Consider the following 57,260-nt stretch of genomic DNA (forward strand, 5'->3'; position numbering starts at 1 on the left):
GCAGATCATACCCCTATTGATGTCGGTTATTTCGTTACATTTAGTAGCGAAGAAAAAATTCGGATAGCCACTTCAAACGATTCATTCATATTAGGAATATCTAGTGCTACACCCGCTCTCATAGGAAATAGCGGTGCTTTAAGTTGGCAAAAACGCTATAAAACAGATAGCTTCGGAAAACGTCAATATGCGCGTACGGATACGCAAGAAATACAACCTCTTTTAAATACAGAATGGGATCCATCTTGTAAGTATATATCAAGACGAAATCGCACCGAGTGGCTTCCTATCGGATTAATTGGACAAATGTTAGTACGTGATGACGGTACTTGCGAAACACACGGATATTGTCGTCCGAATGATGACGGCATTGCTACAAAGGCTGAAAGTGGCTTTTTCGTTATAAAGCGTACTAGTGAGAATCAAATTTTAATATTATTCCGCTAAAAAAAAAGGGAACAAAATTCTTATCGTATAAGAATTTTGTTCCCTTTTACTTTTTACGTAAAGCGTATTGCATATCATCCGGAATGCTGACAGTAAAAGTCATTTCCTTTTCTAAAATAGGATGATAAAACGTCAAAGAAGTACTATGAAGCGCTTGACGTTTTATCACATCTCTTCGGCCGCCGTATAAATCATCCCCAAGTAGCGGATGTCCTATATGTGCCATATGTACACGAATTTGATGTGTTCTTCCCGTCTCGAGCTCAAGCGCTACATGCGTCTTATCGGAAGAACTCTCCATCACTCTAAAATGAGTAACAGCTCTTTGACCATCTTCACAGACAGTTCGCTCGATAATACTATCCGCTTTTCGTCCGATTGGTGCATCAATCGTTCCTACTTCTTCTAAAATAGTCCCATGAACGATTGCCTCATACGTTCGTTTCACCCCTTTTTGTTGATGCTGCTTCGATAAAAGGTGATGAACGAATCTATTTTTCGCAATTAACATAAGCCCTGAAGTATCACGGTCTAACCTCGTCACAATGTGCACCGTACTTGCAAGATTTTGTTTATCATAATGATATAAAAGAGCGTTCGCAACACTTCCTGACCGGTGCTCCCTAGACGGAATCGTCGACATATTTGCTTCTTTATTTATAACAAGAACCGCATCATCTTCATATACGATACATAAAGGGATCTCTTCCACTTCCATCCCTTCACTTCTTTCCTCCACTGGAAAAAAGACTTGTAACTCTTCACCAGCTTGTAACTTGTGACGAACACTCGTGTGTTGACCGTTTACTTCAATTGCTCCGCCACGGAACTTTATATCCGTTAAAGCAGCTTTCGAAATCCCTTTTGTTTTCAAAAATTCTCTAACTAAAGTTCCCTCTTCAGCCAGCCCTATATCCCATTTCAATGTAAATCTGTTCAAATATATAAACCCTCTCTATTTATCTGCAACAAACGAGTCACGAACACGTTTCCAGAATGGGAACGGACGGAAACGAACAAATCGTACTTTCTCGTTTGCAACGCGATACTGAATTGATTTCACATCTTGATGAACCATCGTCAAATGATCCACCGTAATTTGCAAGTTCATTCCTGCAGCCGGCTTTAAAACGCATGTATGATGCTTCGGCAGTACGAGCGGCGAACCTACCGTACGAAATACACGATTGTTGATAGATGCCATTTCTGCAATTTGAATCGCTTCAATAGAAGGGTGAATAATCGCTCCGCCAAGCGCCTTATTATAAGCGGTACTTCCTGAAGGAGTAGAAATACAAAGACCATCTCCGCGAAACGTTTCGAAATACTCTCCGCGTATTTCCACTTCTGTTACTAATGTACCTTCTGCACTTTTTACAGTCGCTTCATTCATCGCCAAATACTGCGACTCTTTACTACCATTCACATAGCGAATAATCACTTCTAAAAGTGGATATTCAACCACTTGGAACGGTGTTTTAGCGATTGCAATCACCAACTTCTCTACTTCCGTCGGTAACCAATCTGCATAGAAACCTAAATGCCCTGTATGTACACCAACAAATGCGGTTTCATCTAATCGATTATAGTAACGATGAAATGCATATAAAAGCGTTCCATCTCCCCCAACAGAAATTACAATATCAGGTTCCTTTTCATCCATTGTAAACCCAAAATCTAGCAAGTATTCTTTCATCGTACTTGCTAGTGTATCTGATGATTGATCTCCCTTTGACATAATTGTAAATTTCATCGCCCAACACCCTTTAGTTTATGATTCAGAATCTTTCGTTTCCTGCTTTCGTGAAAAGACCTTTTGCGCTTCTTGAATTTCAAGACGAATGGAAGACATTTCTTCATCTAATAAAAACGCCGCTTCCGCTGCACGTTGTAAGCGTATTTTAATATCTTCAGGAAAACGTCCACTATATTTGTAATTTAAAGAATGCTCAATCGTTGCCCAAAAATTCATTGCTAACGTGCGAATTTGAATTTCAACTAACACTTTTTTCTCCCCCTGTATCGTTTGAACAGGATAACTAATGACAACGTGGTAAGAGCGATAGCCGCTATCTTTCTTTTGCGTTACATAATCACGTTCTTCCACAATGTCAAAATCATTTCGTTTTCGAAGATATTCTACAACAGGCTTAATCTCATCTACGAATTGACACATCATTCGAAGGCCCGCGATGTCCTGCATATCTTCTCTGAGCCGGTCTAGCGGTACATTTCTCTTCTCCGATTTATCAATAATACTTGCAACCGACTTTACCCTTCCTGTTACAAACTCAATTGGAGAATGCTCCGTTAACATTGCAAATTGAGTACGCATTCCTTTTAGTTTCACTTTCAGCTCCGCCACCGCTTGGTGATAAGGCGCTAAAAATTCTTCCCAATTACGATTCATTTCAACCACCACCAAAATCAATCCATTTGCTTATAGAAACACTTTTTCTACAGCAGTTACTAGTTCTTCTCCGTAATTTGCATTACCTTCAATATTTTCAACTAAATATTCTACTTCTTCTTTTAATCCTTCTAATTCTATTTCAACATCATTCACGCGAATAAACATCGCTGTATCTTTATTCATCGCTTCATGCATTGCCTCCCAGCATGTATGCGGAATACTTACATAAATGAAAGATGATTCGTTTTCTAAGATATATAAAAATGATAAATTGTCTGAGTCTACAAGTACGTGATTACGCGCACTTAACTCCTTTACCTCTATTTCAGTATTTTCCGCACAAAAAATAAGCGCATTCTCTCTCGTTTCTACGCTCTTAACTTGAATTTTATTTTGCATGCTCGAACTCCTCCATCTCAACTTCCTGTCTTACTTAACAGTATTATTGTATCATAACATGGACGCAAACAAATAAAACATTGAACCAAATTTATGAAAAAGCGATAATGTGTAAAGAATTATTTTTCAAAAGGAGCGCACACAATGACACAAGAAATTGAAATTGAATTTAAAAATATGGTTACAGAGGACGAATTCCAAACATTATGCAAATCTTTTTCTATTGAAGCATTTACAAAACAAGTAAATCACTACTTTGAAACGCCTCACTTCTCTTTAAAAGATGCAGGCTCTGCACTTCGTATTCGTCATAAAGATGGAACTTATACATTAACATTAAAACAACCTGCTGAAATTGGTTTATTAGAAACTCATCAGTCTGTAACAGAAAAAGAAGCAAAACTTATGATGGAAACAAACACACTCATTCAAGGAACTGTAATGAATCAGCTAGACAAACTACAAATTCCCGTTTCCTCTTTAACTTATATGGGTAGTTTAACAACAGAAAGAGCTGAAACATTATTTGAAGGCGGAACGCTTGTCTTTGATCATAGTTTCTATTACAATCACGATGATTATGAAATTGAATACGAAGTGCAAGATGAAAAGACCGGTAAAGCAGCATTTATAAGGTTATTAAAGCAACATAACGTACCAGTTCGTCATACAAATAACAAAGTAAAACGCTTTTTCCTTGCCAAACAAAACAAAGAGCGCTAAAGTGAAATTTCCATTAGTGAAGAAGAGCTGTACTTACGGCTACGTTTCACCTTTTTGGAAAGCAAAAGATTTATTAGCAACATATAGAATAAGTAAAGAATGTTATGAAGGCTGTTTAGTTGCTCTTCATAACATTCCATTGCTACAATAGATATACATTTCATGGAAAAAGGAGTTTATAAAGGATGAGCAAGCAACCGATGACACCATTTGAAGCAATTGGCGGTGAACAATGCATTGCAACATTAGTGGATACATTTTATTCCTATGTCAGTGAACACCCTGACTTATCTCCGATCTTCCCGGATGATTTAACAGAAACTGCTAGGAAGCAGAAACAATTTTTAACACAATATTTAGGTGGTCCTAATTTATACACTGAAGAACATGGGCATCCTATGCTAAGAGCACGCCATCTTCCGTTTGAGATTACTCCAAAACGCGCAGAAGCTTGGCTATCATGTATGGAGCAAGCAATGGATGATACAGGAGTGCAAGGTCATATAAGAGAGTTTGTTTTTGAACGTTTAGCATTAACTGCTCAACATATGGTCAATACTCAAAATGAAACAGGTGAAGAGTAATGGATAAGCAGGAAGCAAAGCATATGAATATGCCTTCTCCTTCCACATGCGAGCATAAATCTGTAGAAGCATATTTATTTATTGATCCACTTTGTAAAGATTGCTGGGATATCGAGCCTTTTATTATTAAACTATGGCTTGAGTATGGGAAATACTTCTCTATTCGTCATATAGTAACAGGAAAAGTGGACGGGGCAAACGCTTCCTCACACAAATGGAATAAACCTGCTAATATTCGATTTGTGTGGGAAAAGACAACAAGTTTACAAGGTTTTTCATGTGATGGAAAAGTACATATGCAAGAGGCATCGTCAACACCGTATTTAGTTTCGATGGCAATTAAGGCGGCGGAGTTGCAAGGCCGAAAAGCAGGTTCGAAGTTTTTGCGAAAACTCCAAGAATACATTTTTCTTGAAAATGTATCAAACCCTGACTGTGAATTATTGCTTACATGTGCTAAAGATAGCGGCATTGATGTAGAGGAATTTAAAAAAGACCTACACTCAGTTAGCGCAAAAAAAGCTTTCCAATGCGACCTAAAATTCACAAATGAGATGCATATTACAGAAATACCTTCCCTCCTATTTTTTCATGCAAATTCAGATGAGGAAGGTATTAAAATCACAGGAATTTATTCCTATGATGTATACGTACAGCTATTAAAAGAACTGGTAAAATGCGAAATTGAGCCAGAGCCATTACCTCCTTTAGAAGTATTACTAGAAGCAACACAATTTATTTCTTCAAAGGAAATCTCATTTATATATGACTGCCCTCAGCAAGAAATAGAGCGCGAACTAAAAAAATTACAACTAAGACGAAAAGTACAAATGATTGAAGTGAAGTGCGAGCGTTATTGGAAATGGATAGCAAAAGAAGAAGACCTGGTGTAAACACCAGGTCTTCTTCTTTACGGCTTATAAAAATATTAAAGGGGATGGGAGAAATTTTCACGTTCAAACAAAGGGGTATATGTTTGTATGTGAATTCGTTCACGCTTATTATATTACAAGATTCGACGTCAGATGACAACCCCTTTTGTCGAATTTCACATTTTTGTCACATTCTAAACGTTTTCATTCTTGAATAAGCTATAAAAAAAGCAATTTAGGAGGTTTCCTTATGAAAAAGTCTCATATTTTTCTTATCTTTCTATGTGTTATTGTTTCTTTTTTCTTGTATATCCTCTCTCTATTACAAGCTTTTCCTAAAATTATTGCCTTCCCCCTTTTATTCGGAGTTATCGTCATCGCTGTCTCTTATTTCAACTATAGAAAACGATTTAAAGGATTTTAACTACAAAAATAAGTCGTGAAAATTCCTTCTAATATAGAAAAAGTAAAGAAAATCACCTTAATCATTCGACAAATATCGACATGATGTACTTTTGAGCAAATGTTTCAAACAAAAAAGACGAGGATAACATCCCTCGTCTTTTCTCATTACTTCTCTTCAAACAATAGCGCTTCTAGTTCATTTAACTTCTCTTCAAATACTTGTAGTGCTTCTTTTACAGGTTCTGGTGATGCCATATCTACTCCTGCTTTTTTCAACACTTCAATTGGGTAATCAGAACTTCCAGCTTTTAAGAATTCGTTAATGTAACGTTCTACTGCTGGTTGCCCCTCTTCTAAAATTTGTTTTGACAAAGCTGTCGCTGCACTAAATCCTGTTGCGTATTGATATACGTAATAGTTGTAATAGAAGTGCGGAATACGAGACCACTCTAAGCCGATTTCTTTATCGATTACTAAAGCGTCCCCGAAATATTTCTTATTTAAATCGTAGTAGATCTCCGTTAACATATCTGGCGTAACAGCATGTCCTTCTTGTACTTTCTTATGAATGATATGCTCGAACTCTGCAAACATCGTTTGACGGAATACAGTACCACGGAATCCTTCTAAATAATGATTTAATAAATATAAACGCTCTTTCTTATCTTCTGTCGTCTTCAATAAGTAATCATTTAGAAGCGCTTCATTACAAGTTGATGCCACTTCTGCAACGAAGATTGAATAATCACCATATACGTGCGGTTGTGTCTTCCTTGTATAGTAACTATGCACTGAATGACCAAACTCATGAGCAAGTGTAAATAAATTATTTACATTATCATGCCAGTTCATTAAAATATACGGATTTGTTCCGTATGCACCAGATGAATATGCTCCGCTTCGTTTTCCTTTATTCTCATATACATCTACCCAGCGATTTTCATATGCTTCTTTTAAAATTTCAACATATTCATCACCAAGTACATTTAAAGATTTCAATAACATTTCTTGCGCTTCTTCATACTTCACATTCATTTTCACTTCTGGTACAAGTGGTGTATATAAATCGTACATATGAAGCTCATCAAGACCTAGAGCACGCTTGCGAATATCAATGTATCGATGTAGTAAGTGTAAATTATCATTTACCGATTCAATAAGTTGATCATACACCGCCTCAGGAATATTATTATTACTTAATGCAGCTTGACGTGCAGAATCGTATTTACGAACGCGCGCATTGAAATTATTACGTTTCACAGCCCCGCTTAGCGTACTTGCAAATGTGTTCTTATATTTTCCGTACGTTTCATATACAGCTTTGAATGCATCTTCCCGTACACGACGATCATCACTTTCTAAAAATTGAATGTAACGACCATGTGTTATTTCTACCTCTTCTCCATCCTCACCTTTAATAGATGGGAATTTCAAATCCGCATTATTCAACATACCGAATGTATTACTTGATGCACTCATCACTTCAGATGCTTCTGCTAATAACGCTTCTTCTGCCTCAGATAATACGTGCGGGCGTTGACGTGTAATTTCTTCTAATGCATGCTCATATACACTTAGTTCTCGATTTTCTTGTAAGAAAGTTTGTAGCGTATCTTCTGAAATAGATAAAATTTCAGGTACGATATAAGCTGTGCTACTAGATACTTGTGAGTATAAATTTGTTGCGCGATCATTTAATGCTTGATACACAGAGTTTGTTGTATCTTGATCGTAACGCATATGTGCATATGTATATAGCTTACCTAATCGCATTGAAATTTCATCTTCATATTGCAATGCCTCAAGCAAATTGTCTGCAGAGTCGCCAAGCTTCCCTTTAAATTCAGTTAACTTTGGCAATAGCTCTTTAATAGCTTGGAATTCTTTTTCCCATTCTGCATCTGTTTGGAAAATATCTTCTAATCGCCATGTGTTTGCTTCTTCAATCTCATTGCGATTTGGTAATGATTTCACTGTATTTTGTTCAGCCATTCTTTAAGCCCTCCTTATAATATCTCTACTTAAGTACAATTCGATTTTTCTTATGTAATTCCTTCACGATCAGTCTTTATTATATCCCCTTTTCCATCTCTCATGTTGTACTTTGTCTCAAATAGAGATAGTGCATGAACTAAGCAAATTTCATCATATTTCATAATTTCTTCCTCTGTTTTTACCAACACAACATCTCTTATTTTTCGATACTTATTAATACCTATTTTTATTAATACACCTGCATAACATAAAAATGTCATATACTCCGCAACTGCTACCTTCCATATATGTTGTGCAAAATACGGAAGTAGACGCCTCTTCGTATATTTTGCTACATAGTTACATACGTATTGCAGAGAAATATACTCGCCTACCTTAAGCATACCTATACACTTCATATAAAGAGAAGCTTGCCATATAAATGGATTTGTTTGAAAAGCAAACGCGGATGGGAGCGGAACACCGATTTCAGAAGGAAAACTCGCTGGGGTACATTTATATTGATATAAGAGGCGGAGTAGTGACTTATGATTATAATTCCAGATAGATAGAGCGTTTTGCCGAAAATGGTTCTTTTTTTTCTTCCATTCTTGTCCTAATACCTCTTTCTGGAAAGGCACGGGAGAAAAGAGCATGTCAACAGTAGTCGTATCAGTTGGTAAATAAATAGTATGTGCGAAAAAGACATTTGTAGAAAACGGAGTGATAAATGCGCATTTCATAAACGATTTTTGTTTCGGGCAAAAGAAAATAAGAAATGGCTGAGGGTAAGGTTGTAAGGAGAAAGCCATAAGGGCGGAGAATGTCATCCAATAGGCGGATTTCTTTTTCAACTGATTTCCACCGATTATCCAGATGACTTGTATACTAGCTTGCCAATACGAATACGTTCGCTTATAAAGCTGCTCTACAGAGAGATTTGCACATTGATATTCAATCGCAATTTTTCTATCCGCTCTCTCTACGTAAATATCTGGCCGTTGCTTGATTACTGGCAGATAATGCTCTATATCGACATGAAAATCTTGACGTTTTAACCATCTATATAACAATTCTTTACCGTGCATATGATACATAGATTCTGCTTCATAAAAGGCAAGACATGAATCCACTTTCTTATGAGCAAAATGCCAGCTCTTTTGTTTTCCTAATTTCATTTGCACTTCTTTTCCGCAAGCTGTACAAAAGAATTTTTCTCGTTTACGCATTTCGCGTAAACGTTCTTCATCCCGGTTATATAATAGATGAATTTTCTCTCCGTTTTCTCTCCTTGCAATAAACATCACCATCACACCCTTTCAACTTCTTGTATTCTACAATTTACTACAAATTCCTCTCAAAAAAGAGATGTCCTAAATTAGGACATCTCTTTCTATAATAAAGGTGATAATAACCGATACGTCGATTCAACAATCCGCCTATGAAGACGTCTCTTATGAAATCGGTCAACATGAATTTCACTGGATTCTTCTAAATCGTCTTTAAAATCTTGAACGAGCTTTCGAATGCTACCTGTATCATATAAAAAGGCATTTACTTCAAAGTTTAAATGAAAACTTCTCATATCCATATTAGCTGTCCCAATTGATGCGAGATCAGAATCCACGATGACAACTTTACTATGAAGAAAACCTTTTTCATATTCATATATTTTTACTCCTGCATCTAATAACTCCGTAAAGTACGATCTTGATGCATAAAAGACAGTCCGCTTATCTGGCTTACTTGGCATTAACAAACGAACATCAATACCAGCAAGTGCAGCTACTTTTAATGCAGATAAAATATCATCATCTGGAATAAAGTATGGTGTTGCAATCCAAATCGATTTCCTAGCTGAAGCAATCATTGCAAAATATAAATGTTTAATTGTTTCCCATTTATTATCCGGTCCACCTCCAACAAGTTGGACTCCGCCCCAATGATCACCCTCAACTGCTTCCGCTTGTAAATATTCAGGTGCTAATACCGCCTCACCAGTCATATAAAACCAGTCTTGAAGGAAAATCAGCTGTAAACTTTGAACTGCTTCACCGCGTAAATATAAATGCGTGTCTCGCCAAAAACCGAAATATTTATCCTTCCCTAAATACTCATCACCAATATTTAATCCCCCTACAAACCCTTCATTTCCATCTATAATAACGATTTTTCGGTGGTTTCGATAATTAATTTTATCGTTTAAAATTGGAAAACGCACAGGGAAAAATGGAATCATTTCTACTCCTGCATCATTCAATTCTTCAATATACGAATTTGATAATTTAAAACTTCCAACCGCGTCGTATAAAAAACGAACGACAACGCCTTCTTTTGATTTTTTTATTAAAATATCTTTAATTTCTGTACCGAGCTTGTCATCACGCACAATGTAATACTCCATATGAATGTGGTGTTTCGCTCGATTTAACCCATCTAAAATTGCCTGAAACGTTTCGTCTCCATTTGTTAATGTCCTCGTTTCAGTTTGAAATGAAATATTTAAAGCACCTAGTCGATCTGCTAAACGAAATAACAATTCTTGATGCTTATGATTTCGTAAAATCCGTTCTTCGTAATCTTCGTGTCCCTTATATTGTAAAAACGCCTGTTCATCGAGTAATGCCTTCTTTTGGAACATTCTTTTTCTGCGAAAGTTTTGTCCAAATAAAAGATAAGCAAAGAAACCGAACACTGGAAAAATACCTAGTACGATTAACCACGTAAGTGTTTTTGACGGATGGCGGTTTTCTAAGAAAATAACACATCCAATTAAAAATGCGGAAACCGTAAATAAAATACTAATAATACCTAAAATCGAAACATCTTTTATCCCAATTACATCCGAATAAAATGCTACATCAATAAACATACGTAACGAAACAAATAATGCGAACAATAGTAGAAAAAAGAAAAGTAGTTTTAGTGTATTTTTCATCTCTTACCCCCTAAATAAGAAAGCCTTCCTATTCTTCATAAAAAAAGCCGATTTCATACTATAGAAATCGGCTTACATTTTAGGAGGGAAATTGTTGCGAATTGTCTCAAGCGCACGCTCTTTCACAACCTGTTTCCCATACTCACTTACACGGTGAATCGTTAAAGTAGATTCTTCTCCATATTCTAAAACAATACTTAAAATACGATCAATTTCTTCTTCATCATGTAGCACTTCATCGAATTCCACATATACATAATAGCGGTCCTCAAATGAATGCAATTCATCTTTTATATCTTCAAAGATAAGACGATGACTTAATGAAATGACATCTTCAAAATCATTAAACTTAATTAAAAAGCCAAACGTACCATCTTCATTAAAGTTTGTTCCTACTTGTTCTTCTACCTCTTCCACTAATTCTTGCTGGAATAATGATTCGATGCCTTCATCTAGAGGAATGTCTATAATTTTGTCTACACCTATTGGTAGTTCCAGCTTTTGTCCATCCTTTGAAAGCTCCGCTTTCGTTACGAGTACTTCAATCCCTTTATCGACTGCTTGCACTTGAATCCATAACGGTCCATCGATAAAGAAATCATCATGATCACGAGCTTCGTCCATCATCTCCCAAAAGAGCTCTTCACTTCGTTCGCGGTCATACCAAATTTCTTCACGGTTAAACCCTCTGTCCTCTATATCAATGTACGTAATAAAAAATTTCATAGTATGGTCATTAATTCTTTCAATATCCAAAATACAACTCTCCCTTCCTGCTTAGAATTGTTATGAAGGGATTCCCCACTCATATGACAAAACAATAGATTCTTGTACTCTCATTTTATGATAAGATTCTCCAGAAGGGAAATAAAATCGATTTATTTTACAAAAATAGTTATATACCTATCTGTATTCGACTGTTTACATAAAGTGAAACAATAATCAGTATTTTTTTCATCCCCACTGATTATTAGCTCGCACCAATCGGAATAAATATACCATTATACCAATTCACTGCTCGCAAAAAATTTGGACATACATTCCCATATTCCCCCGTACACTGTAATAAAGTGAAACTTCTATTAGAGGTGATTATTTTGTCCCCGCGGGCGCGGGATCAAAACTAGACAAACTTTCTTCACCACATACATATATTTCGCTTATTAAAACATCATAAATGGAGGCAGACGAATGGACTTAGAGTTTTTAACATCTGTACTAATGATTGTCGGTATCGATGTTGTACTAGGTGGCGATAACGCAATTGTCATCGCACTAGCTAGCCGAAATTTACCTGAAGCAAAACGAAATAAAGCCATTTTGATTGGTACTATGTTAGCAATTGTGCTACGAATTCTCCTCACAATACTAGCTGTCTATTTACTTGATATCCCATTTTTACAACTCATCGGCGGAATTTTACTCACATTAATTGCGGTCAATTTACTCACTGATAATAACAACGATCTTTCTTCTATCCAAGGAAAAACGACTTTATTCCAAGCTGTGCGTACAATTGTATTCGCGGATCTCGTTATGGGGTTTGACAATGTTATTGCCATTGCAGGAGCAGCTCACGGAAGACTTTCACTCGTAATTATCGGTTTATTCATTTCTATCCCGATTATCATTTGGGGAAGCAAACTTATTTTAATACTCATGGAACGCTTTCCATTTCTCATTTATTGCGGAGCAGCAGTTCTCGCCTATACAGCAGGAAAAATGATTACCCATGAAGACAGACTTACAACGTTTTTTCATCATAATCCTAGTTTCACCGCAAGTATCCCTTATTTGTTCATTTTCACCGTTTTATGCATAGGCATTATCGTTCAACAAGTGCGATTACGTAATGTTAAACAGTAAAAAAAAACCTTCTACTATATAATAGGTAGAAGGTTTTCATATTATTATAATTAATTTACAAGACGTTGTGCTTCACGTAATTGGAACGTTCTTACTGTACGTGGTAAGAAACGACGGATTTCGTCTTCGTTGTAACCTACTTGAAGGCGTTTTTCGTCAATCATAATTGGACGACGTAAAATACCTGGATAGTCACGAATCATCTTATATAAATCTTGAAGTGGTAAAGACTCTAAGTTCACATTCAATTCTTGGAAAACTTTTGAACGAGTAGAAATAATCTCATCCGTTCCGCTTTCTGTCATACGTAAAATCTCTTTAATCTCATCAATCGTTAATGGATCTGAGAAAATATTACGTTCTGTATAAGGAATATGATTTTCCTCTAGCCATAATTTCGCCTTTCTACAAGACGTACAGCTTGGAGAACTATATAATGTTACCATACAAAGCTCACTCTCCTTAAAGAGTACAAATTCTGTACTAATTACAGTTTAAATTTCTAACTTCCGCAATTTTTCGCGATAACTTGTCTTATAGCAAAGTAAAAAATCGCAATTCATGTAAGCAACAACAATTACTTTTAATAAGTAACTTCTATAATCATTATACAATAGTTTTTGCAAGAAATATACAGTGAATTTACTGCTAGTTGAGAAAATTTCTCCATGTGCTCCACTGCTATGTAACATGATTACACTCATTAAAACTGTCCTTTAACAACGGTCTTCAACCCTTTTGATACTTGCTTTCTACAATAATTTTCACTTGCTATACAATTACAGTTTCATAATCTTCCCCATTAAAAAGAGAACGTTTTCTTACCTTTTCCCGACAAAACAATTGAGAAATGTAAGACTCTAAAGGTTAGAAACGAAAAGGAACACCTGTTCTTATTTTAGCAAATCCCCCCGCTCATGTCTATATGCTTTCTAAAGTAAATCGAATATTTTTCTGACATTTCTTTCTTTTTTACCATTTATCTCATACAATAAAAATACAGACAGGCAAAGGGGGAATTTGCATATGATTGCTTTTTTCACTGATTTTATCATTGTTGCTACCCTCATCATCGGAATAACAGCATTGATTGGTGTCATTACAAATAGCATCGGTGAAAAACTCTTTGGTGGGAAAGAAAAAATGAAGTTTGTTAACAAAAGTTTAGATGTACAATCTGGCTGGAACCAAGTTGGCGGAAAAGGCATTTATAAAAAACGTACGTACTAAAAAAAGCAGGTAATCACCTGCTTTTTTTGTTATTTCTCTACTGATGCCCATTTGAAGCTTACTTCGCCACCATACTTATGGTTGTACATATCTTTAATTGTTTCTCTTTGTAAATATGCTCTACCACGTTGATATACTGGAACAATCGCAGCGTCATCAAGTAACATTTTTTCTGCTTCTAATAAGTTTTTCCAGCGAGCATTTACATCGCTTCCGTCTTTTTTCGCTTTCGTAATAATCTCATCGTACTTCGGATTAGAATACTTCATTTTGTTTTGTGCCCCGTCAGTTACGAACATATCAAGATATGTAACTGGATCCGGGAAGTCTGCACTCCATCCAGAGAATGACATTACATAATCGCCAGCATCTTCTAATTTTAGTTTTTGCGCGAATGGTTGTTGTTTAATTTTCACTGTTAAACCTGGTAAATTCTTTTCTAACTCACCTTTTAAATATTCACCAGTTTTCTTCGATAATTCAACGTCTTCATTTAATAACTCTAATTCAATTTCATTTTTACCAAGCTCTTTTTTACCAGCTTCCCAATACTTTTTCGCTTCTTTCACATTTGGTTTTATAATATCTCCATTTTCAGCACGGAAATCTTGTTTATCCGGTCCTTTAATGAAATTGTCAGGAATTAATCCCGTCGCTGGCTTAGAACCGTTATTTAATAATGTATCAACGAATGGTTTACGGTCAAAACCAAGGGAAATTGCTTTACGAATATTTTTATTTGCTAAAGCTGGGTCTTTTTGATTTAAGCGAAGGAAGAATACAGATGTATCTTCTACCGTTTTGAAATCTGGTTTCCCTTTATATTTATCGATGAACTCTGCTAATAACGTCGCTCGATCGACTGCGTTTGTTTCATATAAATTAATTGGTGTAGACGTATCTTTTACAATATTAAAGTTTACTTCCTCTAGCTTCACTTCTTTATTGTCCCAATATGATGAGCTCTTTGTCATTTTGAAGCTACGTTCATGTTGCCAATCACTTAATGTAAATGGACCGTTATAAAGTGTTGTATTTGCTTCTAAACCAAACTTCGTCCCTTGCTCTTTCACATACTTTTCATTAACAGGATAGAAGATCGGATAGACCATTAAATCAACAAGATATGGAATAGAATTATCTAATTCTACTTCTAATGTATGATCATCAATCGCTTTCACGCCTAATTGGTCTGGACTCATCTCTTTTTTATTAATTTTCTCAGCATTTTTTATATCGTACATAATGTACGCCGATTTCGCAGCTGTATCTGGATTAATTGCTCTTTGCCATGCATACACGAAATCTTTCGCCGTTACAGGTTCACCATTTGACCATTTTGCATCTTCACGTAATTTAAATGTATACTTTTTACCGTCTTCTGACTTTTGGAATTCTTTCGCTACACCTGGAACTAATTTATCGTCTTTCCCAAGGCGGTATAGACCTTCCATCGTGTTGTTCATTACTTTTGAAGAAACTGCATCAGCTGATAACGCTGGGTCCATCGTTGGAATTTCTTGTGTTTCAATTAAGTTAATAACTTGCTTCGCACCGCTTTTCCCGCTATCCCCTTTTGCGTTCGCTTGCGGTTCATCTTTTTGGTAGCCACATGCCCCTAAAATCATGCTCATTGCTACTGTTGATGCTACAAAAACTGGTATCTTTTTTTTCATACTTCCACCCTCCAAAAAAATGTTAGCCCTTTCATTTTCAAACAGAAAGAAATATATATATGTTCTAATAATTCATATTATACACACAAATATATTCTTTGTATATTTATATTTCTATTTTATTAAAATTTTCTGTTAACACTCGGTGTATTTGTAAACGTTTCACACTGCGTTTTTATTGAACTAAAGTGTTAAAAACAACAAATTTTATACTTTTCTAAATTATCAGAGAAAAACAAATTTTATATCCTATAATATCTTACGCATAATTATTCTTCCTTTTTTGTCATAAAATGAAGGTTTATTCATATTGAAAATATGTAGGCTAAAATAAGTGCAAAGGATATGAAAGTGTGTTACGATACACTTTGCTAAAAATAGATATCGGTAAAGAGGGGACGGACATGACAGCAATTCACTCAAAAAACGGGCCAACAGAGAAATTAAGTTTATTCTTATTAACATGGCCTATTTTTCTAGAAGTTTTTCTTTTTATGCTGATGGGGATCGCTGATACGTTCATGTTAAGTGCATTATCAGACGATGCTGTATCTGGGGTTGGTGCAGCGAATCAATACCTTCATATCGCGATTTTAGTACTAGAAGTCATCGGGAATGGTGCAGCTATCGTTGTATCCCAATACCTCGGTTCTAAACGCTTTATGGAAGCATCAAAAATATCAGCATTAGCCGTCACATTAAATTTAGTGGTCGGACTCATTATAAGCGCTGGTTTTCTTTTATTTTCAAAACATATGATGATGGCAATGAATTTACAAGGCGATGTACTAACGTATGCACAAAGCTATCTATCCATCGTCGGAGGAGCCATTTTCCTTCAAGCTATTATTAACTCATTAGCCGCAATTATCCGCGTTCACGGCTTTACAAAGCAAGCAATGTTTGTTTCGCTTGGAATGAATATTATTCATATCGCCGGAAACTACGTACTTATTTTCGGGAAATTCGGTTTCCCTGAACTTGGTGTGCAAGGGGCCGCGATTTCTTCCGCTGTCAGCCGGTTAATCGCACTTATCGTTTTCTTCTGGTTACTGTATCGCGTTATGGAATACCGTGTGAAATTACAATATTACTTCACTTTATCAAAAGAATACGTTGGCAAAATTTTAAAGATCGGCATTCCATCTGCATTCGAACAAGTCATGTATCAAGCTTGTCAAATTGTCTTCTTATATTACGCAACATACTTAGGAACAGAATCGTTAGCTGCAAGACAATACGCTACTAACATTTCCATGTTCACTTATTTATTCGCCATTGCTATCGGTATGGGAACAGCTATTATCGTTGGACGCCTAGTTGGCGGAAATGAAAAGGATGAAGCTTACACACGCGTATGGAAAAGTGTACAATGGGCGATTGTTGTAACTTTATTTATGGTCATTCTCGTTGTTACATTCCGCACACAATTAATGGGACTATTTACGGATAATCCTCATATTATCTCTCTAGGGGCAAGCGTTCTTTTACTAAGTGTACTACTTGAAACAGGACGGACGATGAACATCGTCATCATTAATTCACTTCGTGCAACTGGCGATGCAAAATATCCTGTTTTAATCGGTGCATTCTCCATGGTGTTAATGAGCTTACCGCTCGGCTACTTTTTCGCCTTCCATTTAGATATGGGGCTCGTTGGTATTTGGCTAGCGATTGCCATCGATGAATGGACGCGAGCAATTATTATGTTCTTCCGCTGGAGAAGTAGAGCGTGGGAAAATTATGCACTTGTTAAACCAAATGAGCAAGATGAGAGTGTTTCTGTTCAGGCGCAGTAAAATAAAAGTGTTTCTAAATGAAGAAAAAGGCGGCTGGATTTCAGTCGCCTTTTTCTTCATTCTTGGAAACTCTTAATTTGCTGTCTTTAAAGAGAAAAAGAACTTGGATAAAATCTCTTTATACTAAATTAAGTTTAACTAGTATAAAAAAATAGAGCCATCCTTCTGTAATAGAAGGATGGCTCTACTTTATTATTGATAGATCTCTTTATATTTCTTATACTCTGCTTCAGAACATAATACAAAATGTCCTGGGCGGATTTCACGCATTGTTGGTGCTTCCTCACCATATTGATGTTGAGATGGATCGTATACGATACGTTTACGATTGCGCTCATAATCTGGATCTGGAAGCGGAATTGCAGATAGTAGTGATTTTGTATATGGATGCATTGGATTCGCATATAACTCTTCACTTGTTGTCAGCTCAACGATTTGACCACGGTACATTACACCGATGCGATCACTAATGTATTTTACCATCGATAAATCATGGGCGATGAATAAGTATGTTAAACCTTTTTCTCTTTGTAACTGTTTCAGTAAGTTTACAACTTGCGCCTGAATCGATACGTCAAGTGCTGAGATTGGTTCATCAGCAATGATAAATTCAGGTTCTACAGCTAGCGCACGAGCGATACCGATACGTTGACGTTGTCCACCTGAGAATTCATGTGGGAAACGGTTCGCGTGCTCTTTATTTAAACCAACTGTATTTAACAGCTCGTGAACACGGTCCATACGCTCTTTTTTGCCTTTTGCTAGTCCGTGAATATCAATACCTTCTGCGATAATATCCCCTACTGTCATACGAGGATTTAATGATGCATATGGATCTTGGAAAATCATTTGCATTTTACGGTTGAATTTCTTAAGTTCTGCACGTGATTTTTTCCCATGTACATTTTCACCATCGAACAACACTTCACCGGCAGTTGCATCGTATAAACGAATAATCGTTCTTCCAGTTGTTGACTTACCACAACCAGATTCTCCTACAAGTCCAAATGTTTCACCGCGGTAAATATCAAATGAAATATCATTAACTGCTTTAACAACACCACCACTCACATCGAAGTGTTGTTTCACATTTTTTACTTCAATTAATTTCTCACGTTGTTTAGTCATGTTGTTCACCTGCTTTCATTTGAAGAATACGTTTTTCAACAACTGCTGGTGGTTTTACTTCTGGCGCTTGCTCATGAAGTAACCAAGTTGCCGCATAATGTGTATCACTTACTTTAAATAAAGGTGGTTCCATTTCAAAATCAATTTTCAGCGCCTGCGGGTTACGTGGTGCAAAAGCATCACCCTTTGGCGGTTTTAATAAGTCTGGAGGCGTTCCTGGAATCGCATATAGCTCGTCCTCTGAACCATCTAAGCTTGGCATAGATGCGATTAAGCCCCATGTGTATGGATGTTTTGGATTGTAGAAAATTTCATCAACAGTTCCAATTTCAACAACTTTACCAGCGTACATAACCGCAACTCGGTCTGCAACGTTTGCCACTACACCTAAGTCATGCGTAATGAAAATGATTGCTGCTTCTGTTTTTTGCTGAATGTCCTTCATAAGTTCTAAAATTTGCGCCTGAATTGTAACGTCTAGCGCTGTTGTCGGCTCATCGGCAATTAATAATTTCGGATTACAAGCTAACGCCATCGCAATAACTACACGCTGTCTCATACCACCTGAGAATTGGTGAGGATATTGTTTTAAGCGTGCTTCTGGATTTGGAATACCTACAAGGTCGATTAATTCTAAAGCAACTTTACGTGCGTCTGCTCTACTCATCCCTTGGTGTTTAATAAGCCCTTCCATAATCTGATTACCAATTGTCATCGTTGGATTTAATGATGTCATTGGATCTTGGAAAATCATCGCAATATCTTTACCGCGTACTTGCTGCATTTCTTTTTCTGTTAGTTTCGTTAAGTCACGACCTTCAAATACGATTTCACCGTTTTTAATACGTCCTGGAGGATTCGGAATTAATCCCATTAACGCTTTAGAAGTAACTGATTTACCAGAACCAGATTCTCCTACAATCGCTAATGTCTCTCCTTTTTTCAAATCAAAAGTAACACCGCGTACAGCTTGTACTTCACCTGCATGTGTATCAAAGGAGACTTGCAAATCTTTTACCTCTAGCAATGTTTTCATTTTTACTTCTCCCCTCTTTTACTTACGCATTTTTGGATCTAACGCGTCGCGTAATCCGTCTGCCATTAAGTTGAATGCTAAGATTAACATACTGATGACAACCGCTGGAATGAACATCATATGTGGATACGTTTGAATTGATTTATAACCATCGTTTACAAGAGAACCAAGTGATGCGAATGGTGGCTGAATGCCTAGTCCGATGAAGCTTAAGAATGCTTCACCAAATACCGCTGTTGGAATTGTAAACATTGTCATTACGATAATTGGTCCCATTACGTTCGGAATTAAGTGCTTCACAATTAACTGTGTATTCGTTGCCCCTAATGTACGAGATGCTAATACATATTCTTGGTTTTTTAATTTTAGGATCTGTCCACGAACGATACGCGACATCCCTATCCAACCTGTAATTGCCATCGCAAGTGTAATTGACCAAATACCTGATCCCATAATGATTACCATTAAAATAACGATGATTAAGTATGGAATACCGTTAATAATCTCCATAATACGTTGCATAATATTATCTACTCTGCCGCCATAGAAGGCTGAAATACCTCCGTATGCAACCCCAATTACTAAGTCAATCGCTGCTGCTAAAAGAGCGATATATAATGATACTCGTGTACCTTCCCATGTTCTTGTCCATAAATCACGGCCAAGATCATCTGTACCAAACCAGAAGTACTCTTTAATATCACGTTTTTCATATTGGTCAACACCATATTGATCTGTACCGTCAAATGGTAGCCAATGAACATTTTCAATCACTGGAATTTTCGGTGGCATTTTCGCACGACCTAAATCCTGCTCTTTATAAGAATGCTTACTTACCATCGGTCCAAAAATTGCTAGTAGTACAATAAGCATTAATAATACGAAACCAAACATTGCACCTTTATGTTGGAACAAACGTCTTCTTACATCTTGCCAAAACGTTAAGCTTGGACGGGCAATGACTTCATTATCAACATTACTTTGATTGGCTGCTTGAAATAAATCTGGAGATAATTTTTGTACATCTTTCATCATTTTTTCCCTCCCGCTAAACGAATACGAGGATCAATAATTCCGTATAAAATATCGACAATGAAAATAACTAAGATGAAGATCGCACTATAGAAAATTGTAGTTCCCATAATAACTGTATAGTCATTCACTGTAATCGATTTAACGAATTGTTCCCCAAGTCCAGGTACAGCGTAAATTTGCTCAATAACTAGTGTCCCTGTAATTAATCCTGCAACCATTGGTCCTAAAATTGTTACAACTGGAATTAATGCGTTACGCAGTGCGTGCTTGATAATGATAACGCCTTGGCTAATTCCTTTCGCTTTCGCTGTTAAAATGTAGTCAGCTTGCATAACCTCAATTAACTCTGCACGAGCGAAACGTGCGATTGTTGCGATAACTGCCATCGATAAGGCAATTGTAGGCATTACTGTAAACTCCGGTCCTTTCCAGAATGCTACTGGGAACCAACCAAGTTTTACCCCTACGAAATATTGTAGTAATGCGGCGAATACGAATGATGGTACCGACATCCCGAGTACGGAAATAATTGTCGCCCCATAATCGACCCATGTATTGTTACGAAGTGCCGCAACGATTCCTAAAATTAAACCGATAAATGTCCCTAATATAATCGCTTGCAAACCAAGTTGTGCTGATGGTCCAATACGATCCACAATCATATCTGTTACTGGGCGGTTATCATATTGGAATGATACCCCTAAATCACCTTTTGCTAAGTTACCTAAGTAACGTGCATATTGAACTGGTACTGGATCATTTAATCCATATTTTTCAAGAATGATTTCTTTTTGTGCCGGTGATAGTTTCTCCTGGTTTTTAAGCGGAGAACCCGGAAGTAATTTCATCAAAAAGAAAGTCAGTGTAGTAATTAAAAATAATGTCAAAGCCATGTACACGAAACGTTTTAATACATAACGTCCCATAGTCAAGCACCTCCCCGTTTTTCTCAAAAGCAATAAGATAGTTTAAAATATTCTTACTTTTATTTTTTAAAATAAGAGCATATGCCCATCATAGGCATATACCCTTGTAAACGATGGAAAAAAGATTATTTTTGTTCAACAGATGCCCATTTGTAAGTTAATTTACCACCATAGTTAATTGGGATAATATCTTTTACGGCACCTTTTACCACATATGCTGAACCTTTTTGGAAGATCGGAGCAATAACTGCATCCTCTTTAATTAATATTTTCTCTACTTCTAAAAGGTTGTTCCAACGAGCTTGTAAATCTTTTGTATCTGTTTTTGCTTTTAGAATTAGCTCATCATATTTCGGATTAGAATATCCTGTTTTATTTTGTGAACCATTCGTAACAAACATATCTAAATATGAGACTGGATCTGGGAAGTCTGGAGCCCAAATACCAAACGCCATATCATATTCCTGAGAGTCTTCTAACTTATTTTTTTGCGCGAATGGCTGCTGTTTAATTTTGATCGTTAAACCAGGTAAGTTCTTTTCCATCTCACCTTTTAAGAATTCGCCAATTTTTTTCGCATCTTCATTATCGAAGCTTAAGAATTCTAGTTCAATTTTATCAGTGCCAAGCTCTTTCTTTGCTGTTTCCCAAAGTTTTTTCGCTTCTTTTGAATCCGTTTCAACTAGCTTCCCATTTTCAGCACGGAAGTCTTTTTTATTCGGACCTTCAGCGAAATCTTTTCCAACAAATCCGTAAGCACCAATTGCGCCGTTGTTTAAAATAACTTTTGCAATGTTATCACGGTCAAAGGACATTGAAATTGCTTTTCTTAAGTTTTTATTACTCAAATACTTATTATTTTGATTAAATCTTAAGTAGGCAACTCCAGCTTCTTTTCGTGTTTGGAACTCTGGAGTTTGTCTAAATTTATCAACAAATTCCGATGTTAGAGCCGCACGATCAATCGCATTTGTCTCATATAAATTTACATCAGTTGATGTATTTTTCACAATATTGAAATTTATCTCTTCAATTTTAACCGTCTTGTTATCCCAATATGATGGGTTCTTCTTAAATTGGAAGCTTTGTTCATGTTTCCAATCACTCATAACGAACGGCCCGTTATATAATGTTGTATTTGCCTCTAAACCAAACTTATCACCTTGTGATTTCACAAAGTTTTCATTTAGTGGGTAAAACACTGGATAAACTGTTAAATCAATAAAGTAAGGAACGGGATTGTCTAATTCTACTTCTAATGTATAATCATCAATCGCTTTTACACCTAATTGGTCAGCAGGTAATTCTCTTTTATGAATTTTTTCTGCATTTTTAATATCGAACATAATGTATGAATACGTCGCTTTTGTATCTGGATTTACTGCTCTTTTCCATGAATACACAAAGTCTTTCGCTGTTACAGGTTCCCCATTCGACCATTTCGCATCTTTTCTTAATTTAAATATGTATTTCTTCCCATCATCTAGCTTTTGGACATCTTCAGCAATCCCAGGCATTCTCTTTTGATCTTTGCCAGTACGATATAAACCTTCCATCGTATTATTTAATGCTGTTGAAGATGCAGAATCTGATGCTAACGATGCATCCATTGATGGAATTTCAGATAACTCTGTTAAATTAAGAATCTGTTTTCCGTTACTACTACTAGTAGTGTTTTCTTTTCCTTTTGCTTTAGCGTCCTCTTTCTGGTAGCTACACGCGCCAAGCAACATACTTGCAGTTAAAGTTGATGCAAGTAATAACGGTATCTTTTTCTTCATGTTGTGTTGCCTCCCCTAATTGCACTCCCTGTACCCTCACTTGTAGAAAAATAGAATTGAAAGAATAATCTCCAAGTTTCTACAATTTTCATTATACATATAATATGACGATTGTGAATATAGTTTTTTGTTTTTTTGTTAAAATTTTTAATAAAATGTTTATATTTTTAATTTTTTGTAAAGGGATACGTTAACATTGCTACCATCATCTTGAAATTAGAACCTCAATTGCGTATAATTTTCAAAAAATTATTTATATTACTTATTATAACTTTTATAGTATAATAATTCTAGTAATATTTTGACGGAGGGGAATATTTTGAATAAAGTTTTTTTTCATACTTGTATACTATTTTTTGTTGCGATAATCGCTTCTAGTGTGGGCGCATTCCTCGTTTCATCTCAATTTTTGTTGAATTTTGTCAACATCTCATTCTATATTGCATTGGTTTTTATTCTTATAGGTGGTTTTTTATTCATATTTCAAAATGGATTTTTTAACGTAACAATTTACGCATTCCAAAGAGTATTCGGTACGAATAAAAAAATTGACTCTTTAATTGAAGAAGCAGAGGAACCTATCGATAAGAAAGAACGTATTTATAAAACATATTCATTCAAATGGACGTATCCGATTTGTATTACCGGTATCGTACTTGGGTTGTTCTCGATCCTCATTAGCTTTACTATTTTGATGTAGTTTGCAAACACTATTCCATATGATATAATAATCAGCAAAACATTTTGTTATAAAACTTTAGTTCTTTCATATTAAAAGGGCTCAGTTAACAATAAATAAATTTATATGTATGCGATGATAAAGAAGAGTACATATTGAGGCAATTTCAGAGAGCTTGTGGCTGGTGTGAACAAGTAATTGTACAGTATGGAATGGGCTTTTGAGCACCAAACCGAACCGAAAGTAGTAGGCTTTGGCGTTATATCCAGACGTTATTATGGATCTTGAGAGATTTCACAGCTGTGAAATAATTAGGGTGGTACCGCGGTCCATTCGTCCCTATGTAATTTGGGATGAATGGGCTTTTTTGTATGCCTTCTCTTCCCCATCGCACATTCAATTTTAGGAGGAATTACTTATGTCAGTTATCTTTTCTGGTATTCAGCCAAGCGGAACAATTACACTTGGAAACTATTTAGGAGCTATGAAGCAATTTACAGAGCTTCAAAACGAACACGACTGTTATTTCTGTATTGTAAACCAACATGCGATTACAGTACCTCAAGACCCTGCAGGGCTTCGCAAAAACATCCGCAGCCTTGCTGCGCTATACGTTGCATGTGGCATCGATCCTGAAAAAGCTACTTTATTTGTACAGTCAGAAGTACCAGCACACGCTCAATTAGGATGGATTATGCAATCTGTTGCATACGTTGGAGAATTAGAACGTATGACACAATATAAAGACAAATCATCTGGTAGAGATTCAGTTCCAGCTGGATTACTTACATATCCACCATTAATGGCTGCTGATATTTTACTTTACAACACAGAAATCGTGCCAGTTGGTGACGACCAAAAGCAACATATCGAATTAACACGCGACCTAGCAGAGCGTTTCAACAAGCGTTACCGCGAAATCTTCACAATGCCTGAAATTCGTATTCCAAAAGTAGGAGCTCGCGTTATGTCATTAACAGAACCTACGAAAAAAATGAGTAAATCTGATCCGAACCCAAAATCAATGATCAGTATGCTTGATGAGCCAAAAACAATCGAAAAGAAAATTAAAAGTGCCGTAACTGACTCTGAAGGTATCGTGAAATTTGACAAAGAAAACAAACCTGGAATCTCTAACTTATTAACAATTTACTCTTCATTCTCTGGAAAAACAGTTGAAGAAATAGAAACAATGTACGAAGGAAAAGGATACGGCGACTTCAAAGGTGACCTAGCACAAGTAGTTGTAGAAGCAATTCGTCCAATCCAAGACAAATATAACGAACTAATCAACTCCCCAGAACTAGACGAAATTCTAGACAAAGGTGCCGAAAAAGCAAACCGTGTTGCATTCAAACAACTACGCAAAGTAGAAAACGCAATGGGACTAAGCAGAAAACGTAGGTAATATAAAAAGCGGAAGCGGCTCGCTTAGAATGTGAGGGGGATGGAGCTCCTGACGTAGAGGCGTTTTTTGCCTCGCAGGAAGGCGCGAAGCCACCGAACATTCTTGCCGCTGGAGCCGGATTACACATAAAGCGGAAGCGGCTCGTTCAGCTCTGACTGGCTAAGGTTCTTTCGCATAAAAGGCGCTTTTTGCCTTCTTATGCGGAAGGTTCTTAGACACGAAGAGCTTGCCGCTGGAGCTGGATTACATATAAAGCGGAGGCGACTGCTTAGCCCTGACGGATAAGATTCTTTCCCACAGAAGGTGCTTTTTACCTTCTCGTGGGGAAGGTTCTTATACGCGAAGGGCTAGGAGCCGGAGCTAGATCATAAAAAGCAGAGGCGGCTCGCTTAGAATGTGAGGGGGATGGAGCTCCTGACGTAGAGGCGCTTTTGGCCTCGCAGGAAGGCGCGAAGCCACCGAACATTCTTGCCGCCTCCATAAAAAAAACCGCCAATTGGCGGTTTTTTTAATTTACCTTCTGCTCATTTTCCATTTCCCATAACTTTTCAAAAAACGGCTGTCCTTTTACAAGGCGCTCACATAATTGCTCGTGCTTCTCAGACCATCCAGTTTTCGCTTCATCATAAAGTCTAACCCAAACATCTTCAAACTCCATATGTTGGACCATTCCGTATGCTGATGGATCCCACTCTGTGAACCAATAGCGGATTTCAGCTGGATTTTTCGTTGTATGTAATTGATCTAACGCCATAAATAATAATTGTTTTAACTGTCTTTCTTTACGAGTTAGGCCGTTCATAATGAAAGGTGACGGCGATAAAATATGATGTTCTTTTTCAATCTCTTCCACTTGGAACTCATACTTTTCTGCTTGCACATTTTCTACCATCTCATATACCATCTGTTCTTGACGAGGTATAAGCCTACTTTTTCTAATTGGCACATTATAGCCGATTGAATCAATCGCAATAATTCCTTTTCCATCTGTAACTACAAAACAATATTCTTGTTGCAAACGTTCGTGATTTTTACGAATATAAGCCTTATGATATACGTCTTCCAATAATTTTTGCGGAAGCTCTAATAATTCGTTCTCGATGTAATGATATAATGTGGAATCTACTTTTAATAATGGCACTTGATCTAATAGCTCAATCGTATCATCTTTCCGCCATTCGTAAAAATGACAAACGTTATACCCATTTTCTTCACCTTCAAACCAATTTACCCATACATCATGCAGATATAACATTCACTACCCCTCACTTCACTACTGTTTGTACCAATCATTATGTTCATTTTTGCTTAACTTTATTCCACTTGAGGAAATATATTCTAATTATTATTTTTTCTTCTATAATATAAAAAACAGGAGGTAACGCTCCTGTTTTTTATGAAACATGAAATGTATTTGCTTTATTCAATATTTCCTTCGCATCTATAGATAATAAAGACAGTGTATTTTCCCCTTCAAAAGCTACACAATCTTTTACAATATGGAATCCAAGTGCATAGCCAAGCATTTTCGGATACGAGTGCAGTCCATTTAATAAAACATCATGCTCCCTCGTACCTCTCTTTACGTCTATTCGTTCTTGTATTGAATTTCTCCAATAATAAATAGCATCTTCTTTTGAAATGTAAGTAGTCCACGGTGCACACCTTTTTTCTGTATACCTTTCATACACAGCTTGCTCAGCTAACCCTTCCATAATCATCGTATCAAGTAATGTATACTCTGTTTCTTTCGTCTCAATTTGATGTAATCTACATATATGGTGGTATTCATGCGTTAATAACGCTTTTAGTTCCTCTACTGAATTACGTCCACATACGAATAAGAAAATAACGTGACGCATAGATAAACCAGCCTTCCCGTTATATTCATCTTGTACAGTTCGATTATATGAATCTGATAATAAAATAAAGATAGGGACATCTGGACCTTTAAGCCAACTTTTCAATTTTTCATACTCCATGCTAAGTTCTTTCCAAATTTCTTTTTTCTCTAATTCTTTAATTTCCCGCTCTCCCCGCATTACTGGGCGATACATACCTTTAGAGATTAAAAAACGATACAGCCTCTCTTTTGGCAATGGAATATACTTTGTAAATTTCTCACAAAGCTTCTCTGGACGTCCATAATACAGATGTAACCATTCTGCCGTTTCAACAACCCCCACCTTCATCCCTCCTTTTCTTATGTATATGCAAAAAAGAATGGAACGTAAAGGTGATAAAAAATAAATAAGGTGTCTTTTCGTAGTACTTTACGAAAAGACACCTTATTGTACATATTACTTATATACTTTAAATACTAATACTGCGTTATGACCACCGAATCCTAATGAATTACTTAATACAGCTCGCACTTCTTGATGTCTCGCTGTATTTGGTACGTAATCTAAATCACATTCTGGATCTGGTGTTTCATAGTTAATCGTCGGAGGAATTACTCCGTCTGTAATTGATTTAATAGAGAAGATCGCTTCAACAGCACCAGCTGCTCCTAATAAATGACCTGTCATTGATTTCGTTGAGCTAATCGCTACTTTATATGCATGCTCACCGAAAGCTTCTTTAATTGCCATCGTTTCATACTTTTCATTTGCATCTGTACTTGTACCATGTGCATTAATGTAATCAATATCTTCTGGCTCTAGACCTGCATCAGCTAAAGCTTGACGCATCGCACGAACTCCGCCTTCACCGCCAGGAGCAGGCATTGTAATATGGAACGCATCACCAGTTGCACCATAACCAGCAATTTCCGCATAAATGTGAGCACCACGTGCTAATGCGTGCTCTAATTCTTCCAGAATAAGAATTCCTGATCCTTCACCCATTACGAAACCACTACGGTTTTTATCAAATGGGCGGCAAGCCGTTGCTGGATCTTCATTGAATGTTAATGCTTTCGCTGAACTAAACCCAGCGAATGCCATACTTGTTAATGGCGCTTCTGCTCCGCCTGTTATCATCGCATCAGCATCACCGCGCTGGATTACTTTAAACGCATCACCAATTGAGTTTGCTCCAGATGCACAAGCTGTTACAGAGCAAGTATTAATTCCTTTCGCTCCTGTAGCGATTGACACTTGGCCTGCTGCCATATCTGGAATCATCATTGGTACGAAGAATGGGCTCACGCGGCGCGGACCTTTTTCAGTAAAAATCTTAAATTGTTCTTCGTATGTTTCCATACCACCAATACCAGAACCAACCCATACACCAATGCGTGGTGCATTTTCTTCTGTAATTTCAAGCTTCGCATCTGCAACTGCCATTTTCGCTGCTGCTACTGCATATTGCGTAAAGCGGTCCATACGGCGCGCTTCTTTTTTATCTATATATTTTTCGACTTCAAAGTCGTTAATTTCTGCTGCTACTTTTGCAGGAATTTGTTCTGAATCTATTCTTGTAAGTCTTCCGATTCCGGATACACCGTTTTTAATGTTTTCCCAAGCTGTTTCAACATCTGTTCCGATCGGTGTAACAGCTCCTAGCCCTGTAATTACGACCCTCTTTTTTTCCATACAAAATACACTCCTTTTTTTCTCTCAGTCCTTATTTACCCCAACGAAGAGCTACTGCTCCCCATGTTAACCCGCCGCCAAAACCGACTAGTATAATTAAATCACCATCTTGAATACGTCCATTTTGCAATTCCTCTACCATTGCAATTGGAATTGAAGAAGCCGATGTATTACCAAACTTTTCAATTGTCATACTCATTTTTTCTTTCGGTAAATTTAATCTTTCTCTTGCAGATTCCATAATACGAATATTCGCTTGATGTGGTACTAAGAAGTCCACATCCTCTTTCGTAAGTCCCGCTTTTTCTAACACGCGAAGACAGGAATCACCAAGTTGGCGAACAGCAAATTTAAAGACTTCTCTGCCGTTCATCATAACATACTCGTCTTGATAAAGATGCTTACCGCCACTTCCGTCCGCTCCTAATTCAAAGGAAAGTATACCTTTTCCTTCCGAAACAGCTCCCATTACGATAGCACCTGCTCCGTCCCCAAATAGTACTGCTGTATTTCGATCGTTCCAGTCTACAATTTTAGATAGTTTGTCACTACCAACTACTAATACATTTTTATAAGTTCCCGTTTGAATAAATTGCTGCGCTGTAATCATTCCGTACATAAAGCCAGCACACGCTGCACTTAAATCCATTGCGGCTGCGTGTTTTGCGCCAATTGCTTCTTGGATTACACAAGCTACTGCTGGGAATGCGCGATCTGGCGTTACTGTTGCCACTAAAATAAGATCGATATCCTCTCCGCTAATCCCGGCATCTTCAAGTGCTTTTTTAGAAGCCTCTACCGCCATATATGAAGTATCTATTGTATCATCGGCAATGCGTCTTTCTGCAATTCCCGTTCTCGTACGAATCCATTCATCAGATGTATCTACGATTTTCTCTAAATCGTGATTTGTGACTACTTTTTCTGGCACATATCTTCCGATCCCTAAAATGCCCACGTTCACATTGCAGCCCTCCGTTTTATATCAATTATTATGACTTGGTACTAATTTTAAAACATAAATGTACTTTTGTCTAGAATATATTTCAGCTAAAAAAATAAGACAGCGTATTACTAACTTTATTTTTCATTAAAAGAAACAGAAAAATTCCTGCCCTTTCAAAATACAAATTATTCCATACCCTTACTCCGCTCGAAACAAAAAAGGCCCAAACCGCTTCTACACACGGCTCGATCCTCTCTTCCCTCTAAAAAAGAAGAGTTTTATTCTTTATCTGCTTTCCCTTCAAAACTAAGACCTTCTCCTTTAACCTCATCATCTCTCTGGTTTTACTCCGCTTGAGACTAAAAAAAGCCCCAACCGCTTCTATCCACGGTTCGAGCCTCTCTCCCATCAAAAAAGAAGGGTTTGATTTTGTTTTGTTTTATTCTTTATCCGCTTTCCCAAGCTCATATGCTTCGCCCATTACTTTCATCAATAGCTCTAACACCGGCTGTGCTTTCTCCATATCAAGTGCAATTCCATTAGAATCTAAAATTGCCTTAGCTTCTGGTAAATGCTTCATTGCGATTTGTAAAAATTGCATACTTTTTTCGTTCATATAATCTCTTCCTCTCCATTAAAGCTTTCAATCAATTATCCATACAATAGTGTAACACGCGCGCTACCCTTCGTATAACTCTTTATATTTTTTCATATGTGCCAATTGTTTATTTAAACCGAATTCTACTGGTGTATTTTTTTGAATAGAAATAACATCTACAGCTTCATCTCTTACTTCCACATTTTTTTTATTTACCTTACCATCTGCATGTAAAAGACTCATACCCTTTTCCCATAATGCTTCTTTTCCGCTAAGTAAATTATATATACCGAGGTGTTTTACATTCATTCCATGTTCCCATAAATATTCACATACATCTTCAACGTAAAGTAAATCGCTTCCTATTTCTCCATTTATACAACGGCACTCTTTTTCATCAAGTTCTGATAAAATAAGCTGATGATACATCATAAACGACGGTTGCCACGGCCCATATAATGTAGGAACTCGATATGCACTATATTGTAATTCGCCTTTTTTCAACCCTTCTTCCACTTTCGAAAATAGATGTTTGTTTTCGGATTCTTCAGTGCTTCCTATTTCAATAGAAGAAATTAGATTTAACTTTACTTTATTTTTTTCACACATCCTTACGATTCGTTTTAAATATTGTAATATGACCCTTTCATTCCGAAATCCACTTTGCTGATTCGGCTCATACAAGCAAAAATAAACCGTATCGAAACTCTCTTCCTCTACCGATCGCCATCCGTCTTCATCCCTTATAGAATAGTACGTAAATAACGCATTCCGCCCAATCAACAATAATTTCTCTTCATTAATTTTTGTCATACTATCAAGTTCATCAAAATCAAGACCATATACTTCTACTTCTTCTGCAATCATTTTATTCACAAGGTGATAACCTACAAACGTAAGTGCACCTATAATCAGCACGCGTTTCATACCACCAACCCTTTCCCCTTGAAACAAATAGCTCCTCATTTATGTATATGGGAGCTTCACAATTCTTCTTCATATTTTTTAAAGAAATCAGTCATTTGTCTAACCATTTTATATTTCACATCTTGCAGATGGAATAAGACAGAAGTATCACATTGATTTAATTGCCTCATTTTCTCGTATTTACGTAACAATTGTTTTCTTCCTCTTTTTTCCTGTGTTGAGACAAAAATTTTAACAGGTACACAAGACGGAAGAAGTGCAAATGATTTCTTATTTATTTTTGATTCTAATTCTTCTTCTTTGGAATCATACGCCAAACTTAATTCCTTCACTAATCTTTTGTAAAAAAACTTATGCTCTTTCTCAAACTCCACATATTCTGGTAAATCTAAACACGGATTTAACATAACGACAGAACGTATACATTCAGGGTATTTGTTCATCATCTCCAGTGCTACAAGCGCCCCCATACCATCTGCCATAATGTGCATTTTCGCATTCAATGTCTCTTTTCTTAGAACGACATCATACAAACGTTTTGCAAGACGAACAGCTCGATCGTTCCCCCAATGCCTTCCGTATAAGTTAGATGAAAAGACCGTATAGCCTTTTTCAATAAGGCCCTGTAAAAAATAAGCTCTCCCTGCATGCTGTGTCCATAAACTTGTACCATTCTCAATAAAATAGTTATAATCTCCTAGGAGCATAACAGAAAATCCATTTGGCTTTTCCGGTAAATAAATTACACATGGTTCTTTTTCTAAATAAAAAAAACGTTCCGTAATACTCATTTTTCCCCCGCCTTATTTTCTAAACGTATAAAAGTACTCTTTTATAATGTATGAACAGAATGCAAATTTGCGTTGGAAAATCTACAAATATTTTTCTATATTCTTTTTTCAATTGTGTTACAATAAGGACAGATTGAACGAATAGAGGTGTAAAATATGCGTTTCATTTGGGCATTAATTTGGTCGTTCGCGCTTGTACATATGATGAGCTATGTAATCGGCTCTATGACTGGCGGTACATACGATTTTAACCAGGCGTCTATTTTCTCAGTTGTTCTTGCGGTATTAGTATTAGCGATTGCAGCTGCGATTCCAAACGAGCCAGTAGAACAACACTAAAAAGAGTCCGGATTTTATCCGAACTCTTTTTTTACTTTACATGAACGACTAATTCATTATTTTCAACATCAACAACTACGTGACTATTATCCGTAATCGTTCCTGCAATCAATTCTCTCGCTAATTTTGTCTCAACTTGACGCTGTACGTATCGTTTTAACGGACGAGCTCCGTACATCGGATCGAATCCAGCTTCTACAACAAATTCTTTTGCAGATTCCGTCAATTCTAATGATATGTGGCGATCTGCTAAACGCCCTTGTAATTCTTGTACAATCTTATCAACAATACCTTTAATTTCATTCCTTGTAAGAGGTTTGAATAAAATAATTTCATCGACACGGTTTAAGAATTCTGGTCGGAAATGTCCTCTTAATTGTCCCATTACAAGTTCTCTTGACTCTTCTTTAATAGAACCATCTTCTTCTAGTCCTTCTAATAAGTGAGCAGACCCAATATTTGAAGTCATAATAATAACCGTATTTTTAAAGTCTACTGTACGTCCTTGTGAATCTGTAATGCGTCCATCGTCTAACATTTGTAATAAAATGTTGAATACTTCTGGATGTGCTTTTTCGATTTCATCTAACAAAATAACAGAATATGGTTTACGTCTTACTGCTTCTGTTAATTGTCCACCCTCTTCATATCCAACATATCCAGGAGGCGCACCAATTAAGCGTGACACTGCGTGTTTCTCCATATACTCAGACATATCGATACGAATCATTTGCTCTTCACTGTCAAATAACGTTTGTGCTAACGTTTTTGCAAGCTCAGTTTTACCAACACCTGTAGGGCCTAAGAAAATGAATGAACCAATTGGACGATTCGGATCTTTAATGCCAGCGCGAGCACGAAGTACTGCGTCTGATACAAGGCTTACCGCTTCCTCTTGACCGATAACACGCTCTGATAAAATTTGTTCAAGACGTAATAATTTCTCACGTTCACCTTCAACGAGTTTTGCGACAGGAATACCAGTCCACCTTGAAACAATGTCTGCAATTTCTTCTTCACTTACTTCCTCGCGTAATAAACGATTCTCTTGTTTATTATGTGCACCCATCTCTTCCGCTTCTTTTAACTCTTTTTCGATAGCTGGAATTTTCCCGTGGCGAAGCTCAGCTGCTTTATTTAAATCGTAATTTCCTTCTGCTTCTTCTAACTCACGGCGCAAGCGCTCTAAATGTTCACGTAAGTCACGTACTTTATGAATGTCTTCTTTTTCTTTCTCCCATTTCGCTCTCATACTACTTGCAACTTCTTTTAAATCCGATAATTCACGTTGCAATGTTTTTAGGCGCTCTTGACTACCTAAGTCCTTTTCTTTCCCAAGAGCAGCTTCTTCAATTTCCAGCTGCATAATGCGGCGCGTTACTTCATCTAATTCTGTTGGCATAGAATCAATTTCTGTTCGAATTGTTGCACAAGCTTCATCAACAAGATCAATTGCTTTATCTGGTAGAAAACGATCTGAAATATATCGATCTGATAAAACAGATGCTGCTACAATCGCGCGGTCATGAATATTTACACCGTGATAAATTTCAAAACGCTCTTTTAAACCACGTAAAATGGAAATTGTATCCTCAACAGTTGGCTCTTCTGCTAGTACTTGTTGGAAACGTCTTTCTAACGCTGGATCTTTCTCAATATATTTACGGTATTCATCTAATGTCGTTGCTCCAATGCAATGCAGTTCACCACGCGCTAGCATTGGTTTTAACATATTTCCTGCATCCATCGCCCCTTCTGTTTTACCAGCGCCGACGATTGTATGAAGTTCATCAATGAATAATAAAATGCGGCCTTCACTCTTTTTAATTTCATTTAATACAGCTTGCAGACGCTCTTCAAACTCACCGCGGAATTTTGCTCCGGCCACAAGTGCACTCATATCTAAAGCGAAAATTGTTCTATCTTTTAATCCTTCTGGGACATCTTTTTTCACAATACGCTGTGCTAATCCTTCAACGATTGCTGTTTTACCAACACCTGGTTCTCCGATTAAAACGGGGTTATTTTTCGTTTTGCGTGAAAGAATGCGGATCACGCGGCGAATTTCACTATCTCGGCCGATTACAGGATCAATTTTCCCCGCTCTTACTTCAGCCACTAAATCACGGCCATATTTTTCTAACGCTTCATAAGTTGCTTCTGGATTTTGACTAGTCACTCTTTGATTCCCCCGAACTGTCATTAAAGACTGTAATAAATTATCTTTCGTAATATGAAATTTTGTAAATAATTGATTTATATCGCCTTTTTCTTCAGAAAAAGCAAGCAAGACATGTTCGACTGAAATGTAATCATCTTGCAATTTCTCCGCTTCTTTTCCCGCTCTTACAAGCAGTTGTTGCAAAGCACCTGTTACATATAATTTCCCTGCCTCTGCCCCGCTTCCAGTTACAGAAGGCTTTTTCTTAATTAAACTTTCTACACCTTGCTTTAACGCTTCTATATCGACATTCATTTTTTGAAAAATACGTACTGTTAATCCGTCTTGCTGCTCTAATAACGTAAGCAATAGATGAACAGTATCTACTTCTTGATGATGATGAGCTACCGCTAAAGATTGAGCACTCATAATCGCTTCCTGTGTTTTTGTTGTCATTTGATTTAAGTCCATCTTTACAGCCCTCCAAATGTTTGACTTTCTTTGACCTTTGATTTAATTATACGCCAACTTACTTTTTTATACAATAATTTTGCTTATGTAGTTCAAACTTATTATTGGAAAAAGAAAAAAGTAACATTCATTGTCCTAATCAAAAAAGCCGCAATAAGGATTGCGGCTTCTGTTACGGTTTTCTTTTATATGTCCACTGACGGTTATGATTTGCGTTCTCTGGAAACCTTTCCCCGGCAGTTAATTTCACCATTTGTGGATCTTTCACCATACTTCCCGTTTCACCAATTTCTACGTAAATGCCATCATTTGGCGCCTTTTGCCCTGAACGAAACCTGCGATTTTGTCCCATTTCCATTCTCCTTCCATGACGTCTTGCCTCATTAGTATATCCATTTTAAAAGAAAGCTTTTCTGTCATGTTTAGGAAACAAGTACTACCGTTTACTCATGTACATATATATAATTACACAAGCTTAAGCAGGAATTATTGGTATATTTGTTGAAAAAAAGAAACCAACCTAAGTTTAGGCCAGTTCCAAAGGAGAGTCAAACATATACGAGAAGATTACATGTTCATTATAAGTCGCATCATTCAAACAATGTAACCCTTTTCACAAATTGTACATAATGAAAGAAACATTGTTTGAACTTTCTAAAAAGACGTTGACTTTTCCTAATTTCCAACGAGAAATAGTAGACACCACAGCGCTTCGCGACGTAAGATGGATATATAGTGAAACTTCCATCTACAGTAGTTTCACCCAGTCTAACCTCTTATTTCTGCATATTAAAAACGGAAATACAGATAAAAACAAAAAAATTATTATAAGAGGTGAAATTATGAACAAACAACATTTAATCGCTTTAGACTTAGACGGAACTTTATTAACAGACAACAAAATAATTTCTCCAAGAACGAAAAACACAATTGCAAAAGCAAAAGAACAAGGACATATTGTCGTTATTTCAACAGGGCGTCCATTCCGCGCTAGTTACGATTACTATAAAGAACTTAGCCTTAATACACCTATCGTAAACTTCAATGGAGCTTATGTGCATCACCCTCTTGATTCAAAATGGGGCATACACCACTCTCCTCTTGAACTTTCAACAGCGCAAGAAATCGTCCGAGCTTGCTTTGATTTTGGCGTGAAAAATGTATATGCCGAAGTCATGGATGATGTGTATGTTCGTGAAATTGATGAAGATAAAAAACATATTTTTGAATTCGGTTCTCCAAAGATTTTCACAGGAGATTTATTAAATATTTTAAACGACCATCCAACTTGCTTATTAATTGACGCACATGACGGACATTCTGCTGCAATTCGTCAGCATTTAACAGATATGCACGCTGAAGTAATCGACCATAGAAAATGGGGTGCGCCTTGGCCAATTATTGAAATTGTGAAAAGCGGACTAAATAAAGCTGTCGGATTACAAAAAATTTCAAGTCATTACAATATTCCAAAAGAGCGAATCATCGCTTTCGGTGACGAGGATAACGACTTTGAAATGATCGAATTTGCTGGTCATGGAATTGCAATGGGAAATGCAATCCCTGAATTAAAATCACTCGCAAACCATACAACATTAACAAATGAAGAAGACGGTATTGCCCTATATTTAGAAGAGGTTCTTGGGTTGTAATCTAAAAATTCCCTACTTATAGTTTCCCGCAAACTGCTCATACTATTATTAGACGCACGGAAGCGCGTCAATTGTTTTCAGCTAAATAAAGGGAGGTTTTTCGAATGGGTAAAAAGAACAAATCAAAACGTTTTATCCAGCAAGGAGCCGATGCTGTTATGAAGCATGATGCAAGATTCCCGTACAGAGGTACATTAGCTGAGGCAGAAAAAGCAAGAAGTAACTCTTCTCTTGGAGGGGTTTAAATGGGGAACTTACTATTCCAACAAGCTAGAGACGCTGTTGCAAGTGCCGTTTCTTGTTCAAGTGGCGCTGAACAACAGGAACTCGTTTATAGAGCAAAAAACTCTTTGCACTCTGCTTATGCAAACTCTTCAACTGCTGAAAAAGTTCAGCTACGTGAAATGCAGGAGCAATTGCAAAACATTACGAATTTGCATTAAAAAAAGAGGACCAGCTTTGGTCCTCTTTACTCTTTTCGAAACAATCCAAACACTCCGACCGTTTGCAGTACATTTGTAAATGCAAACGGGTCCACTTGTTTAATAACCCTCTCTAATTCGTACAACTCGTAACGAGTAATAACAATCATTAACATTTCTTTATTTTCATTTGTATAAGCACCTGTTGCCGGTATAGTTGTAATCCCTCTCACTAAGCGAGAGTGGATCGCTTTTCGCACATCTGCCCCATTCTTTGTAACAATTAATGCCGTAATTTTCACATGACGTGTATGAATCGCATCAATAATTCTCGTTGACACATACAAAGTGACCAAAGTATATAATGCTTTTTCCCATCCATATACGTAACCAGCAGCGATAATGATAATTGCATTAAAGAAGAAAAAATATGTACCGACAGGTTTATCTTTTATCTTTGATAAAATCATAGCGATAATATCTAAGCCACCTGTAGAAGCGCCCCACTTTAAAGCAATCCCTACCCCGATTGCTGAAATAACCCCACCAAACATCGCATTCAATATTATATCGTCCGAAACCGCTTTAACTGGGATAATTTCTAAAAACAGAGTCATAAATATAACGCAAAGAAAACTAAAAAATGTAAAAGCCTTCCCAACCTTTTTCCACGCTAAAATAACGACAGGAATATTAAATAAACTAAACAACACCCCCGTCGATATATGAATAGATAAAAAGTCACCTAATATTTGTGATAATAATTGAGACAATCCAGCAAAACCACTCGCATACACTTTCGCTGGTGTTAAAAATAAATTCATCCCAATCGCATTTAATAAACCCGCAATAATTACAACGACTAACTTCTTAATAAGTTCAGTATAATTCAGCTTCAAATCCATTTCTAATCCACCTTTAGTATTCATGAATGTACCGCTATACATAGTCTTTACGAAAAAGGAAATGATAAACATACAACGTTTAGAAATGGAGTTGATACATATGCCACATACGAGCGATAACGACAAAAAAGCGCGCGACAATAATGCAAAGCGCACTCAAAAAAATGAACAAGAGCAAAAAAATATTCAGCAAGGAAAACGTGCATATTCTAAGAAAACTGATCACCTTTGATTACATCGTACATCAACGTTAATGTTGATGTACTTTTTTTACATTTTACAGGGAAAAAACATTGAAAATTCACTTCATGTTCACTTCTATATTCTACAATAGCGATAACATATTCAGATGAGGTGTTAGCATGAGAGGAAAAAGTATATTCATTATCACTGCACTAATAAGTATATTAATGCTATCTGCTTGCGGACAAAAAAATGACTCGGCCACAATCGCTACAACAACAAACTCAACCATTACGAAGAGCGATTTCGAAAAACAATTGAAAGATCGATACGGAAAAGACACGCTATACGAAATGGTAGCACAAGATGTTATTACTAAAAAATATAAAGTATCTGATGATGCAGTAGATAAAGAAGTAGAAAAAGCAAAAAAGCAATATGGAGAACAATTCAAAGCAACACTAGAAAATAATCGTTTAAAAGATGAAGAAGATTTCAAAAATCAAATTAAATTCAAACTTGCATTGAATGAAGCGATTAAACAAAGCGTTACAGAAAAAGATGTGAAAGACCACTATAAACCAGAAATTAAAGCTAGTCACATTTTAGTAAGTAACGAAAATGAAGCGAAAGAAATAAAGAAGAAATTAGATACCGGCACTTCATTTGAAGAATTAGCAAAACAAGAATCTCAAGATTTCGCATCAAAAGATAATGGCGGAGACCTCGGATACTTCGGGGCAGGCAAAATGACACCTGAATTTGAAAAAGCTGCCTACAAATTAAAGCCCGGCCAAATTAGCAATCCCGTAAAATCACCAAACGGCTATCACATTATTAAACTAACTGATAAAAAAGATTTAAAACCTTACGATGAAGTGAAAGACTCAATACGCAAAGACTTAGAAGAAGAACGTATTGCCGACCCTTCCTTCGGTCAAAAATTATTACAAGGTGAATTAAAAAAGGCGGATATTAAAATAAATGATAGTGATTTGAAAGATACATTTTCTCATCTTTTTTGAGAAAGGGAAATAAAAAACGAGGGTGCAAACTTTTTAAACAGTATGCATGATGATAAATGAAATTATATCGATTTACCTACAAAAAATGACAATATAAAGAAGGAGGCTGTTCAAGCAGCTCCTTCTTTTATTCTTTCATTAATACTTTTAGCTTTTTCTTCAAGCTTTTATAATGCCAATTGATGTGATTTAGTTCTACCTCTACTTCGATTAACATATCTATTAAATCGTCTTTATTTTGCTGAGAATTCATCATATTCTCAAGCAATTTTTCGAAGCTTTGACTACTCTCATATATATCATTTAAATCCATGGCTACTATTTCACGTTCTTTTTCAGGCGATAGTACTGAAAGGCGCTCTATTAATTGTTCCAGTACATTATCTTGCACTATCATGCCTCCCTTTTAATCCAATGCTTATACCTCTTTCTTTAACAGATTATATGCACTTCATAATTAACCACGGATACCACAATACCTCTTCTACCTCAATTTCCCCATCATCAATTAAATGGATAATCTGCTTTGCATCTTCATAATTATCAACAAGTGATAATTCATTTAATTTCTTACCAAAATCCTCTTGTAAATTATTATGAATAAAAGAATAAAAATTATTGTTACTAAAACCACATATATCAAATCCTAATATTTCATCGTTCTCAACACAAAACGGCAATGATTTTTCAAGAAAATCATATATGGAAACTTCAAAATCATTTTCTTCTCGCTCATTCATTAAGAAATCCGTCCGATACTCTTCTGAAAGATACAAACTAATAATCTCCAGATTTTCTATTCCCTTTAAATAATTCCGCTTAAAAAATCGCGCATCCTTTAAAGATTTAAAAGTATTCGGCCATGCGAACTTTTTTTCTCGCATTAATGTATCTAAAAAAGATTGTCCACTTTCATGCTCCTCTGTACTAATCTTTAACCTTACATTTATCATCTGAGCAATAGGGTCATTTTCATTTGAATTACACCAAGGAAAAAACCAATAATCCGGAAATGTAGGTCGAACCCCATTACATATTGTTAAAATCGTTTGTGATAGCCCCTCAATATTGCATTCTTTATAGATAAGTTCCCTATCGTAGGAAATTATGAGGTATCCAGCGTTATAAAATTTCATATGCACACCTCCTTTCTTTTCAATTAAAAAGTAAACTCAAGCTCTCTTCCATGTAGATATACCTATCTATACCCTTTAAAATATTCCTCTTCCACTGGTGTTCTTACTCCCACTGTCAATTTTTCCTGAACGCAAAAAGAACTACCCCTCCCCTAATAAACTTAGAGAAAAGATAGTTCTTTCTAATTCACTTTATTTCTTAAAGTAAGTCCAGCCTTCTTCTTGGTAAATCTTTTCTTCTTTCATCATTTTACCAAGTGCACGCTTAAATGCAGCTTTACTCATGTTGAAACGTTCTTTAATATCTTCTGGGCTGCTCTTATCCCAAAACGGCATTGCTCCGCCTCGTTCTTCCATATATTCATAAAGTACTGCAGCATCATCTTCCATTCCTTCTTCTTTACGAGGAAGAAGTGAAATGTTAATTGTACCGTCGTCTTTCACGTCAATAATACGACCTGTTATGCGCTCACCAATGCGGACCTGTTCTTTTCTTTCTGTATGGTGTAAGAAAGCACGGAAATGCTCGTCAGTTAGTATGAATGAACCAACTTGAAGTGAGCGATACACACGTCCATTTACGTTTTTATTACGCATAGATGGCGTTGCATCTACGATAATTTCTTGCATATCACTGTCTCTTGCCGGAAGAGCAATTAAACGATCACGATTCGTTAATTTTAACGTACAATATAATTCGTCGCCTTCTTCAGGCCAAACTGGCATATAAATTGGAAACTCATCAAGTGGAATTAGTATATCTTTTGATACACCAATATCAACAAACACACCTAAACTAGGAATAACTTCTACAACCTTTACCCAATTCCAATCATGTGTTGTAATAATTGGTTCCTTCATTGTTGCTGAAATACGATTTTGGTGATCAAGGTATAAGAACACATCAATCGTATCGCCTTCTTCAATTTCTCCAGCTAATTCGTTTTTATGTAGGAAGATTTCTTCCTCTTCGTTTCCAACCATATATCCGATTTCCGTTTCGCGTAAAACAGTTACCTGTTCAATCGATCCTAATTGCAAATACATATTTTTTAATTCCCTTCTATATATATAAAGTTATCTTTTTTATCATTCCAAACAAAAGTTAATTATAACACGATTTTTCCTTTATTTGTCCAACTGCCCAAAATTCACTATAATAAAGTGAGGTTTCATTAATATGTACATAAAACCCTTAAGTCTTAATACGTTTTCCGCTATACTTTAATATGGACAGTACATATCTTGGCTTAGACGTAAAAAGATATTAAATTTATTTGGAGGTGCTAACTATGGCAAAAGACAGTTCTTTTGACATCGTTTCGAAAGTAGAATTACCTGAAGTAACAAACGCAATTAACATCGCATTAAAGGAAATCCAAAACCGATATGACTTTAAAGGTAGTAAAAGTGATATTAAATTAGAAAAAGAAGTACTTGTTTTAACTTCTGATGACGAGTTCAAATTAGACCAAGTAAAAGACGTTCTAATTTCTAAGCTTGTAAAACGTAACGTTCCAATTAAAAACTTGGACTACGGAAAAGTTGAAGCTGCATCTGGTAACACTGTTCGCCAACGTGCAACTCTGCAACAAGGTATCGATAAAGATAACGCGAAAAAAATCAACAACATCATTAAAGAAATGAAATTAAAAGTGAAAACACAAGTACAAGATGACCAAGTACGTGTAACAGCGAAAAGCCGTGATGACTTACAAGCAGTAATCGCAGCAGTTCGCAGTGTGGACTTACCAATCGACGTACAGTTCATTAACTACCGCTAAAAAGAAACCTCCTCTATTCAGAGGAGGTTTTCTACTTATTAAGAGATGCAATATTCTAGGCTGTACACATTTCTAAGAGCAGCACCATATTGCTTTATCAAATGATTTTTCTGGAATATATACTTTATCATTCTCAATTTTGTATTTGATATTGTTTTTCTTTAGAATCTTTGTATCAACAGAATGAACACTATCGCCTCACCGAACAAATTCCCTATCGTCACCGTTGTCCCAAAAATGCAAACTTACGAATACGATAAGAATACATAAACATAGAGCGAACAACTTCTTTCTCCTCAAACATCTCACCTCATCATAAACTATCAATTGATTACCAAAAGAGAGAAGCCCTCATTTCCGTTTCTTTTTAACCGCAATTAAAAAAGCAATAAATAATACGTTCACACCGACTATTAAGGAGATAAATAACCAATTTATACCTGTTTCTTCGCTAACTTTATACACATTCGACTCTTCACGCTTTAAAACGAGATAAAACTGCCCGTTTTCTTCTCTTATAATTTCGTCTTCTAACAATCCTCTTAACTCTTGTTTTTCACCAATTGCACTTACAGGTAAGGAAACCTTTTGCGTTTTTTTCGTATTATTAATCGCTACTAGTGTTACTTCATCTTTATACTTTCGTTTTAATATACTCATTCCATCTTTATCATATAGAAGTTCAAACGTACCACGTCGTAAAGATGGTCTCGTTTGTCTAAGTTCACCTAGCTTCGTTATGTGCTGGATAAACTTTTCATCAGATTTGAAATCCATTAATCGTCTATTATCTGGAGCATCTCCCCCATCTAATGCGATTTCAGTTCCATAATAAAAATTCGGTATCCCCGGGGATGTTAATAAGTAAGTGATCGCTAGTTTTAAACGAGACGGCGGGTAATACATATTTTCTTTTGCAATACGCGCAAATCGCTTTGTTTCTTGATTATCTAAAAACGTAGCGAATTCCTCTTCTTTTCCGCTCACATCATATAAAGATTTCACAGACATATCTGCTTTTGAAAATGACTCTACTATTTTTTTATAGTACTCATTATCTTCCTTTGTCATAATGCGAAAATCTTTCTTTACCTTCTGCAAATCCTTTTGCACTTCATCCCAAAAAGTACGCGGCTTTTTTTCACTATGTATCACATAACTTCCGTCTAAATCGACTTCTTTTATCCACCATTTCATCGAGTCTATTAATTGTTGTTCATTTTCTTCATACGGAAATTGAAAGACAACTTTCATTCCTTTTTTGTGAGCCTCATTTACAAGTTCTTTCACATCATTTTCTGTTCCGAAATGTTCATTTACTTTTTGAAAGTTTCGAACGCCTAATCCATCATACTTTTCACTTTCAAAAAGCGGCGAAAGCATAATAGTAGTAAATCCCATTTCTTTTATGTAGTCCAATCTTTTTATAATCCCACGTATATTTCCGCCCTGATACCCTTCTAAATTACCAACGTCTAACTGTTTGTCATTTTTCGGTTCTCCGTTATTAAAGCGATCAATCATAATGGAATATATAACTTCATCTCGCCATTCCCTTTTTTCTTCCGCAAAAGTATGTACTGGTACAAACAAAATAACAGCTAAACAAAAACAAATGAATAGTTCCTTAGTCCATATTTTTTTCACACGCATCCCCCAAACTTCCAATTGTAAGAATATTATACCAATTTTCAGAACAAATCGCATACGTTGATTTTATTCCTCCAAAATACATCATGTTAGGTTTTCTAACATAAACTAAAAAGTTTTCTGAATTTTTAGTTGATTTTTCTTTTTATTTCGAATATGATATAAAACATAACAATTCGATGTTATTTTTCCTAACATCATAGGAGGAGAGAGAATGAATACGGGAGATACAGTTTTTATTTTTGTAACAACAGTAATGGTCATGTTGATGACACCAGGATTGGCACTTTTTTATGGAGGTATGGTTCGCAGTAAAAACGTACTCAGCACAACAATGCATAGTTATAGCGCAATGGCTATCGTTTCGATTCAATGGATTGTTATCGGTTATTCTTTATCATTCGGACCAGATTGGCACGGACTTATCGGCAATCTCGATTGGTTCGGTCTAAACGGAGTTACCTACGCACCAAACCCAGACTACTCATCTACTATTCCTCACAATTTATTTATGATGTTCCAACTCATGTTCGCTATTTTAACTCCCGCTTTAATTTCAGGTGCATTCGCCGAAAGAATGCGATTTTCTGCCTTTCTTATTTTTATCCTTCTTTGGACAACAATCGTTTACAATCCTGTCGCTCATTGGGTATGGGGCGTTGGCGGATGGCTGAGAGAACTTGGCGCGTTAGACTTCGCTGGCGGTAATGTCGTTCATATCACATCTGGCGTTGCTGGTCTTGTATTAGCTATTTTCCTTGGAAAACGAAAAAACATAAGCGGTACCTCCCCTCATCATTTACCATTTACAATGTTAGGCGCAGGCTTACTCTGGTTCGGCTGGTTCGGTTTTAACGTCGGTAGTGCATTATCTTTAAATGACGTAGCTTTAACTGCATTTATTAATACAAATATAGCTGCTGCTGCTTCAGCTCTAACTTGGATGCTTTCTGAATGGTTCTTCCAATCAAAGCCAACTGCGATGGGAGCTGCTTGCGGGGTTGTTTCTGGTTTAGTCGCCATTACGCCAGCTTGCGGATTCGTTACACCTTTCTCCGCTCTTCTTATCGGAGCAATCGGCGGTATATTATGCTTCGGCGCTGTCTTCTTCTTAAAAACGAAATTCGGATACGACGATACACTCGATGCCTTTGGATGCCACGGCATCGGAGGAACTTGGGGCGGTATCGCAACCGGACTTTTCGCAACAACTTCTATAAATAGCGATGGTGCTAACGGATTATTTTACGGAAACGCCACTCTCCTTTTCAAACAACTTGTAGCAATCGGCGCAACATATGCATTCACGATCATAATGACGTACGCCATTATTAAAGCCATTAACTTCTTCCTCCCTGTTCGCGTCGATGAGCACGAAGAACAAATGGGGCTTGATATTTCGATGCATGGGGAGAAAGCTTATGAGTATACAGAACGAGTAAATTAAACAAAAAAGACGACCGAAAATCAGTCGTCTTTTCCTATTTATTTTGGAGCATTCCCTACATACTGCGAAATATCAACATTTAACGCCCCAGCTAAACGCATTCCGTAGTCATGATTTGCACGGAAGAAGTTACAAATAGCAAGTAATTTCGTGCGTTCATTTACATCTCTTAAGTCATTTGTTAAGTTCGCAATTAAGTTGTCTTGCTCTTCTTTAGAGAATGAACGGTAACGCTCACCCGCTTGTTTGAAGTCATTTGGCTTCTCAATTTTTTCACGAGATACGTAGCCTTCTACTTTCATAGTTGAATCGCGGTAAGTTGGGTCTTCAACTGGATTTTCAGTATGACGGCTCGGTTCGTAGTTTACTGTAGATGGGTTTTGATCCACTTGCATCGCACCATCACGTTGTTGGTTACGAACAGCAGCGTATGGGCAATTTACAGGAATTTGCAAATAGTTAGCACCAAGGCGGTAACGCTGTGTATCTGGGTAAGAGAATAAGCGCCCTTGTAATAATTTATCTTCAGATGCTTCAATACCATTTATAGTTGCACTTGGCGTGAACGCCGCTTGTTCTACTTCCGCGAAGAAGTTTTTCGGGTTACGATTTAACGTCATTGTCCCTACTTCTATTAATGGGAAGCGATCTTCTGGCCAAACTTTCGTTGGATCTAATGGATCGAAATCTAAAGAATCCGTTTCATCTAGTTGCATTACTTGTACGTGTAAATCCCATTTCGGATGGTTTCCTTTTTCGATTGCATCGAATAAGTCACGAGTTGCATGATTGAAGTCTTTACCTTGTACTTGCTCCACTTCTTTCGCACTTAAATTACGTACGCCTTGCTGTGGTTTCCAGTGGTATTTAATGTAAACAATTTTACCTTCTGCATTAATCCATTTAAATGAATGGACACCGAAACCTTCCATTTCGCGATAATTTGCCGGTGTACCGTAATCAGAAAATACCCATGTCATCATATGTGTAGATTCTGGAGTTAACGTCATGAAATCCCAGTAACGATCTGGTGTTTGAACATTTGTATCAGGTGCTGGTTTTAAAGAATGCACCATGTCTGGGAATTTAATTGCGTCACGAATGAAGAAAACAGGTAAATGGTTACCTACGATATCGTAGTTTCCTTCTTCTGTATAAAATTTAACAGCGAACCCGCGCGGATCACGAGCTGTCTCTGGAGAACCTTGACCATGAATAACCGTTGAAAAACGAACGAATACAGGTGTTTCCGTTCCTTCATTTTGTAAAAACGCTGCTTTCGTATATTGCTTCATGCTGTTTTTCGTTACGAATACACCGTGAGCACCTGCACCACGTGCATGCACAACACGCTCTGGAATACGTTCACGATCAAAGTGAGCAAGTTTTTCTACTAAATGATAGTCTTCTAACAATACCGGTCCACGGCGACCAGCTGTACGAGAGTTTTGGTTATCTCCAACTGGAGCGCCTTGGTTTGTTGTTAAGCGATTCTTTGGATTCATCAAGGGGATCCTCCTCTTTCTTTCGTAGTAATTATTATTTATTTAAAATTATTATAAACTAATTATTATTCAAAAATAAATCCTTGTCAACTATTTCCTTCATTTTTTTGGAAACAATTTCAGCTAAACAATCAATAAATACAGATTTTGAATTGGGCATATTTAGTCTACAATATGCGGTATTTAATTCATCAGTTACAACTTTACATTCATAATCGTTGTCATATAAAACTTCTAAATGGGGCAATGTGCTTTAAACCTAAGTAACAAACAAATTCATACTCTGTAAACATTTTATTCATTGAATCTGTTAATTTATGCGCCTGCTCTTTCGTTATTTTCGCAATTGATGAAATTCCACCAATTGCTTTATACCGTCCGATTAAATCTTGGAGCGCTTCTTCAGACGCCTTACGCCCGTGACGAATGTGAGTATACATCCTCTAATAACTCTGGCGTTCCATACGCCATCACAAGCAAACCTATTTTCTTCTTCGTCATCTATATAACATCTCAATTCTGGAAATGAGAATCTTTTTCAAGAACATTCGTTTCCAATTATAACAAGTAATAATGAGTTCGTCAAAATAATAATTCTAAATAAACATTATTTATAATATGATTTTTAATTTAATTTAACAATTCCTTTAATATTAATTACCATCATAGGAAAAGCGGCTCACACCAATCTGTAAGCCGCCCTTTTCCCTATTCTTTTATATTCACTCCATACTCTTTAAACCAAACATGAATTTGTGCTAAATGAGCTAAAAGTTGCGGCCCAGTCATTAATTGCCCAAACCAAGGTTTTTGAAATGCACTGCCGCCAGACTCGATCAATCCGCCCAATTGCTCTTTATCGAACAATTCATGCAAAATGGAGCCTTTATCCGTTAATAAATCTTGGAGCCATACTGTGACTGCTTTCGTATAGTGCGGATTATGCGTTTTCGGATACGGGCTTTTCTTTCTATACAATATATCATTTGGAAGTAAACCTTCTAACGCTTTACGCAATAGACCTTTTTCGCGGTTTTTATACATTTTCATTTCCCAAGGAATATTCCACGCATATTCGACAAGTCGGTGGTCCGCAAATGGAACGCGCACTTCTAAGCTTGCCCCCATACTCATACGGTCTTTTCTATCTAATAATGTTGTCATAAACCATACCATGTTTAAATAAAATAATTGTCGTCTCTTCGCTTCTAATGGGCTTTCTCCCTCTAAAATAGGGACTTCTTGAATGGATTCTTCATAGCGGCGCTGTACATATTGTTGTAAATTTAATTTATTTCTCCATTCTTTCTTTAGAAGTTGTTCACGCGCTTCTGTAGAACGCATCCACGGAAATGCACTTGATTGTAAATCATCTTCTCTATAAAACCACGGATAACCACCGAATATTTCATCTGCACATTCTCCAGATAAACCGACGACAAAATCTTGTTTTATTTCACGACAAAACCATAATAAGGACGAATCAATATCTGCCATACCAGGCAAATCACGAACGAGTACTGCTTCTGTTAAATACTGTGCTAGTTGTTCATTTGAAATGACACAGCGATGGTGGATTGTTTGAAACGTCTCCGTCATTAAGTTAATAAATGGTGCATCTGAATTTGGCTGAAATGCATTCGCTTTAAAGTATTTGTCGTTATCTTCATAATCAATAGAATACGTGTGTAATTGCCCTTTTCCTGATCTTTCATACTCTTTTGCAGCTATTGCTGTTATAGCACTTGAATCTACACCGCCTGATAAAAAAGTGCATAGTGGTACGTCAGAAACTAATTGTCTCGTAATCGCATCTTGTAATAAAAAACGAGTTTTTTCTACTGTTTCTTCAAATGAATCTTCATGTTTTTTACTTTCCACATTCCAATATCTCCATATGCATAAACCGTCTTTTGAGAACGTCATTGCATGACCCGGGCGCAGTTCTTGAATACCAGCATATATACCGTGACCAGGCGTTCTAGATGGTCCGAGGCCGAATATTTCTGACAACCCTTCTAACGTTACTTCCGCCTTCACATCTGGATGCGCTAGTATCGCTTTTAACTCTGAACCAAATAATAATCGTCCGCTATCATATTTATAAAATAGTGGCTTCACACCTAATCGATCTCTGGCAATAAAGACTCGTTCATTTTTCTCATCCCATACTGCAAACGCATATATACCGTTTAAATGATCGACACATTCTTCTTTCCATTCAATATAAGAGGCCAATAGTACTTCTGTATCAGAATGTCCTTTAAATGTATATCCTCTTCTTAATAACTCTTTGCGAATATCTTCTGTATTGTAGAGCTCTCCGTTATAGCAAATCGCATAACTAGTTTCATCTTTCAAACAAGTCATGGGTTGTTTACCACCTTCAGGATCTACAACGATTAACCGTTTATGCCCAAATGCAACGTTCCCTTTAATCCAAACTTTATTATCATCTGGACCGCGTTTCGCTAGCGTTTCCGCCATCTTCGTCACGATGTCCCTTTCCCCTTCTAATGAGCGCTTATAATCCACCCATCCTGTAATCCCGCACATAAAAATCATCCTTCCTAATCTAATATCTGTTTCTGAACGTGCAGTAATCCCCACCCTATGAGTGCGGATACATAAAAACAACAAACTTGACGATAACTAACTATCCATATATGGAATAGCAGTTTCACAGTGTAAAGCGTGTTTTATTGTATGCCCATCTATCTTTAGGTGTGTCTAGTTATAAAGAACGTACGAACTGTCCATAACAAGAATAACTACTTCTATAAAAGGAGAAATGAACTATGGTACAACGCAAACATATTTTGTATAACCAACCGCGTGCTCATTCAATCGGTAATGTGGAATATATAAACAACGAGTGGATATTCTTTGATGATGAAAATGATGAGGCTTTTCTATTAGAAGATATTGCCGAAGATGGTTTTGAAATTTTATATAACAACAATTGGCTACCAGCTCGTTTTTATGAACAAAACATATTGCAAATTGCAAATGAACAACATTCTCTCCAAAACGGGGAAATGATACGAATTCGAAAAAAATTACTTCTTAGCTATAATGAATGGCTTGAGGAGTTACCTGACTCTGTCTTTACATTATTAACCGAATCATTGCAATCACTTCATTACTCTTTATACGATTGCATGTATTGTCATAATTATTTATCATTCTTACCGAAAGATGAAGCAGGCGAAGGAGTAAATATTCTTTTGTTCGATAACGAAGAAATGATTTGTACATTGCAGCATCATTTCGTACGCCACTCTTCCTCTAATAAAAATATTTTGCGATTTACGAAAGTAAACGGAGAAGAGCTGCATCTCGATGCGACATAAAGTGAAACTTTAATCAGCGGGGGTTTTGTTCATCCCCACTGATTATTAGCCCTCACCAATCGGGCGTTTACGGGCAGCAGGCCCCCACCTAACTTCTTTGCTCCAGCCGAATTTTGAGGTGGGAGTTTTACTGCCCACAAATAGCGGGATAAAATAAAAAAACCACCTTATCTCTCAAATATTTGAGACTATAAGGTGGTTTTATTTTCAATTAAAATACTTGCCAGCCAATTGGTAATTTCAAACCAAGATAAAATACCGCTACTAGCGCGATAACAAATAATCCCCAAAATGCCCCTGTTGCCTTGTTTTTGCTCATTTTTACAAGAACCATTTCCATTCCACCGATAACTAAAATACCAGCTAGCATTTTCATGCCGTACCACATGTGCATGCTACCTGTTGCTGTCTTCACAATACTCATGTACAACATAACACCTGTCACAATAATGATAATGTACATAAGGCGAAGCCCCATATGTACACCTTTACCTTTTCTTCCTGCTGAATAAAGTGAATACGCAACGAAGAATAAAATTAACCCTAACGCCCATGCTGTAATATGCATATGTACCATCGTATCCCTGCCTCCTCTTTTCACACTTTTTCACTCTATATGATAACATGTTCATTTATTTTCAGGAAATGTTTCGCTTTTTTATATTTAAATGCTATAATATTTAGAGTATTTACAAACTTCTTGTAATAACAAAAGGGGGAACAATCATGATTCAAACTAAGGATATTATCGAACTTACAGACACATACGGGGCAAATAACTACCATCCACTTCCAATCGTTATTTCTAAAGCAGAAGGCGTTTGGGTAGAAGATCCTGAAGGAAACCGCTATATGGACTTACTAAGTGCATATTCTGCAGTAAACCAAGGTCATCGTCATCCAAAAATCATTAACGCTTTAATTGACCAAGCTAATCGAGTTACGTTAACTTCTCGTGCTTTCCATAGTGATCAATTAGGTCCTTGGTACGAAAAAGTTGCGAAACTAACAAATAAAAATATGGTACTTCCTATGAATACAGGTGCAGAGGCTGTTGAAACTGCAATTAAAACAGCTCGTCGCTGGGCTTACGATGTGAAAAAGGTAGAGGCAAACCGTGCAGAAATCATCGTTTGTGAAGATAACTTCCACGGACGTACAATGGGTGCTGTTTCTATGTCATCAAACGAAGAGTACAAGCGCGGCTTCGGTCCAATGCTTCCTGGCATTATTGTAATTCCTTACGGTGATTTAGAAGCGTTAAAAGCTGCGATTACACCAAATACAGCTGCATTCATTTTAGAGCCAATCCAAGGTGAAGCAGGAATTAACATTCCACCAGCTGGTTTCTTACAAGAAGCTTTTGAAGTATGTAAAAAAGAAAACGTTTTATTCGTAGCAGATGAAATCCAAACAGGCTTAGGCCGTACTGGTAAAGTATTTGCTTGCGACTGGGACAATGTAACTCCTGACATGTACATACTTGGTAAAGCACTTGGCGGCGGCGTATTCCCAATCTCTTGTGTTGCAGCAAACCGCGACATTTTAGGCGTATTCGAGCCAGGTTCTCACGGTTCTACATTCGGTGGTAACCCACTTGCATGTGCTGTTTCTATCGCAGCTCTTGAAGTATTAGAAGAAGAAAAATTAACAGAGCGTTCTCTTCAATTAGGAGAAAAACTAGTTGGACAATTAAAAGAAATTGATAACCCAATGATTACTGACATTCGCGGTAAAGGTTTATTCATCGGCATCGAATTAAACGAGCCAGCTCGTCCTTACTGTGAACAACTAAAAGCAGCTGGGCTATTATGTAAAGAAACACACGAAAACGTAATTCGCATTGCACCACCTCTAGTAATCTCTGAAGAAGATTTAGAGTGGGCATTCCAAAAAATTAAAGCTGTACTATCTTAATCATAGTGAGGTTGTCCTAAAATATAGGACAACCTCTTTCTTTTTTTAGTAGTTTACCGTAAAATAAAATTGAATATTCTGTTTTTTGTGAAAGGAGGGTAACTGTATGCTGTTGAAATACGGTAAACACATTAACTATTTAGCTACAATTTTTATTTCTATTGCATTCATCGGCTTCATATTATCTACAACTTTACTCAGTCATTATTCAACTCCTAATACATTCACACTACTTAAAACATCATTTTGGACTGCTGTTTTCCTTACAATTATCGGTTTTGGCCGTAAGAGAAGCTCACTTGCAGTTATGCTAATTGGAATTTGCACTTTAGCATTAATCGGATTGTATATTTTCGCCATTATAGATTACTCCGTTAATCCACGCCCATAGAAAAGAGCTATCTTTTCACAAGATAGCTCTTTTTTCATTTCACTATATTTCTTAGCGTACCAATTCCCTCTACTGTAACAACAACTTCATCACCAGCATGCAAAAACTTCGGTGGTGTAAAACCTTTACCAACACCAGCTGGTGTCCCTGTTGCAATGATATCTCCTGGTTCTAATGTCATGCCTTTACTTATAGTTGAAATAATTTCTTCTACTGAAAAAATCATTTCTCTCGTATTTGAAGTTTGCCTTACTTCTCCATTTACCACTGTTTCAATGTGTAATGCATTCGGCGTTCTAACCATCGATTTATGAATTAAATACGGTCCCATCGGACAAAATGTATCGAAACTTTTCCCTAGGAAAAATTGTTTATGTTTCCTTTGAATATCCCGAGCAGTTACATCATTTATAACTGTATATCCAAAAACATGATCAAGAGCTTTTTCTATTTTTATTTGTTTCCCTCGCTTACCAATAACGATTGCTAGTTCACCTTCGTAATCAAGTTCATTCGTTGCGTGAGGGTGACCATTAATTTGCTCATCAATTCCGATCACTGTTGTTGGCGCCTTTGTAAAAATCATTATATTTTCAGGGATAGACTCTACTCCGCCCATTTCTAACGCATGCTCACGATAGTTTTTTCCCACACAAAGAATATTTTTTCTCGGCCTCGGAATCGGTGCTAATATTTTCACTTCTGTTAATGGATAATATGCCGTTTCCCCGTTTTCCTTCGCCCAATTTACAATATCACACACTTTCGCGAGGCATTCACTTCCTCTTTCAATACACTCTAACATTGTAATTGGGATTGTAACCTTTTCACCTTTTTGTCTTTGCGCTTCTCTTAAATGTAGTACCTTTTCTTCCTCTTCATCAACAATACCAACAAATACCTTCTCTTCTTTCTTCGCCGTTACAAAACGCAATATTTCCACTCTCCATCCTAAAACTCATACCCTTTAATTGTATTCGCATCCTTCAGAAAAAAACCTTCTCCCGCACGCTAATTTTTACAATATTCCTCCCTCCTTATATTCGTTCCTCATTCGTTATTTGACATAAAATGTAGAAATTATACTTTTTTTAGCGAAGATGTTTCTTTTTTATGGAATTTTTGTATAATATGTACTACATATATACATAAAATTTATTGAGAGATGGAGCCGATTTCAATGTTTGAGCAAGCTATCGAAAAAAAACGCGAAAAAATGATCTATTTTGCTGAACGCTACGGAATGACTTCTCAAAAAACAGTGGATTGTAGCCAGGAATTGGACAGGCTCTTAAATGTTGTTTGGCCTATACACTCAGATTGCACACACACTCAAATGTTCGAAACACATACGCAATAACGTATGTGTTTCTTTTATTTCAAAAAAATACACATTTTATTGAAAACGCCCATACAATAGTAGAAAAGAAAATTTTAAAAACGAAAGGTGTTTTGTATGCCAGCTATGGTCGGACATATTCGTATCGTTAATATTGGATCGAGTGGTATTTTTCATATTGGAGATGTATTTGCGATTAGGCCTATTAGTTATTCACGCGCTTTTGCCGGAGCCGGTTCATTTAATGTTGGGGATAACATCTCTGTCTACAATTATCAAAGCTCAACGACTGTCAATGATTCAGATGTAATTGATCAAGCAATAATCGGTTCGAACTAAAGGAGGCGATTGCATTGAATTTTTATGTGAACCAAAGTATCATCATTAACAGCATTAAAATCGATAGCATTACGACCTCTTCCGTTTTTCAAATTGGAACTGCAGGTAGTATTAAGGCTCTTTCTAAATTCTCAAATTCTGGCGGATTTACAGAACCTCTTCGCCCTTTACATGCGAAAGGACAAATTATTTCTATTAAACCTTCAACTAGTTCTTCTTAGACCATCCTTATCATAAATATATAGCATTAATGTACCCTCCCTATTGAAAAGGAGGTTTCACAAAATGAATCAAGATATATACACTTACCTACACCAACTTCAGCAAGCTCTCCAAATACAGCAGCAAACTATTCTAAATCTTGAAGAACAAGTTCGCCTACTACAAGAAGAGCTTAATGAGTTAAAAAGTCGTCCCTCCTCTTCTATAGGAAAAGTGGAATATAAATTCGATCAATTAAAAGTAGAAAATTTAAATGGCACTTTAAATATTGGCTTGAATCCATTTTCATCAAAGGGGCAGCAAATTGAAGATTTTCAAGTGGATACAGAAACATTAAAAGTAAATCCTGAAACAGAAACAAATCCAGACTTTTATCAAGGTATCCTTCAAGAAATGCATCGCTATTTAGATGAAGAAGCATATAGTCGAATTCTTCATTTTGAACAAGAAGAGAGGACGCCGCTTGATGAGATGTATCGACAAATGATGGTGGATGACATAAAAAAACAGATGGAACATAGACTTCCGTATTATTTATCACAAGTTCAATCGTATGAGGGTATTTCCACAGATCCCGATTATTTACGAGACGTCATTATTCAAGCAATGAAACAAGACATTGACAAAGCCTTTCTTTCCTTTATTCAACACATACCAGGCAATTTCCGAAAGGAGTAAGTATGTATGAATTTAAATGTTGTGAACCGCGAGTTAAAAGTAGGGCAGATTAAAATGAACGGGGTTTCTTCTTCCGCATTATTTTTAATTGGAGATGCTAACCTTCTCATCCTTTCTTCTATTCTTGATACGCCATTCGAATCCGTTACAGAGGGGCCATTTGTACCATTAGTAACAGCTGTCCCTACGACTCCAGGTTGAGGAGACTCAAAATTATGTTACATCATGTTTCAGTTGTCCAAAATGTTTCTATTATTTCTTTGGGGATTGCTGCAGTATTTCAAGTTGGTGATGCAAATCAAATGGAATTAAAAAGCAGGGCGCTTTTGGTTCATCGGGAAATTCCTTGTTATTTAAAAGGAGAAGGTCGCTTAGATGCTTTTGAAATTTTCACAGATGAACACATTACTATTCCAAAGCGAACCACAGATGTAAAAGTAAATATTATAAATGAGTGTCCTTTTATTGAAGTAAACAACGTTGAAGTGCGGACACTTTTAAGTTCTGGTTGCTTTCAAATTGGAAATATTGATTATGCTTTTAATAACTCTCGTATTATGCAAATCCGCCAATTTATTACTGATGAACCTTCCTCTAAATAATTCATATAGTAATTAAAAAGCTTAGTAAAGTAGGTGGATGGTATGCCTTCGGTTGTAGGAAATCTTGTCGTTCAAAACAGTAACGGCTCTTTCAACTTAGGAGATTTTTATAACGTGTCTCCGAAAGAAAATACGAAAGCTTATAACGGATCTGGGGCTTCCAATGTCGGATTTGTCGTCAACACTTTTAGCGGCGTTAGCGCAACAAATACATTCGATTCGGACGTTGCAGACCAAGACCAGATTGGAACAGCGTAAAAAAACAGCCTTAGCTCTATACAATATAGAGCTAAGGCTGTTGCTATAAAAAGAGTTTCAATCCTTCTTGAATCCACACCCTGATAATAAGCTGTTTTTAACATCTTACATATTTACGTTTGAACCCGAGTCTTCCTCTATCAAGTTCTTTATGAATACTTTCGTAAGCATTTAGAAAACTGCTTTTTTTCTTGTCTCGTTTTAGTTCTACTATGCCTACTTCCTTTGCGGTTTCAACTGCCTTTTCATGTAGCGGCACATATGAAATCCCCACAGTGTTTAGAAAATTATTCATAGCGGATTTCGTTCGTTCTGGCGAATCGTGAATTGTATTTTTCACAACTTCTAGCATATTGGCAATCTTACTTTCGGAAAATTCATTGTCTTTTCGATTCCCTAAAAGCCAGCAGTAGCAACTCCAGCCCGCTGACATTCTTAGTTCGTCACCACTTTCAATCCATTTATCAGCAACGCCTTGTGCAAAATCTGATTCTGATAAAGTTACTGCCACCACATAATCGGACAGCATATAAAAGTACGCCCCATCCATCCAACGATTAAAATCCGATTCATTCATAGTTTTTGGGTCTGCAATAATGCCTGCAAAGTACATTGCATCGTAGTTACCTGTGGCATACAGCTCTTCAGCTAAACTTTGATTTATTTTTATTTTCTTTGCGATTGGTTTCATAGCACCTGTAGCTACGCCAAAAAGTGGATCCTTTGCACCATTAGATATGTATATTTTTTTAGTTCGTTCCTTACCGAGAGTTTCCAGCTCTTGCATTACTGTTTCAAAATCCATAGTGTTGCACTTCCTTCCTTAATATTATAATCAATTCGCTTATATTCTTTATCAAGTTCTCTACACTTCATAAATCCATCTTTTAAATCGTTTCGTCCATCGATTTACGATTTTCAAAATGAGATTTCGTTATACGCCTTTATCGAGCTGATTAATACCGATTATATAAACTAATCATTAGTGAAGATACTACTCCCCACTAATGATTAGTTTTTCTTTATTTAAATGATAATCCCTTATCTTCTAAAGCCGTTCTCAATTTAGGTAAAGATGCCGGTCCTATACCGTGCAGTTTCAAAATTTCTTTTTCACTATACTTTGAAAGTTCTTCTAAAGTATGAATTCCATAATGTTCTAACGCTCGCCTTGCTGGTGCTGAAAGAAGAGAAAGAAAGCCTTCTTTTGGCTTTCTCTCTTTCTCACAGGTTGGGCAAGTTGGACAATCGCTACTTTTGTAGTACTCGTGTCCTTGATCACAAGTTCTTAACGTCGCAATAATCCATAACCCCTCTCTAAGCTCTATTCCTCAATATTTACAACATGATTCCCATCAAAG

The 57,260-nt window shown here is 36.6% G+C and carries 65 protein-coding genes, 2 pseudogenes and 1 other annotated feature (2 of these 68 only partly in view); of the genes and pseudogenes, 28 read left to right on the plus strand and 39 right to left on the minus strand.

Going from position 1 to position 57,260, the window contains the following annotated elements:
• Positions 1–447 carry the end of a peptidase G2 autoproteolytic cleavage domain-containing protein gene (locus CQZ94_RS03130; RefSeq protein ID WP_105584246.1) on the plus strand. The gene continues 948 nt to the left of window position 1, outside the view, so 447 of the gene's 1,395 nt are visible here — the last part of the coding sequence; its start codon lies off the left edge, out of view; the stop codon is at positions 445–447.
• Between the two features lie 46 nt (positions 448–493).
• On the opposite strand, the gene CQZ94_RS03135 is transcribed toward CQZ94_RS03130, so the two are convergent.
• The 4 genes from CQZ94_RS03135 to CQZ94_RS03150 are packed head-to-tail and all read right to left on the minus strand — an operon-like array spanning position 494 to position 3,259.
• Positions 494–1,387: an RluA family pseudouridine synthase gene (locus tag CQZ94_RS03135; protein ID WP_105584247.1), complete on the minus strand. Its 894-nt coding sequence runs from the start codon at positions 1,385–1,387 to the stop codon at positions 494–496.
• 15 nt (positions 1,388–1,402) lie between these two features.
• Positions 1,403–2,200, minus strand: a complete 798-nt coding sequence (locus CQZ94_RS03140) for an NAD kinase (protein ID WP_000673196.1) — start codon at positions 2,198–2,200, stop codon at positions 1,403–1,405.
• A gap of 18 nt (positions 2,201–2,218) precedes the next feature.
• The gene (gene yjbM / locus CQZ94_RS03145) at positions 2,219–2,857 is read right to left on the minus strand and encodes a GTP diphosphokinase (protein ID WP_105584248.1); all 639 of its coding nucleotides are present in this window, start codon (positions 2,855–2,857) and stop codon (positions 2,219–2,221) included.
• 30 nt (positions 2,858–2,887) lie between these two features.
• Positions 2,888–3,259, minus strand: a complete 372-nt coding sequence (locus tag CQZ94_RS03150) for a UPF0738 family protein (protein WP_002011362.1) — start codon at positions 3,257–3,259, stop codon at positions 2,888–2,890.
• Positions 3,260–3,403: 144 nt separating this feature from the next.
• Here CQZ94_RS03150 and CQZ94_RS03155 point away from each other — a divergent pair, with 144 nt between their 5' ends.
• From CQZ94_RS03155 to CQZ94_RS03165, 4 genes are read left to right on the plus strand one after another with little or no spacing between them, the layout of a single operon-like run.
• Positions 3,404–3,982: a CYTH domain-containing protein gene (locus CQZ94_RS03155; RefSeq protein WP_105584249.1), complete on the plus strand. Its 579-nt coding sequence runs from the start codon at positions 3,404–3,406 to the stop codon at positions 3,980–3,982.
• A gap of 1 nt (position 3,983) precedes the next feature.
• Positions 3,984–4,133 (plus strand): hypothetical protein, encoded by a 150-nt coding sequence (locus CQZ94_RS31085; RefSeq protein WP_181149427.1) that lies wholly within the window; start codon positions 3,984–3,986, stop codon positions 4,131–4,133.
• Between the two features lie 34 nt (positions 4,134–4,167).
• The gene (locus CQZ94_RS03160; RefSeq protein WP_105584250.1) at positions 4,168–4,566 is read left to right on the plus strand and encodes a globin domain-containing protein; all 399 of its coding nucleotides are present in this window, start codon (positions 4,168–4,170) and stop codon (positions 4,564–4,566) included.
• Positions 4,566–5,459 (plus strand): ClpXP adapter SpxH family protein, encoded by an 894-nt coding sequence (locus tag CQZ94_RS03165; protein WP_105584251.1) that lies wholly within the window; start codon positions 4,566–4,568, stop codon positions 5,457–5,459. The genes CQZ94_RS03160 and CQZ94_RS03165 overlap by 1 nt, the downstream gene beginning before the upstream one ends.
• 549 nt (positions 5,460–6,008) lie before the next feature.
• Here the strand turns inward: CQZ94_RS03165 and pepF are convergent.
• The 4 genes from pepF to mecA all read right to left on the minus strand — a co-directional run bounded on the left by pepF (position 6,009) and on the right by mecA (position 11,511).
• Positions 6,009–7,835 (minus strand): oligoendopeptidase F, encoded by a 1,827-nt coding sequence (gene pepF, locus CQZ94_RS03175; RefSeq protein ID WP_105584252.1) that lies wholly within the window; start codon positions 7,833–7,835, stop codon positions 6,009–6,011.
• A 50-nt stretch (positions 7,836–7,885) separates the two neighbouring features.
• Positions 7,886–9,121 carry a competence protein CoiA gene (locus CQZ94_RS03180; protein ID WP_142395734.1) on the minus strand — a complete coding sequence of 412 codons (1,236 nt, stop codon included), beginning with the start codon at positions 9,119–9,121 and terminating at the stop codon, positions 7,886–7,888.
• 89 nt (positions 9,122–9,210) lie between these two features.
• The gene (locus CQZ94_RS03185) at positions 9,211–10,755 is read right to left on the minus strand and encodes a cardiolipin synthase (RefSeq protein ID WP_105584254.1); all 1,545 of its coding nucleotides are present in this window, start codon (positions 10,753–10,755) and stop codon (positions 9,211–9,213) included.
• 72 nt (positions 10,756–10,827) lie between these two features.
• Entirely contained in the window at positions 10,828–11,511 is a 684-nt protein-coding gene (mecA, locus tag CQZ94_RS03190; RefSeq protein WP_002011351.1) for an adaptor protein MecA, read from the minus strand.
• A 435-nt stretch (positions 11,512–11,946) separates the two neighbouring features.
• Between mecA and CQZ94_RS03195 the strand changes: the two genes are divergently transcribed.
• The gene (locus CQZ94_RS03195; protein WP_105584255.1) at positions 11,947–12,621 is read left to right on the plus strand and encodes a TerC family protein; all 675 of its coding nucleotides are present in this window, start codon (positions 11,947–11,949) and stop codon (positions 12,619–12,621) included.
• A gap of 50 nt (positions 12,622–12,671) precedes the next feature.
• On the opposite strand, the gene spx is transcribed toward CQZ94_RS03195, so the two are convergent.
• Both spx and CQZ94_RS30825 read right to left on the minus strand, forming a co-directional pair.
• On the minus strand, positions 12,672–13,067 hold the full coding sequence (spx, locus tag CQZ94_RS03200; protein ID WP_002011348.1) for a transcriptional regulator Spx: 396 nt from the start codon (positions 13,065–13,067) through the stop codon (positions 12,672–12,674).
• 48 nt (positions 13,068–13,115) lie between these two features.
• The gene (locus CQZ94_RS30825; RefSeq protein ID WP_142395735.1) at positions 13,116–13,325 is read right to left on the minus strand and encodes a hypothetical protein; all 210 of its coding nucleotides are present in this window, start codon (positions 13,323–13,325) and stop codon (positions 13,116–13,118) included.
• Between the two features lie 322 nt (positions 13,326–13,647).
• Here CQZ94_RS30825 and CQZ94_RS03210 point away from each other — a divergent pair, with 322 nt between their 5' ends.
• A complete protein-coding gene (locus CQZ94_RS03210) occupies positions 13,648–13,851 on the plus strand; it encodes a hypothetical protein (protein WP_000559981.1) in 204 nt (67 codons plus the stop codon).
• A 29-nt stretch (positions 13,852–13,880) separates the two neighbouring features.
• Here CQZ94_RS03210 and CQZ94_RS03215 read toward each other — a convergent pair whose 3' ends face one another.
• A complete protein-coding gene (locus CQZ94_RS03215; RefSeq protein WP_105584256.1) occupies positions 13,881–15,527 on the minus strand; it encodes a peptide ABC transporter substrate-binding protein in 1,647 nt (548 codons plus the stop codon).
• Positions 15,528–15,880: 353 nt separating this feature from the next.
• Here CQZ94_RS03215 and CQZ94_RS03220 point away from each other — a divergent pair, with 353 nt between their 5' ends.
• On the plus strand, positions 15,881–17,326 hold the full coding sequence (locus tag CQZ94_RS03220) for an MATE family efflux transporter (RefSeq protein ID WP_142395736.1): 1,446 nt from the start codon (positions 15,881–15,883) through the stop codon (positions 17,324–17,326).
• A 192-nt stretch (positions 17,327–17,518) separates the two neighbouring features.
• On the opposite strand, the gene CQZ94_RS03225 is transcribed toward CQZ94_RS03220, so the two are convergent.
• From CQZ94_RS03225 to CQZ94_RS03245, 5 genes are all read right to left on the minus strand, one after another.
• Positions 17,519–18,454 (minus strand): ABC transporter ATP-binding protein, encoded by a 936-nt coding sequence (locus CQZ94_RS03225; RefSeq protein ID WP_002086978.1) that lies wholly within the window; start codon positions 18,452–18,454, stop codon positions 17,519–17,521.
• The gene (locus CQZ94_RS03230; RefSeq protein ID WP_098499980.1) at positions 18,447–19,490 is read right to left on the minus strand and encodes an ABC transporter ATP-binding protein; all 1,044 of its coding nucleotides are present in this window, start codon (positions 19,488–19,490) and stop codon (positions 18,447–18,449) included. The genes CQZ94_RS03225 and CQZ94_RS03230 overlap by 8 nt, the downstream gene beginning before the upstream one ends.
• Positions 19,491–19,508: 18 nt before the next feature.
• Positions 19,509–20,525 carry an oligopeptide ABC transporter permease gene (opp3C, locus tag CQZ94_RS03235; protein WP_105584258.1) on the minus strand — a complete coding sequence of 339 codons (1,017 nt, stop codon included), beginning with the start codon at positions 20,523–20,525 and terminating at the stop codon, positions 19,509–19,511.
• Positions 20,522–21,451 (minus strand): oligopeptide ABC transporter permease, encoded by a 930-nt coding sequence (gene opp3b, locus CQZ94_RS03240; RefSeq protein WP_000534165.1) that lies wholly within the window; start codon positions 21,449–21,451, stop codon positions 20,522–20,524. Before opp3b ends, opp3C begins: the two co-directional genes overlap by 4 nt.
• Positions 21,452–21,576: 125 nt before the next feature.
• Positions 21,577–23,232, minus strand: a complete 1,656-nt coding sequence (locus CQZ94_RS03245) for a peptide ABC transporter substrate-binding protein (protein WP_105584259.1) — start codon at positions 23,230–23,232, stop codon at positions 21,577–21,579.
• Between the two features lie 319 nt (positions 23,233–23,551).
• Between CQZ94_RS03245 and CQZ94_RS03255 the strand changes: the two genes are divergently transcribed.
• Positions 23,552–23,932, plus strand: a complete 381-nt coding sequence (locus CQZ94_RS03255; RefSeq protein WP_098778092.1) for a DUF3899 domain-containing protein — start codon at positions 23,552–23,554, stop codon at positions 23,930–23,932.
• Between the two features lie 105 nt (positions 23,933–24,037).
• Positions 24,038–24,255 (plus strand) — a binding site (T-box leader).
• A 74-nt stretch (positions 24,256–24,329) separates the two neighbouring features.
• Complete coding sequence (trpS, locus tag CQZ94_RS03260) at positions 24,330–25,319, plus strand: tryptophan--tRNA ligase (protein WP_105584260.1); 990 nt, start codon at positions 24,330–24,332, stop codon at positions 25,317–25,319.
• Positions 25,320–25,827: 508 nt separating this feature from the next.
• Here the strand turns inward: trpS and CQZ94_RS03270 are convergent.
• From CQZ94_RS03270 to CQZ94_RS03300, 7 genes are all read right to left on the minus strand, one after another.
• Positions 25,828–26,574, minus strand: a complete 747-nt coding sequence (locus CQZ94_RS03270) for a YjbA family protein (RefSeq protein ID WP_105584262.1) — start codon at positions 26,572–26,574, stop codon at positions 25,828–25,830.
• Between the two features lie 139 nt (positions 26,575–26,713).
• On the minus strand, positions 26,714–27,505 hold the full coding sequence (locus CQZ94_RS03275; RefSeq protein WP_105584263.1) for a DUF2268 domain-containing putative Zn-dependent protease: 792 nt from the start codon (positions 27,503–27,505) through the stop codon (positions 26,714–26,716).
• A 114-nt stretch (positions 27,506–27,619) separates the two neighbouring features.
• A complete protein-coding gene (gene fabF / locus CQZ94_RS03280) occupies positions 27,620–28,858 on the minus strand; it encodes a beta-ketoacyl-ACP synthase II (protein WP_105584264.1) in 1,239 nt (412 codons plus the stop codon).
• Positions 28,859–28,889: 31 nt separating this feature from the next.
• On the minus strand, positions 28,890–29,822 hold the full coding sequence (gene fabH, locus CQZ94_RS03285) for a beta-ketoacyl-ACP synthase III (RefSeq protein ID WP_098499986.1): 933 nt from the start codon (positions 29,820–29,822) through the stop codon (positions 28,890–28,892).
• A 421-nt stretch (positions 29,823–30,243) separates the two neighbouring features.
• Positions 30,244–30,420 (minus strand): ComZ family protein, encoded by a 177-nt coding sequence (locus CQZ94_RS03290; RefSeq protein ID WP_002011319.1) that lies wholly within the window; start codon positions 30,418–30,420, stop codon positions 30,244–30,246.
• A 63-nt stretch (positions 30,421–30,483) separates the two neighbouring features.
• Positions 30,484–31,356, minus strand: a complete 873-nt coding sequence (locus CQZ94_RS03295; protein WP_105584265.1) for an NAD-dependent epimerase/dehydratase family protein — start codon at positions 31,354–31,356, stop codon at positions 30,484–30,486.
• A gap of 29 nt (positions 31,357–31,385) precedes the next feature.
• Positions 31,386–32,120 carry a lipase family protein gene (locus tag CQZ94_RS03300; protein WP_105584266.1) on the minus strand — a complete coding sequence of 245 codons (735 nt, stop codon included), beginning with the start codon at positions 32,118–32,120 and terminating at the stop codon, positions 31,386–31,388.
• Between the two features lie 156 nt (positions 32,121–32,276).
• On the opposite strand from CQZ94_RS03300, the gene CQZ94_RS03305 reads away from it, so the two are divergent.
• Positions 32,277–32,459 carry a YjzD family protein gene (locus CQZ94_RS03305; protein WP_001211111.1) on the plus strand — a complete coding sequence of 61 codons (183 nt, stop codon included), beginning with the start codon at positions 32,277–32,279 and terminating at the stop codon, positions 32,457–32,459.
• A 31-nt stretch (positions 32,460–32,490) separates the two neighbouring features.
• Here CQZ94_RS03305 and clpB read toward each other — a convergent pair whose 3' ends face one another.
• Both clpB and CQZ94_RS03315 read right to left on the minus strand, forming a co-directional pair.
• Positions 32,491–35,091 carry an ATP-dependent chaperone ClpB gene (gene clpB, locus CQZ94_RS03310; RefSeq protein ID WP_105584267.1) on the minus strand — a complete coding sequence of 867 codons (2,601 nt, stop codon included), beginning with the start codon at positions 35,089–35,091 and terminating at the stop codon, positions 32,491–32,493.
• A 172-nt stretch (positions 35,092–35,263) separates the two neighbouring features.
• Positions 35,264–35,443, minus strand: coding sequence for a YjzC family protein (locus tag CQZ94_RS03315; protein WP_002117000.1), 180 nt, complete (start codon positions 35,441–35,443; stop codon positions 35,264–35,266).
• A gap of 490 nt (positions 35,444–35,933) precedes the next feature.
• Here CQZ94_RS03315 and CQZ94_RS03325 point away from each other — a divergent pair, with 490 nt between their 5' ends.
• From CQZ94_RS03325 to CQZ94_RS03335, 3 genes are all read left to right on the plus strand, one after another.
• Complete coding sequence (locus tag CQZ94_RS03325) at positions 35,934–36,743, plus strand: Cof-type HAD-IIB family hydrolase (RefSeq protein ID WP_105584269.1); 810 nt, start codon at positions 35,934–35,936, stop codon at positions 36,741–36,743.
• A 104-nt stretch (positions 36,744–36,847) separates the two neighbouring features.
• On the plus strand, positions 36,848–36,988 hold the full coding sequence (locus CQZ94_RS03330; protein WP_002170819.1) for a hypothetical protein: 141 nt from the start codon (positions 36,848–36,850) through the stop codon (positions 36,986–36,988).
• The gene (locus CQZ94_RS03335) at positions 36,989–37,186 is read left to right on the plus strand and encodes a DUF3813 domain-containing protein (RefSeq protein WP_098778083.1); all 198 of its coding nucleotides are present in this window, start codon (positions 36,989–36,991) and stop codon (positions 37,184–37,186) included.
• Between the two features lie 26 nt (positions 37,187–37,212).
• Here the strand turns inward: CQZ94_RS03335 and CQZ94_RS03340 are convergent, their stop codons facing one another.
• Positions 37,213–38,070 (minus strand): YitT family protein, encoded by an 858-nt coding sequence (locus CQZ94_RS03340; RefSeq protein WP_142395737.1) that lies wholly within the window; start codon positions 38,068–38,070, stop codon positions 37,213–37,215.
• Positions 38,071–38,170: 100 nt separating this feature from the next.
• On the opposite strand from CQZ94_RS03340, the gene CQZ94_RS03345 reads away from it, so the two are divergent.
• Together CQZ94_RS03345 and prsA are read left to right on the plus strand one after the other, a co-directional pair.
• Positions 38,171–38,302 (plus strand): DUF3941 domain-containing protein, encoded by a 132-nt coding sequence (locus tag CQZ94_RS03345; RefSeq protein WP_001120851.1) that lies wholly within the window; start codon positions 38,171–38,173, stop codon positions 38,300–38,302.
• A gap of 130 nt (positions 38,303–38,432) precedes the next feature.
• Positions 38,433–39,278: a peptidylprolyl isomerase PrsA gene (prsA, locus tag CQZ94_RS03350; RefSeq protein ID WP_105584271.1), complete on the plus strand. Its 846-nt coding sequence runs from the start codon at positions 38,433–38,435 to the stop codon at positions 39,276–39,278.
• 127 nt (positions 39,279–39,405) lie between these two features.
• On the opposite strand, the gene CQZ94_RS03355 is transcribed toward prsA, so the two are convergent.
• The 3 genes from CQZ94_RS03355 to CQZ94_RS03365 form a co-directional block, all read right to left on the minus strand.
• Positions 39,406–39,669, minus strand: coding sequence for a hypothetical protein (locus tag CQZ94_RS03355; protein WP_105584272.1), 264 nt, complete (start codon positions 39,667–39,669; stop codon positions 39,406–39,408).
• Between the two features lie 49 nt (positions 39,670–39,718).
• Entirely contained in the window at positions 39,719–40,414 is a 696-nt protein-coding gene (locus CQZ94_RS03360) for a hypothetical protein (protein WP_105584273.1), read from the minus strand.
• Between the two features lie 192 nt (positions 40,415–40,606).
• Positions 40,607–41,461: a CvfB family protein gene (locus tag CQZ94_RS03365; RefSeq protein WP_105584274.1), complete on the minus strand. Its 855-nt coding sequence runs from the start codon at positions 41,459–41,461 to the stop codon at positions 40,607–40,609.
• Between the two features lie 245 nt (positions 41,462–41,706).
• Here CQZ94_RS03365 and CQZ94_RS03370 point away from each other — a divergent pair, with 245 nt between their 5' ends.
• Positions 41,707–42,198: a YajQ family cyclic di-GMP-binding protein gene (locus CQZ94_RS03370; RefSeq protein WP_002116984.1), complete on the plus strand. Its 492-nt coding sequence runs from the start codon at positions 41,707–41,709 to the stop codon at positions 42,196–42,198.
• A gap of 72 nt (positions 42,199–42,270) precedes the next feature.
• Here CQZ94_RS03370 and CQZ94_RS31605 read toward each other — a convergent pair.
• Together CQZ94_RS31605 and CQZ94_RS03380 are read right to left on the minus strand one after the other, a co-directional pair.
• Positions 42,271–42,498 (minus strand): annotated as a pseudogene (locus tag CQZ94_RS31605) (hypothetical protein).
• A gap of 51 nt (positions 42,499–42,549) precedes the next feature.
• Entirely contained in the window at positions 42,550–43,905 is a 1,356-nt protein-coding gene (locus CQZ94_RS03380) for an alpha-amylase family glycosyl hydrolase (RefSeq protein ID WP_105584275.1), read from the minus strand.
• 157 nt (positions 43,906–44,062) lie between these two features.
• Between CQZ94_RS03380 and CQZ94_RS03385 the strand changes: the two genes are divergently transcribed.
• Positions 44,063–45,295 carry an ammonium transporter gene (locus CQZ94_RS03385; RefSeq protein WP_105584276.1) on the plus strand — a complete coding sequence of 411 codons (1,233 nt, stop codon included), beginning with the start codon at positions 44,063–44,065 and terminating at the stop codon, positions 45,293–45,295.
• Positions 45,296–45,333: 38 nt separating this feature from the next.
• Here CQZ94_RS03385 and katB read toward each other — a convergent pair whose 3' ends face one another.
• The 3 genes and pseudogenes from katB to asnB form a co-directional block, all read right to left on the minus strand.
• The gene (katB, locus tag CQZ94_RS03390) at positions 45,334–46,800 is read right to left on the minus strand and encodes a catalase KatB (protein WP_105584277.1); all 1,467 of its coding nucleotides are present in this window, start codon (positions 46,798–46,800) and stop codon (positions 45,334–45,336) included.
• 58 nt (positions 46,801–46,858) lie between these two features.
• A pseudogene (locus tag CQZ94_RS03395) lies at positions 46,859–47,301 on the minus strand (ferrochelatase).
• A 207-nt stretch (positions 47,302–47,508) separates the two neighbouring features.
• Positions 47,509–49,356 carry an asparagine synthase (glutamine-hydrolyzing) gene (gene asnB, locus CQZ94_RS03400; protein WP_105584278.1) on the minus strand — a complete coding sequence of 616 codons (1,848 nt, stop codon included), beginning with the start codon at positions 49,354–49,356 and terminating at the stop codon, positions 47,509–47,511.
• Positions 49,357–49,598: 242 nt separating this feature from the next.
• On the opposite strand from asnB, the gene CQZ94_RS03405 reads away from it, so the two are divergent.
• Positions 49,599–50,153 (plus strand): DUF2777 domain-containing protein, encoded by a 555-nt coding sequence (locus CQZ94_RS03405; protein ID WP_105584279.1) that lies wholly within the window; start codon positions 49,599–49,601, stop codon positions 50,151–50,153.
• A 211-nt stretch (positions 50,154–50,364) separates the two neighbouring features.
• Here CQZ94_RS03405 and CQZ94_RS03410 read toward each other — a convergent pair whose 3' ends face one another.
• A complete protein-coding gene (locus CQZ94_RS03410; RefSeq protein WP_105584280.1) occupies positions 50,365–50,730 on the minus strand; it encodes a YisL family protein in 366 nt (121 codons plus the stop codon).
• 149 nt (positions 50,731–50,879) lie between these two features.
• Between CQZ94_RS03410 and rocD the strand changes: the two genes are divergently transcribed.
• Together rocD and CQZ94_RS03420 are read left to right on the plus strand one after the other, a co-directional pair.
• Positions 50,880–52,070, plus strand: coding sequence for an ornithine aminotransferase (gene rocD, locus CQZ94_RS03415; protein WP_105584281.1), 1,191 nt, complete (start codon positions 50,880–50,882; stop codon positions 52,068–52,070).
• 106 nt (positions 52,071–52,176) lie between these two features.
• Positions 52,177–52,461 (plus strand): hypothetical protein, encoded by a 285-nt coding sequence (locus CQZ94_RS03420; RefSeq protein WP_105584282.1) that lies wholly within the window; start codon positions 52,177–52,179, stop codon positions 52,459–52,461.
• Positions 52,462–52,495: 34 nt separating this feature from the next.
• Here CQZ94_RS03420 and CQZ94_RS03425 read toward each other — a convergent pair whose 3' ends face one another.
• Entirely contained in the window at positions 52,496–53,395 is a 900-nt protein-coding gene (locus CQZ94_RS03425; RefSeq protein WP_181149422.1) for a fumarylacetoacetate hydrolase family protein, read from the minus strand.
• A gap of 246 nt (positions 53,396–53,641) precedes the next feature.
• Here CQZ94_RS03425 and CQZ94_RS03430 point away from each other — a divergent pair, with 246 nt between their 5' ends.
• The 7 genes from CQZ94_RS03430 (at position 53,642) to gerPF (ending at position 55,899) form a co-directional block, all read left to right on the plus strand.
• Entirely contained in the window at positions 53,642–53,821 is a 180-nt protein-coding gene (locus CQZ94_RS03430) for an aspartyl-phosphate phosphatase Spo0E family protein (protein WP_105584284.1), read from the plus strand.
• Positions 53,822–53,917: 96 nt separating this feature from the next.
• Positions 53,918–54,139, plus strand: a complete 222-nt coding sequence (gerPA, locus tag CQZ94_RS03435) for a spore germination protein GerPA (RefSeq protein ID WP_002149890.1) — start codon at positions 53,918–53,920, stop codon at positions 54,137–54,139.
• A gap of 14 nt (positions 54,140–54,153) precedes the next feature.
• Positions 54,154–54,360, plus strand: coding sequence for a spore germination protein GerPB (gene gerPB / locus CQZ94_RS03440; RefSeq protein WP_001012505.1), 207 nt, complete (start codon positions 54,154–54,156; stop codon positions 54,358–54,360).
• Positions 54,361–54,424: 64 nt separating this feature from the next.
• Entirely contained in the window at positions 54,425–55,039 is a 615-nt protein-coding gene (gerPC, locus tag CQZ94_RS03445) for a spore germination protein GerPC (RefSeq protein ID WP_105584285.1), read from the plus strand.
• Between the two features lie 6 nt (positions 55,040–55,045).
• Complete coding sequence (gerPD, locus tag CQZ94_RS03450; protein ID WP_016104152.1) at positions 55,046–55,240, plus strand: spore germination protein GerPD; 195 nt, start codon at positions 55,046–55,048, stop codon at positions 55,238–55,240.
• Positions 55,241–55,254: 14 nt separating this feature from the next.
• Positions 55,255–55,641 carry a spore germination protein GerPE gene (locus CQZ94_RS03455; RefSeq protein WP_105584286.1) on the plus strand — a complete coding sequence of 129 codons (387 nt, stop codon included), beginning with the start codon at positions 55,255–55,257 and terminating at the stop codon, positions 55,639–55,641.
• A 42-nt stretch (positions 55,642–55,683) separates the two neighbouring features.
• The gene (gerPF, locus tag CQZ94_RS03460; protein WP_001141570.1) at positions 55,684–55,899 is read left to right on the plus strand and encodes a spore germination protein GerPF; all 216 of its coding nucleotides are present in this window, start codon (positions 55,684–55,686) and stop codon (positions 55,897–55,899) included.
• A 97-nt stretch (positions 55,900–55,996) separates the two neighbouring features.
• On the opposite strand, the gene CQZ94_RS03465 is transcribed toward gerPF, so the two are convergent.
• From CQZ94_RS03465 to addA, 3 genes are all read right to left on the minus strand, one after another.
• Positions 55,997–56,704: a DNA alkylation repair protein gene (locus CQZ94_RS03465; RefSeq protein WP_105584287.1), complete on the minus strand. Its 708-nt coding sequence runs from the start codon at positions 56,702–56,704 to the stop codon at positions 55,997–55,999.
• Positions 56,705–56,921: 217 nt separating this feature from the next.
• Positions 56,922–57,200, minus strand: a complete 279-nt coding sequence (locus CQZ94_RS03470) for an RNA polymerase alpha subunit C-terminal domain-containing protein (protein ID WP_105584288.1) — start codon at positions 57,198–57,200, stop codon at positions 56,922–56,924.
• A 23-nt stretch (positions 57,201–57,223) separates the two neighbouring features.
• Positions 57,224–57,260, minus strand: partial view of a helicase-exonuclease AddAB subunit AddA gene (gene addA / locus CQZ94_RS03475; protein WP_105584289.1) — the 3' portion only. The gene runs 3,689 nt beyond the window's last position; the window shows 37 of its 3,726 coding nt (coding positions 3,690–3,726); its start codon lies off the right edge, out of view; its stop codon occupies positions 57,224–57,226.

The sequence above is a fragment of the Bacillus sp. MYb209 genome (assembly GCF_002975175.1).
GTDB lineage: Bacteria > Bacillota > Bacilli > Bacillales > Bacillaceae_G > Bacillus_A.

Excerpts from the sequence above, each read along its gene's own strand:
- CQZ94_RS03300 (WP_105584266.1), bottom strand. The coding sequence starts at position 32,120 with ATGAGTATTACGGAACGTTTTTTTTATTTAGAAAAAGAACCATGTGTA.
- CQZ94_RS03455 (WP_105584286.1), top strand. The coding sequence starts at position 55,255 with ATGTTACATCATGTTTCAGTTGTCCAAAATGTTTCTATTATTTCTTTG.
- CQZ94_RS03340 (WP_142395737.1), bottom strand. The coding sequence starts at position 38,070 with ATGGATTTGAAGCTGAATTATACTGAACTTATTAAGAAGTTAGTCGTT.
- CQZ94_RS03365 (WP_105584274.1), bottom strand. The coding sequence starts at position 41,461 with ATGTATTTGCAATTAGGATCGATTGAACAGGTAACTGTTTTACGCGAA.
- pepF (WP_105584252.1), bottom strand. The coding sequence starts at position 7,835 with ATGGCTGAACAAAATACAGTGAAATCATTACCAAATCGCAATGAGATT.
- CQZ94_RS03150 (WP_002011362.1), bottom strand. The coding sequence starts at position 3,259 with ATGCAAAATAAAATTCAAGTTAAGAGCGTAGAAACGAGAGAGAATGCG.
- gerPC (WP_105584285.1), top strand. The coding sequence starts at position 54,425 with ATGAATCAAGATATATACACTTACCTACACCAACTTCAGCAAGCTCTC.
- CQZ94_RS03370 (WP_002116984.1), top strand. The coding sequence starts at position 41,707 with ATGGCAAAAGACAGTTCTTTTGACATCGTTTCGAAAGTAGAATTACCT.
- gerPF (WP_001141570.1), top strand. The coding sequence starts at position 55,684 with ATGCCTTCGGTTGTAGGAAATCTTGTCGTTCAAAACAGTAACGGCTCT.
- fabF (WP_105584264.1), bottom strand. The coding sequence starts at position 28,858 with ATGGAAAAAAAGAGGGTCGTAATTACAGGGCTAGGAGCTGTTACACCG.
- yjbM (WP_105584248.1), bottom strand. The coding sequence starts at position 2,857 with ATGAATCGTAATTGGGAAGAATTTTTAGCGCCTTATCACCAAGCGGTG.
- CQZ94_RS03465 (WP_105584287.1), bottom strand. The coding sequence starts at position 56,704 with ATGGATTTTGAAACAGTAATGCAAGAGCTGGAAACTCTCGGTAAGGAA.
- spx (WP_002011348.1), bottom strand. The coding sequence starts at position 13,067 with ATGGTAACATTATATAGTTCTCCAAGCTGTACGTCTTGTAGAAAGGCG.
- CQZ94_RS03420 (WP_105584282.1), top strand. The coding sequence starts at position 52,177 with ATGCTGTTGAAATACGGTAAACACATTAACTATTTAGCTACAATTTTT.
- CQZ94_RS03410 (WP_105584280.1), bottom strand. The coding sequence starts at position 50,730 with ATGGTACATATGCATATTACAGCATGGGCGTTAGGGTTAATTTTATTC.
- CQZ94_RS03180 (WP_142395734.1), bottom strand. The coding sequence starts at position 9,121 with ATGTTTATTGCAAGGAGAGAAAACGGAGAGAAAATTCATCTATTATAT.
- CQZ94_RS03315 (WP_002117000.1), bottom strand. The coding sequence starts at position 35,443 with ATGGGACAAAATCGCAGGTTTCGTTCAGGGCAAAAGGCGCCAAATGAT.
- CQZ94_RS03335 (WP_098778083.1), top strand. The coding sequence starts at position 36,989 with ATGGGGAACTTACTATTCCAACAAGCTAGAGACGCTGTTGCAAGTGCC.
- katB (WP_105584277.1), bottom strand. The coding sequence starts at position 46,800 with ATGAATCCAAAGAATCGCTTAACAACAAACCAAGGCGCTCCAGTTGGA.
- CQZ94_RS03345 (WP_001120851.1), top strand. The coding sequence starts at position 38,171 with ATGCCACATACGAGCGATAACGACAAAAAAGCGCGCGACAATAATGCA.
- CQZ94_RS03160 (WP_105584250.1), top strand. The coding sequence starts at position 4,168 with ATGAGCAAGCAACCGATGACACCATTTGAAGCAATTGGCGGTGAACAA.
- gerPA (WP_002149890.1), top strand. The coding sequence starts at position 53,918 with ATGCCAGCTATGGTCGGACATATTCGTATCGTTAATATTGGATCGAGT.
- clpB (WP_105584267.1), bottom strand. The coding sequence starts at position 35,091 with ATGGACTTAAATCAAATGACAACAAAAACACAGGAAGCGATTATGAGT.
- CQZ94_RS03225 (WP_002086978.1), bottom strand. The coding sequence starts at position 18,454 with ATGACTAAACAACGTGAGAAATTAATTGAAGTAAAAAATGTGAAACAA.
- prsA (WP_105584271.1), top strand. The coding sequence starts at position 38,433 with ATGAGAGGAAAAAGTATATTCATTATCACTGCACTAATAAGTATATTA.
- CQZ94_RS03210 (WP_000559981.1), top strand. The coding sequence starts at position 13,648 with ATGATTGCTTTTTTCACTGATTTTATCATTGTTGCTACCCTCATCATC.
- CQZ94_RS03230 (WP_098499980.1), bottom strand. The coding sequence starts at position 19,490 with ATGAAAACATTGCTAGAGGTAAAAGATTTGCAAGTCTCCTTTGATACA.
- trpS (WP_105584260.1), top strand. The coding sequence starts at position 24,330 with ATGTCAGTTATCTTTTCTGGTATTCAGCCAAGCGGAACAATTACACTT.
- CQZ94_RS03140 (WP_000673196.1), bottom strand. The coding sequence starts at position 2,200 with ATGAAATTTACAATTATGTCAAAGGGAGATCAATCATCAGATACACTA.
- CQZ94_RS03155 (WP_105584249.1), top strand. The coding sequence starts at position 3,404 with ATGACACAAGAAATTGAAATTGAATTTAAAAATATGGTTACAGAGGAC.
- CQZ94_RS03430 (WP_105584284.1), top strand. The coding sequence starts at position 53,642 with ATGTTTGAGCAAGCTATCGAAAAAAAACGCGAAAAAATGATCTATTTT.
- CQZ94_RS03195 (WP_105584255.1), top strand. The coding sequence starts at position 11,947 with ATGGACTTAGAGTTTTTAACATCTGTACTAATGATTGTCGGTATCGAT.
- CQZ94_RS03185 (WP_105584254.1), bottom strand. The coding sequence starts at position 10,755 with ATGAAAAATACACTAAAACTACTTTTCTTTTTTCTACTATTGTTCGCA.
- CQZ94_RS03380 (WP_105584275.1), bottom strand. The coding sequence starts at position 43,905 with ATGCGATTTGTTCTGAAAATTGGTATAATATTCTTACAATTGGAAGTT.
- asnB (WP_105584278.1), bottom strand. The coding sequence starts at position 49,356 with ATGTGCGGGATTACAGGATGGGTGGATTATAAGCGCTCATTAGAAGGG.
- CQZ94_RS03215 (WP_105584256.1), bottom strand. The coding sequence starts at position 15,527 with ATGAAAAAAAAGATACCAGTTTTTGTAGCATCAACAGTAGCAATGAGC.
- gerPD (WP_016104152.1), top strand. The coding sequence starts at position 55,046 with ATGAATTTAAATGTTGTGAACCGCGAGTTAAAAGTAGGGCAGATTAAA.
- CQZ94_RS03305 (WP_001211111.1), top strand. The coding sequence starts at position 32,277 with ATGCGTTTCATTTGGGCATTAATTTGGTCGTTCGCGCTTGTACATATG.
- CQZ94_RS03405 (WP_105584279.1), top strand. The coding sequence starts at position 49,599 with ATGGTACAACGCAAACATATTTTGTATAACCAACCGCGTGCTCATTCA.
- CQZ94_RS03330 (WP_002170819.1), top strand. The coding sequence starts at position 36,848 with ATGGGTAAAAAGAACAAATCAAAACGTTTTATCCAGCAAGGAGCCGAT.
- CQZ94_RS03325 (WP_105584269.1), top strand. The coding sequence starts at position 35,934 with ATGAACAAACAACATTTAATCGCTTTAGACTTAGACGGAACTTTATTA.
- opp3C (WP_105584258.1), bottom strand. The coding sequence starts at position 20,525 with ATGATGAAAGATGTACAAAAATTATCTCCAGATTTATTTCAAGCAGCC.
- CQZ94_RS03360 (WP_105584273.1), bottom strand. The coding sequence starts at position 40,414 with ATGAAATTTTATAACGCTGGATACCTCATAATTTCCTACGATAGGGAA.
- opp3b (WP_000534165.1), bottom strand. The coding sequence starts at position 21,451 with ATGGGACGTTATGTATTAAAACGTTTCGTGTACATGGCTTTGACATTA.
- rocD (WP_105584281.1), top strand. The coding sequence starts at position 50,880 with ATGATTCAAACTAAGGATATTATCGAACTTACAGACACATACGGGGCA.
- CQZ94_RS03270 (WP_105584262.1), bottom strand. The coding sequence starts at position 26,574 with ATGTTATATCTGCATGATGTATGGGTAAATTGGTTTGAAGGTGAAGAA.
- CQZ94_RS03245 (WP_105584259.1), bottom strand. The coding sequence starts at position 23,232 with ATGAAGAAAAAGATACCGTTATTACTTGCATCAACTTTAACTGCAAGT.
- CQZ94_RS03165 (WP_105584251.1), top strand. The coding sequence starts at position 4,566 with ATGGATAAGCAGGAAGCAAAGCATATGAATATGCCTTCTCCTTCCACA.
- CQZ94_RS30825 (WP_142395735.1), bottom strand. The coding sequence starts at position 13,325 with ATGAGTGTAATCATGTTACATAGCAGTGGAGCACATGGAGAAATTTTC.
- CQZ94_RS03385 (WP_105584276.1), top strand. The coding sequence starts at position 44,063 with ATGAATACGGGAGATACAGTTTTTATTTTTGTAACAACAGTAATGGTC.
- CQZ94_RS03290 (WP_002011319.1), bottom strand. The coding sequence starts at position 30,420 with ATGAACGAAAAAAGTATGCAATTTTTACAAATCGCAATGAAGCATTTA.